General features: G+C 75.5%; 56 protein-coding genes and 1 tRNA gene. 16 read left to right on the top strand and 41 right to left on the bottom strand.

Features of this window, described 5'->3' with window-relative positions; translation table 11 throughout:
• A partial coding sequence (locus ACI79W_RS19020) for an integrase core domain-containing protein (protein ID WP_456561255.1) occupies positions 1 to 108 on the top strand: 108 nt, incomplete at its 5' end.
• 13 nt (positions 109 to 121) lie between these two features.
• Here ACI79W_RS19020 and ACI79W_RS19015 read toward each other — a convergent pair.
• The 9 genes from ACI79W_RS19015 to ACI79W_RS18975 all read right to left on the bottom strand — a co-directional run bounded on the left by ACI79W_RS19015 (position 122) and on the right by ACI79W_RS18975 (position 7,732).
• Positions 122 to 613 carry a bifunctional nuclease family protein gene (locus tag ACI79W_RS19015; RefSeq protein WP_236825914.1) on the bottom strand — a complete coding sequence of 164 codons (492 nt, stop codon included), beginning with the start codon at positions 611 to 613 and terminating at the stop codon, positions 122 to 124.
• 116 nt (positions 614 to 729) lie between these two features.
• Entirely contained in the window at positions 730 to 1,476 is a 747-nt protein-coding gene (ftsR, locus tag ACI79W_RS19010; protein WP_456563649.1) for a transcriptional regulator FtsR, read from the bottom strand.
• Positions 1,477 to 1,552: 76 nt separating this feature from the next.
• Complete coding sequence (odhI, locus tag ACI79W_RS19005; protein ID WP_091932657.1) at positions 1,553 to 2,068, bottom strand: oxoglutarate dehydrogenase inhibitor Odhl; 516 nt, start codon at positions 2,066 to 2,068, stop codon at positions 1,553 to 1,555.
• Positions 2,069 to 2,329: 261 nt separating this feature from the next.
• Positions 2,330 to 2,734, bottom strand: a complete 405-nt coding sequence (gene gcvH, locus ACI79W_RS19000; protein WP_456563648.1) for a glycine cleavage system protein GcvH — start codon at positions 2,732 to 2,734, stop codon at positions 2,330 to 2,332.
• A 90-nt stretch (positions 2,735 to 2,824) separates the two neighbouring features.
• The gene (locus ACI79W_RS18995) at positions 2,825 to 3,631 is read right to left on the bottom strand and encodes a DUF881 domain-containing protein (RefSeq protein ID WP_456563647.1); all 807 of its coding nucleotides are present in this window, start codon (positions 3,629 to 3,631) and stop codon (positions 2,825 to 2,827) included.
• Positions 3,628 to 3,960 (bottom strand): small basic family protein, encoded by a 333-nt coding sequence (locus tag ACI79W_RS18990; protein ID WP_091932660.1) that lies wholly within the window; start codon positions 3,958 to 3,960, stop codon positions 3,628 to 3,630. Before ACI79W_RS18990 ends, ACI79W_RS18995 begins: the two co-directional genes overlap by 4 nt.
• Positions 3,961 to 3,964: 4 nt before the next feature.
• A complete protein-coding gene (locus tag ACI79W_RS18985) occupies positions 3,965 to 4,864 on the bottom strand; it encodes a DUF881 domain-containing protein (RefSeq protein WP_456563646.1) in 900 nt (299 codons plus the stop codon).
• Entirely contained in the window at positions 4,861 to 5,529 is a 669-nt protein-coding gene (locus ACI79W_RS18980; RefSeq protein WP_456563645.1) for a CDP-alcohol phosphatidyltransferase family protein, read from the bottom strand. Before ACI79W_RS18980 ends, ACI79W_RS18985 begins: the two co-directional genes overlap by 4 nt.
• A 121-nt stretch (positions 5,530 to 5,650) precedes the next feature.
• Positions 5,651 to 7,732: an elongation factor G-like protein EF-G2 gene (locus ACI79W_RS18975; RefSeq protein ID WP_456563644.1), complete on the bottom strand. Its 2,082-nt coding sequence runs from the start codon at positions 7,730 to 7,732 to the stop codon at positions 5,651 to 5,653.
• A gap of 166 nt (positions 7,733 to 7,898) precedes the next feature.
• Here ACI79W_RS18975 and ACI79W_RS18970 point away from each other — a divergent pair, with 166 nt between their 5' ends.
• Both ACI79W_RS18970 and paaI read left to right on the top strand, forming a co-directional pair.
• Positions 7,899 to 8,099: a hypothetical protein gene (locus ACI79W_RS18970; RefSeq protein WP_456563643.1), complete on the top strand. Its 201-nt coding sequence runs from the start codon at positions 7,899 to 7,901 to the stop codon at positions 8,097 to 8,099.
• Complete coding sequence (paaI, locus tag ACI79W_RS18965) at positions 8,099 to 8,530, top strand: hydroxyphenylacetyl-CoA thioesterase PaaI (protein WP_456563642.1); 432 nt, start codon at positions 8,099 to 8,101, stop codon at positions 8,528 to 8,530. The genes ACI79W_RS18970 and paaI overlap by 1 nt, the downstream gene beginning before the upstream one ends.
• 3 nt (positions 8,531 to 8,533) lie before the next feature.
• Here the strand turns inward: paaI and ACI79W_RS18960 are convergent, their stop codons facing one another.
• Both ACI79W_RS18960 and paaK read right to left on the bottom strand, forming a co-directional pair.
• Positions 8,534 to 9,154, bottom strand: a complete 621-nt coding sequence (locus ACI79W_RS18960; RefSeq protein WP_456563641.1) for a TetR/AcrR family transcriptional regulator — start codon at positions 9,152 to 9,154, stop codon at positions 8,534 to 8,536.
• Complete coding sequence (gene paaK / locus ACI79W_RS18955; protein ID WP_456563640.1) at positions 9,151 to 10,497, bottom strand: phenylacetate--CoA ligase PaaK; 1,347 nt, start codon at positions 10,495 to 10,497, stop codon at positions 9,151 to 9,153. Before paaK ends, ACI79W_RS18960 begins: the two co-directional genes overlap by 4 nt.
• Positions 10,498 to 10,613: 116 nt before the next feature.
• Between paaK and paaA the strand changes: the two genes are divergently transcribed.
• From paaA to ACI79W_RS18920, 7 genes are all read left to right on the top strand, one after another.
• Positions 10,614 to 11,597, top strand: a complete 984-nt coding sequence (gene paaA, locus ACI79W_RS18950) for a 1,2-phenylacetyl-CoA epoxidase subunit PaaA (RefSeq protein ID WP_456563639.1) — start codon at positions 10,614 to 10,616, stop codon at positions 11,595 to 11,597.
• The gene (paaB, locus tag ACI79W_RS18945) at positions 11,594 to 11,950 is read left to right on the top strand and encodes a 1,2-phenylacetyl-CoA epoxidase subunit PaaB (RefSeq protein WP_456563638.1); all 357 of its coding nucleotides are present in this window, start codon (positions 11,594 to 11,596) and stop codon (positions 11,948 to 11,950) included. The genes paaA and paaB overlap by 4 nt, the downstream gene beginning before the upstream one ends.
• An 80-nt stretch (positions 11,951 to 12,030) precedes the next feature.
• Entirely contained in the window at positions 12,031 to 12,939 is a 909-nt protein-coding gene (paaC, locus tag ACI79W_RS18940) for a 1,2-phenylacetyl-CoA epoxidase subunit PaaC (RefSeq protein WP_456563637.1), read from the top strand.
• Positions 12,936 to 13,442: a 1,2-phenylacetyl-CoA epoxidase subunit PaaD gene (gene paaD, locus ACI79W_RS18935; RefSeq protein ID WP_456563636.1), complete on the top strand. Its 507-nt coding sequence runs from the start codon at positions 12,936 to 12,938 to the stop codon at positions 13,440 to 13,442. Before paaC ends, paaD begins: the two co-directional genes overlap by 4 nt.
• Positions 13,443 to 13,522: 80 nt before the next feature.
• On the top strand, positions 13,523 to 14,599 hold the full coding sequence (gene paaE / locus ACI79W_RS18930; protein WP_456563635.1) for a 1,2-phenylacetyl-CoA epoxidase subunit PaaE: 1,077 nt from the start codon (positions 13,523 to 13,525) through the stop codon (positions 14,597 to 14,599).
• A 288-nt stretch (positions 14,600 to 14,887) separates the two neighbouring features.
• Positions 14,888 to 15,637, top strand: coding sequence for an ANTAR domain-containing protein (locus tag ACI79W_RS18925; RefSeq protein WP_456563634.1), 750 nt, complete (start codon positions 14,888 to 14,890; stop codon positions 15,635 to 15,637).
• A 179-nt stretch (positions 15,638 to 15,816) separates the two neighbouring features.
• Positions 15,817 to 16,083 (top strand): hypothetical protein, encoded by a 267-nt coding sequence (locus tag ACI79W_RS18920; RefSeq protein ID WP_456563633.1) that lies wholly within the window; start codon positions 15,817 to 15,819, stop codon positions 16,081 to 16,083.
• A 16-nt stretch (positions 16,084 to 16,099) separates the two neighbouring features.
• Here ACI79W_RS18920 and ACI79W_RS18915 read toward each other — a convergent pair whose 3' ends face one another.
• From ACI79W_RS18915 to ACI79W_RS18890, 6 genes are all read right to left on the bottom strand, one after another.
• Positions 16,100 to 16,852: a GAF and ANTAR domain-containing protein gene (locus ACI79W_RS18915; protein WP_456563632.1), complete on the bottom strand. Its 753-nt coding sequence runs from the start codon at positions 16,850 to 16,852 to the stop codon at positions 16,100 to 16,102.
• A 906-nt stretch (positions 16,853 to 17,758) separates the two neighbouring features.
• Positions 17,759 to 17,832, bottom strand: a tRNA-Pro gene (locus ACI79W_RS18910).
• Positions 17,833 to 17,918: 86 nt separating this feature from the next.
• Positions 17,919 to 19,265 carry a ribosome biogenesis GTPase Der gene (gene der / locus ACI79W_RS18905; protein WP_456563631.1) on the bottom strand — a complete coding sequence of 449 codons (1,347 nt, stop codon included), beginning with the start codon at positions 19,263 to 19,265 and terminating at the stop codon, positions 17,919 to 17,921.
• Complete coding sequence (gene cmk, locus ACI79W_RS18900) at positions 19,262 to 19,966, bottom strand: (d)CMP kinase (protein ID WP_456563630.1); 705 nt, start codon at positions 19,964 to 19,966, stop codon at positions 19,262 to 19,264. Before cmk ends, der begins: the two co-directional genes overlap by 4 nt.
• Before the next feature lie 28 nt (positions 19,967 to 19,994).
• Positions 19,995 to 20,357, bottom strand: coding sequence for a chorismate mutase (gene aroH / locus ACI79W_RS18895; RefSeq protein WP_456563629.1), 363 nt, complete (start codon positions 20,355 to 20,357; stop codon positions 19,995 to 19,997).
• 309 nt (positions 20,358 to 20,666) lie between these two features.
• Positions 20,667 to 21,557, bottom strand: a complete 891-nt coding sequence (locus ACI79W_RS18890) for a LysR family transcriptional regulator ArgP (protein ID WP_456563628.1) — start codon at positions 21,555 to 21,557, stop codon at positions 20,667 to 20,669.
• A gap of 73 nt (positions 21,558 to 21,630) precedes the next feature.
• Between ACI79W_RS18890 and ACI79W_RS18885 the strand changes: the two genes are divergently transcribed.
• The gene (locus ACI79W_RS18885) at positions 21,631 to 22,248 is read left to right on the top strand and encodes a LysE/ArgO family amino acid transporter (RefSeq protein WP_456563627.1); all 618 of its coding nucleotides are present in this window, start codon (positions 21,631 to 21,633) and stop codon (positions 22,246 to 22,248) included.
• Positions 22,249 to 22,262: 14 nt separating this feature from the next.
• Here ACI79W_RS18885 and ACI79W_RS18880 read toward each other — a convergent pair whose 3' ends face one another.
• Positions 22,263 to 23,108 (bottom strand): pseudouridine synthase, encoded by an 846-nt coding sequence (locus ACI79W_RS18880; protein WP_456563626.1) that lies wholly within the window; start codon positions 23,106 to 23,108, stop codon positions 22,263 to 22,265.
• 103 nt (positions 23,109 to 23,211) lie between these two features.
• Between ACI79W_RS18880 and ACI79W_RS18875 the strand changes: the two genes are divergently transcribed.
• Positions 23,212 to 23,610: a hypothetical protein gene (locus ACI79W_RS18875; RefSeq protein ID WP_456563625.1), complete on the top strand. Its 399-nt coding sequence runs from the start codon at positions 23,212 to 23,214 to the stop codon at positions 23,608 to 23,610.
• Positions 23,611 to 23,635: 25 nt separating this feature from the next.
• Here the strand turns inward: ACI79W_RS18875 and scpB are convergent, their stop codons facing one another.
• The 6 genes from scpB to ald all read right to left on the bottom strand — a co-directional run bounded on the left by scpB (position 23,636) and on the right by ald (position 29,087).
• Positions 23,636 to 24,469, bottom strand: coding sequence for an SMC-Scp complex subunit ScpB (scpB, locus tag ACI79W_RS18870; protein ID WP_456563624.1), 834 nt, complete (start codon positions 24,467 to 24,469; stop codon positions 23,636 to 23,638).
• The gene (locus tag ACI79W_RS18865) at positions 24,466 to 25,308 is read right to left on the bottom strand and encodes a segregation and condensation protein A (protein ID WP_456563623.1); all 843 of its coding nucleotides are present in this window, start codon (positions 25,306 to 25,308) and stop codon (positions 24,466 to 24,468) included. The genes scpB and ACI79W_RS18865 overlap by 4 nt, the downstream gene beginning before the upstream one ends.
• Positions 25,309 to 25,381: 73 nt before the next feature.
• Entirely contained in the window at positions 25,382 to 25,894 is a 513-nt protein-coding gene (locus ACI79W_RS18860; RefSeq protein WP_456563622.1) for a hypothetical protein, read from the bottom strand.
• Positions 25,891 to 26,796: a ParA family protein gene (locus ACI79W_RS18855; RefSeq protein ID WP_456563621.1), complete on the bottom strand. Its 906-nt coding sequence runs from the start codon at positions 26,794 to 26,796 to the stop codon at positions 25,891 to 25,893. The genes ACI79W_RS18860 and ACI79W_RS18855 overlap by 4 nt, the downstream gene beginning before the upstream one ends.
• Positions 26,797 to 27,006: 210 nt before the next feature.
• The gene (locus ACI79W_RS18850; protein ID WP_456563651.1) at positions 27,007 to 27,963 is read right to left on the bottom strand and encodes a site-specific tyrosine recombinase XerD; all 957 of its coding nucleotides are present in this window, start codon (positions 27,961 to 27,963) and stop codon (positions 27,007 to 27,009) included.
• An 8-nt stretch (positions 27,964 to 27,971) separates the two neighbouring features.
• Complete coding sequence (gene ald / locus ACI79W_RS18845; protein ID WP_456563620.1) at positions 27,972 to 29,087, bottom strand: alanine dehydrogenase; 1,116 nt, start codon at positions 29,085 to 29,087, stop codon at positions 27,972 to 27,974.
• 241 nt (positions 29,088 to 29,328) lie between these two features.
• On the opposite strand from ald, the gene ACI79W_RS18840 reads away from it, so the two are divergent.
• Complete coding sequence (locus tag ACI79W_RS18840; protein ID WP_456563619.1) at positions 29,329 to 29,961, top strand: hypothetical protein; 633 nt, start codon at positions 29,329 to 29,331, stop codon at positions 29,959 to 29,961.
• A 34-nt stretch (positions 29,962 to 29,995) separates the two neighbouring features.
• Here ACI79W_RS18840 and ACI79W_RS18835 read toward each other — a convergent pair whose 3' ends face one another.
• The 8 genes from ACI79W_RS18835 to steA are packed head-to-tail and all read right to left on the bottom strand — an operon-like array spanning position 29,996 to position 40,438.
• The gene (locus ACI79W_RS18835; RefSeq protein ID WP_456563618.1) at positions 29,996 to 30,598 is read right to left on the bottom strand and encodes an NUDIX domain-containing protein; all 603 of its coding nucleotides are present in this window, start codon (positions 30,596 to 30,598) and stop codon (positions 29,996 to 29,998) included.
• Positions 30,598 to 32,334, bottom strand: coding sequence for a CTP synthase (locus tag ACI79W_RS18830; RefSeq protein ID WP_456563617.1), 1,737 nt, complete (start codon positions 32,332 to 32,334; stop codon positions 30,598 to 30,600). Before ACI79W_RS18830 ends, ACI79W_RS18835 begins: the two co-directional genes overlap by 1 nt.
• A complete protein-coding gene (locus ACI79W_RS18825) occupies positions 32,309 to 34,714 on the bottom strand; it encodes a hypothetical protein (RefSeq protein WP_456563616.1) in 2,406 nt (801 codons plus the stop codon). Before ACI79W_RS18825 ends, ACI79W_RS18830 begins: the two co-directional genes overlap by 26 nt.
• Complete coding sequence (locus ACI79W_RS18820) at positions 34,711 to 35,859, bottom strand: glycosyltransferase family 4 protein (RefSeq protein WP_456563615.1); 1,149 nt, start codon at positions 35,857 to 35,859, stop codon at positions 34,711 to 34,713. Before ACI79W_RS18820 ends, ACI79W_RS18825 begins: the two co-directional genes overlap by 4 nt.
• The gene (gene murJ, locus ACI79W_RS18815; protein ID WP_456563614.1) at positions 35,852 to 37,474 is read right to left on the bottom strand and encodes a murein biosynthesis integral membrane protein MurJ; all 1,623 of its coding nucleotides are present in this window, start codon (positions 37,472 to 37,474) and stop codon (positions 35,852 to 35,854) included. Before murJ ends, ACI79W_RS18820 begins: the two co-directional genes overlap by 8 nt.
• Positions 37,471 to 38,310, bottom strand: a complete 840-nt coding sequence (locus ACI79W_RS18810) for a hypothetical protein (protein ID WP_456563613.1) — start codon at positions 38,308 to 38,310, stop codon at positions 37,471 to 37,473. The genes murJ and ACI79W_RS18810 overlap by 4 nt, the downstream gene beginning before the upstream one ends.
• Positions 38,307 to 39,254 (bottom strand): copper transporter, encoded by a 948-nt coding sequence (locus tag ACI79W_RS18805; protein ID WP_456563612.1) that lies wholly within the window; start codon positions 39,252 to 39,254, stop codon positions 38,307 to 38,309. Before ACI79W_RS18805 ends, ACI79W_RS18810 begins: the two co-directional genes overlap by 4 nt.
• The gene (gene steA, locus ACI79W_RS18800; RefSeq protein ID WP_456563611.1) at positions 39,251 to 40,438 is read right to left on the bottom strand and encodes a putative cytokinetic ring protein SteA; all 1,188 of its coding nucleotides are present in this window, start codon (positions 40,436 to 40,438) and stop codon (positions 39,251 to 39,253) included. The genes ACI79W_RS18805 and steA overlap by 4 nt, the downstream gene beginning before the upstream one ends.
• Before the next feature lie 165 nt (positions 40,439 to 40,603).
• Here steA and ACI79W_RS18795 point away from each other — a divergent pair, with 165 nt between their 5' ends.
• Positions 40,604 to 41,428, top strand: a complete 825-nt coding sequence (locus tag ACI79W_RS18795) for a TetR/AcrR family transcriptional regulator (protein WP_456563610.1) — start codon at positions 40,604 to 40,606, stop codon at positions 41,426 to 41,428.
• A gap of 158 nt (positions 41,429 to 41,586) precedes the next feature.
• On the opposite strand, the gene ACI79W_RS18790 is transcribed toward ACI79W_RS18795, so the two are convergent.
• The 5 genes from ACI79W_RS18790 to ACI79W_RS18770 form a co-directional block, all read right to left on the bottom strand.
• Positions 41,587 to 42,303: a methylase gene (locus ACI79W_RS18790; protein WP_456563609.1), complete on the bottom strand. Its 717-nt coding sequence runs from the start codon at positions 42,301 to 42,303 to the stop codon at positions 41,587 to 41,589.
• An 80-nt stretch (positions 42,304 to 42,383) separates the two neighbouring features.
• A complete protein-coding gene (gene recN / locus ACI79W_RS18785) occupies positions 42,384 to 44,156 on the bottom strand; it encodes a DNA repair protein RecN (protein ID WP_456563608.1) in 1,773 nt (590 codons plus the stop codon).
• Entirely contained in the window at positions 44,134 to 45,183 is a 1,050-nt protein-coding gene (locus ACI79W_RS18780; protein ID WP_456563607.1) for an NAD kinase, read from the bottom strand. Before ACI79W_RS18780 ends, recN begins: the two co-directional genes overlap by 23 nt.
• Positions 45,180 to 45,977 carry a TlyA family RNA methyltransferase gene (locus tag ACI79W_RS18775; RefSeq protein ID WP_456563606.1) on the bottom strand — a complete coding sequence of 266 codons (798 nt, stop codon included), beginning with the start codon at positions 45,975 to 45,977 and terminating at the stop codon, positions 45,180 to 45,182. The genes ACI79W_RS18780 and ACI79W_RS18775 overlap by 4 nt, the downstream gene beginning before the upstream one ends.
• Positions 45,977 to 46,237, bottom strand: coding sequence for a hypothetical protein (locus ACI79W_RS18770; RefSeq protein WP_456563605.1), 261 nt, complete (start codon positions 46,235 to 46,237; stop codon positions 45,977 to 45,979). The genes ACI79W_RS18775 and ACI79W_RS18770 overlap by 1 nt, the downstream gene beginning before the upstream one ends.
• 179 nt (positions 46,238 to 46,416) lie before the next feature.
• Here ACI79W_RS18770 and ACI79W_RS18765 point away from each other — a divergent pair, with 179 nt between their 5' ends.
• Complete coding sequence (locus ACI79W_RS18765) at positions 46,417 to 46,746, top strand: sterol-binding protein (protein ID WP_456563650.1); 330 nt, start codon at positions 46,417 to 46,419, stop codon at positions 46,744 to 46,746.
• Between the two features lie 11 nt (positions 46,747 to 46,757).
• Here the strand turns inward: ACI79W_RS18765 and ACI79W_RS18760 are convergent, their stop codons facing one another.
• A complete protein-coding gene (locus ACI79W_RS18760) occupies positions 46,758 to 47,876 on the bottom strand; it encodes an HAD-IIA family hydrolase (RefSeq protein WP_456563604.1) in 1,119 nt (372 codons plus the stop codon).
• Positions 47,873 to 48,298: a tetratricopeptide repeat protein gene (locus ACI79W_RS18755; RefSeq protein WP_456563603.1), complete on the bottom strand. Its 426-nt coding sequence runs from the start codon at positions 48,296 to 48,298 to the stop codon at positions 47,873 to 47,875. The genes ACI79W_RS18760 and ACI79W_RS18755 overlap by 4 nt, the downstream gene beginning before the upstream one ends.
• An 88-nt stretch (positions 48,299 to 48,386) precedes the next feature.
• On the opposite strand from ACI79W_RS18755, the gene ACI79W_RS18750 reads away from it, so the two are divergent.
• Positions 48,387 to 49,700 carry a DUF1015 family protein gene (locus ACI79W_RS18750; RefSeq protein ID WP_456563602.1) on the top strand — a complete coding sequence of 438 codons (1,314 nt, stop codon included), beginning with the start codon at positions 48,387 to 48,389 and terminating at the stop codon, positions 49,698 to 49,700.
• 16 nt (positions 49,701 to 49,716) lie between these two features.
• Here ACI79W_RS18750 and ACI79W_RS18745 read toward each other — a convergent pair whose 3' ends face one another.
• Together ACI79W_RS18745 and ACI79W_RS18740 are read right to left on the bottom strand one after the other, a co-directional pair.
• Complete coding sequence (locus tag ACI79W_RS18745; RefSeq protein WP_456563601.1) at positions 49,717 to 50,076, bottom strand: single-stranded DNA-binding protein; 360 nt, start codon at positions 50,074 to 50,076, stop codon at positions 49,717 to 49,719.
• 94 nt (positions 50,077 to 50,170) lie between these two features.
• Complete coding sequence (locus ACI79W_RS18740; RefSeq protein ID WP_456563600.1) at positions 50,171 to 51,250, bottom strand: tetratricopeptide repeat protein; 1,080 nt, start codon at positions 51,248 to 51,250, stop codon at positions 50,171 to 50,173.
• Positions 51,251 to 51,660 lie beyond the last annotated feature (410 nt).

Below are 51,660 nucleotides of genomic sequence, written 5' to 3'. Positions count from 1 at the left end.
GACCAGCGCTCAGCCGCGCTTGCTCCCTGGCTGGAGCACTACAACACTCAACGCCGCCACAGCGCCCTCGGCGGGGAGCCCCCGATCAGCCGACTGGCACCAACGTGATGGCTCGGTACACCTAGGCGGGCCCGCCCCCGGAGCCGGACCCGGCCCCGAAGTCCTCCGGCGAGATCTGGTCGAGGAACTCGCGGAACTTCTCCACCTCGTCCTCCTGCTCGTCGGGGATCTCGATGCCGACCTCGTCGAGGAGGTCGTCCGCGCCGAAGATCGGCGCACCGGTGCGCACGGCCAACGCCACCGCGTCCGAGGGCCGGGCACTGACGACGCGGTCGTCGCCGAACACCAGCTCGGCGATGTAGATGCCGTCGCGCATCTCGGTGATGTTGACCGCCTCCAGCTCGGCGCCCAGGGTGCGCACGACCTCGCGGAGGAGGTCGTGGGTCATGGGGCGGGCCGGCCGCACGCCCTGCTGCTCGAACGCGATGGCGGCCGCCTCGACGGCACCGATCCAGATCGGCAGGTAGCGCTCTCCCTGCGTCTCCTTGAGCAGCAGGATCGGCTGGTTGCCGGGCAGTTCGACGCGGACGCCGACGACTCGAAGCTCCTGCACGGTGCGGCTCCCTCGGCTGCGGCCCGGGTTCGGGCGGGACGGTGTGGTCAGGCGGCCGGTGACTCGTCGGCCTCGCCGGGCGAGGCCGGGCGGCGACGCGTCCACGGTACGCCCGCTCAGGGACGGAGGAGGTCCCGCAGGCGCGTCTCGAGCAGGGCGGTGTGCAGCTGCGCGGAGAGCGCCGCCAGCTCCTGCAGCTTCTCGGTGGCGCGCGTGCGCGCCTCCTCCGAGCGGGCCCGCAGCACCGGGGCGACGAGCTGCTCGACCAGCCCCGCCTCCCGCTCCACGGCGCTGCGGTACACCCGCAGGTGACGCGGCTCGATGCCGTGCCGGGCCAGCCCGGCGGCCGCCCGTGCGATGGGCAGGTCCGCCGCCGGGTGCCGCCCGTCGGCGTCGGTGGTCAGGAGACCGAACTGCACGCAGTCGGCCAGCTGCCCGGGCTCCAGGCCGGCCGCCCGGGCGAACTGCTCCGCCGTCAGCGGGGCCGTCGCCCCCTCTTCGGTGGAGGCCGGGGGCAGCGGCGCCGTGCCGGTGCCGGTGCCGGTGCCGGTGCCGGGCAGCGGCACCCCGCGGTCCAGCGCGTCGAGGTGGTCCTTGATCACCCGCAGCGGCAGGTAGTGGTCCCGCTGGGCGGTGAGCACGTACCGCAGCCGGCTGACGTCGGCCCGCGAGAACTTGCGGTACCCCGACGGCGTGCGCTGCGGGTGCACCAGGTCCTCGGACTCGAGGTACCGGATCTTGCTGATCGTCACGTCGGGGAAGTCGTCGCGCAGCACCGCCAGCACCTCGCCGATGGTCAGGCGTGGCGCGTGCTGGTCGCCGGCGTCCCCGAGCGCGCGCTCGCGCCCGGGCACGGCGGTCACGCCCCTCTCTCCCCGGGACCCCGTCCCGGGGTCCCGCTCCGCGGTCCCCACGTGCAGACGGTCACCGGTCGGTGCACTAGCGAGCGGCCGGCTCGCCCGTGCGCGGGCCGGTCAGGTACACCAGCCGGAACTTCCCGATCTGCACCTCGTCGCCACCGGCGAGGGTCGCGACGTCGACCGGCTCCCGGTTCACGTAGGTGCCGTTGAGGCTGCCGACGTCGTGCACCGAGAAGCCGCCGCCCTCGCGGTGGAACTCGACGTGCCGGCGGCTGACCGTGACGTCGTCGAGGAAGATGTCGCTGTCGGGGTGCCGGCCGGCCGTGGTGACGTCCTGGTCGAGGAGGAACCGGCTCCCGGCGTTGGGGCCGCGCTTGACCACCAGCAGCGCCGATCCGGCCGGCAGCGACTCCACGGCGCCCGCGTGCGCGTCGGCCGCCTCCACCGCCTCGGGCTGGTCGCCGGTGTCCTCGCCGCCGACCTTGGGGATCACGCTGGTGGCCTCGCCCACGCGCTCCGGGGAGAGCGCCGCACCGCACTGCGCGCAGAAGCGACTGCCCTCGGGGTTCTCGTGGCCACATCGAGTGCAGTGCACGTTGCGTCTCCTCCGGTGCGAGGGGCCCGCCGCGGACCGATTGGCCGCGGGCGGCCGGCGGACGGTGGGCCGGGCGGCCCTCCGTGGGTCGGCCGCCGCGGATGGGCGGCGGACCGTGGGTCATGGAACCAGCCGGTCGGCCCGAGGGTCAACCGGACGGGCGGGGCTGGGGGGGGCGGCTTCGCCGCAGGTCCCCCGCTGTTCTGCGCCCCGCGACGATCATAGTGAGCGATGGCCGGGGGCAGCCTCCCGGCGGGCCGGTCACGAGCCCTCGACCACCGCCTGGTAGGCGTCGGCGTCGAGCAGCTGCCCGATCGGGTCCCCGCCCTCCCCCGGGACGGCGATGTCGACCAGCCAGCCCTCGCCGTAGGGGTCGGCGTTGATGGTCTCGGGCGCGTCGGCCAGGCGGGTGTTCACGGCCGCCACGACCCCGGTGACGGGTGCGTAGACGTCGGAGACGCTCTTGGTGGACTCGACCTCGCCCATCGGCGTGCCGGGGGCCACCTCCGCCCCCACCTCGGGCAGCTGGACGAAGACGATGTCCCCGAGCGCGTCCTGGGCGTGATCGGTGATGCCGACCCGGACGACGGTCGACGTCCCGTCGGTCCCCTGCACCAGCGCCCACTCGTGCTGGTCGGTGTAGCGGCGGTCGTCAGGCGTGGCCATGCGGGCGATCGTCTCCCGGTGAGGTGGTGGGACGGCCTCGGTACGGGGCCCCGCCTCGAGCGGAGCAAGAGGTGGGGGGCACCGAGGTCCTCAATCTGTCTCGGGCGAAGCGTATTGAGGGCGGTCCAGCGGCCGCAACGCGTCCACGACGAGCTCGGGCGACCGGGTGATCTCGACGGATCCGCCGCGCCGCTCGATGCGCTGGACCACCCCGCCCGGGATGTTCATGGCCGTCTCCATGCCCTGCGGGTCCCCGAGGACGACGAACTCGTACGGCGAGCGCAGCGGGGTGCCGTCGACCACGAGGTCGCCCGCGGCGCCGGTGACGGCGGTGGAGTGCCCGATCCGGACGTCGTCGACCTGCATGGTCTCCGCTCCGGCCCCGCGAAGCTCCTGGACGACGTCGAGCAGGTCGGGCACCTGCACCGCGCCCGCGGGGTCGCTGACGCTCAGGGTGATCCCCGGCCCCCGGGCCGCGAGCGTGCCGTTGAGGATGCCGAGCGCCTCGGCCCGTTCGCGGGCCTCCTCCAGGGCGGCGCCGGTCCGGCTGCCCGAGCCGTTGAGCTCCCGGAGCGCCGCCCGTTGCTCGTTCAGCTGGGAGCGCAGCCGCTCCTCGCGGCTGTCGAGCTCGTCGAGGATGCGCACGAGGTCCTCCTCGCGCGCGCCGGCCAGCACCTGGGCCTCGTCGGCGTTGCGCACCTGCACCGCCAGCGCGAAGCCCAGGAGCAACGTGAGGACGCCGATGAGCCCGGCTGCCACGGGGTCGCGCCGCCGACGCCGCGCCGCAGCGGCATCCCGCGCCGGCGCGGCCCGCTCCTCCGCCGGACCGGCGCCGGCCGGCCGCTCCCGCGGGCCGGCACCGCCGTCCGGCGGCTCGGGCCGCACCGGGCCGGTCATGCGCGGAACACGTGCCGGCGGATGGCGGCGGCGTTGCCGAAGATGCGGATGCCGAGGACGACGACGACCGCCGTCGACAGCTGCGCCCCGACACCGAGCTGGTCGCCCAGGAAGACGATCAGCGCCGCCACCACGACGTTCGACACGAAGGAGATCACGAACACCTTGGCGTCGAAGATGCCGTCGAGCCGGGCGCGGAAGCCGCCGAAGACGGCGTCGAGGGCGGCGACGACGGCGATCGGGAGGTAGGGCTGCAGCCAGAGCGGGACGGTGGGGTCGAAGACCAGGCCCAGCAGCACCCCTGCTGCGAGGCCGAGGATCGGGATCACGGCGTCAGCCTCCGGGGCCGGGCTCGGTGCCGGGGACCCGGCGGGAACTGACGACCTCGGCGGAGCGGAGCTCCGGCGGGTTGGCGGCCGGCAGGGACAGGTCGTCCTCCTCGCTGAACAGGAACTGCAGCCCCGTGGCGGCCGCGAACTCGGCGAGGTCGCGCACCTGCGGGTCCTGCAGGAAGTTCTGGGACAGCGCGTCGGGGTCGCCGACGGCGCGGATCCGGTAGGGGCTGGTGACCGGGCGGAAGTTGACCAGCACCGCCTCGCCGGCGAACCGGATGGCGCTGGTCGGGCCCAGCCGCTGCCCGTTGACGCTGATCGCCTCGGCGCCGGCGCCCCACAGCGCGTTGACGACCAGCTGCAGGTCGCCGTCGGCCACCTGGACCGCCTCGGCGCCGGCCGCGCCGGTGCCGATCGGGTCGTCGTCGGCGTCGGGCTCGGCGTTGGCCAGGGTGACCAGCAGCCCCGGCCCGGTGACGGGAACCGCCGCGGTGCCCTGCTCGGCCCGCGCCAGCGCGTCGAGGGCGCGCTGCCCCACCGCGCTCGCGGCGAGCAGCTCATCGCTGGTGCGGCTGACCTCGGCGCGCACCTCCTCCAGGCGGGCGGCCAGCTCGTCGCTGACCGCCGACTGGTCCTGGATGTCGTTGACCAGCGCCTCGCGGATCTCCTGGCGGCCCTCCGCCCGGGCGGCCGCCTGGTCGTAGGTCACCGCGGCGAGCAGGCCCGCGGCGGCCATGGTGAGCGCGACGAGCACCCGCCCGCGACCCCGGCGCGGCGCCTCGCCGCCGGCCCGCCGGGCGGCGGCCTGCGCGTACGCGGGGTCGAGTGTCTCGGCGAGGACGTCGTCGAGCAGGGAGGCGCCCAGCGAGCGGACGCCGCCGGGCGGGCGCGCACCGGTCACGGCGGGCCCTGGCGTCCCGCGGCGCGCTCCGCGGCCACCAGGCCCACCACCTGGATCACGTAGAAGAGGGCGGCCAGCAGGTAGAGGGCCGTGCCCCAGATGGTGAGGGCCCAGGCGAACGGCTCGGCGACGGCGGCCAGCGCTCCGTCCCCGTCGGCGATCAGGAGCACGGGGAAGGCGTAGAGCAGCAGGAGGGTCGCCGCCTTGCCCAGGTAGTGCACCTGCAGCGGCGGGTAGCCGTGCGCCCGCAGCACCAGCAGCAGCACGCCGAGCAGGAGCTCCCGGCCGACCAGCAGGGCCACCAGCCAGAGGGGGACGACCTCGCGCAGGGCCAGGGCGACCAGCGCGGAGACGATGTAGAGCCGGTCCGCCGCCGGGTCCAGCAGCGCCCCGAGGCGGCTGCCCTGGTCCAGCCAGCGCGCGAGCTTGCCGTCGAGCCAGTCGGTGAAGCCCGACACCATGAGGACGACGAGGGCCCAGCCGTCCTCCTCCGGCCCGAGGAGCAGCCACAGGAACAGCGGCACGCCGAGGAGCCGGAGCACGGACAGGGCGTTCGGCAGGGTCCAGACCCGGTCCGGGAGGGTCTCGCGGTCAGGCAGCGCCCGTCCCGACGTCCGGGGCGGGGGGACGGGTGCGGCAGCCGACGGCCCGTTCGACGACGTCACGTTCCCTCCAGTCCCAGCACAGCCGTGCCCGAGGCTAGTCGAAGGCCCCCGTCGCTCTCACCGCTCGCAGGCTCGCGGCGAGCCTCCGGACCGGGCCGCCCCCTCGCCGGGACGGTGCCGTTCAGGCGGGCACGGCCACCGCAGCGGGCGCCGGCTCGTACCCGAGCGGCCGGCGGTCGAAGCTGCCCGTCCCGTGCGTCACCGAGCGCAGGACGCCGGGGTACCCGAGCAACTCGACCTCGGGCACCTCGGCGCGCACGGTGGCGCGGTCCCGGCCGGGGTCGGCCTCGCTGCCGGTCACCCGCGCGCGCCGGGAGGACAGGTCGCTCATCACCGCGCCGACGTGCTCGGCGGGCACCTGCACCTCGACCTCGCACCACGGTTCGAGCACCTGGGTGCCGGCCGCGGCCGCGAGTTCCCGCAGGGCGAGGGCGCCGGCGGCCTGGAACGCGGCGTCGGAGGAATCGACCGAGTGCGCCTTGCCGTCGACGAGGGTGACGCGGACGTCGACCAGCGGGCGGTCCCCGTTCACCCCGCGGGCCGCCTGGGCGCGGATGCCCTTCTCCACGCTGGCGTGGAACTGGCCGGGCACGGTGCCCCCGACGATGCGCTGCTCGAAGACGATCCCCGAACCGGGCTCCCCCGGCTCGCCCTCGACGACGACGACGGCGTACTGGCCGTGCCCGCCCGACTGCTTGACGTGCCGGCCGGTGACGCGGGCCGGGCCGCGGAGCGTCTCGACCAGCGGTACCCGCACCGGCACCGTGGCGACGGCGACGCCGTGCCGGCTGCGGAGCCGCTCCAGCAGCACCTCGGCGTGCGCGTCGCCGACGCACCAGAGCAGCAGCTGGCCGGTGTCGGCCCGCCGCTCGAGCCGGACGGTGGGGTCCTCGGCGACGAGCCGGGCCAGCGCGGTGGCCATCCGGTCCTCGTCGCCGCGGGAGGCGGCCTCCACCGCCACGGGCAGCTGCGGCACCGGCAGCTCCCAGGGCGGCACCAGCCGCGGCTCCTCGGGTGAGCTGAGCGTGTCGCCGGTCTCCGCCGTCGCCAGCCGGGCGACCGCGCAGATGTCGCCGGCAGGGCACGCCGCGACCGGCCGGAGGGCGGCGCCCAGCGGGGAGGTGAGGACGCCGATCCGCTCGTCCGCGTCGTGGTCGGGGTGGCCGCGCTCGGCCATGCCGTGGCCCGACACGTGCACCGCGACGTCCGGCCGCAGGGTGCCGGAGAAGACGCGCACCAGGGAGATCCGGCCGACGTAGGGGTCGGTGGTGGTGCGGACCACCTCGGCGACCAGCGGCCCGTCGGGCGCGCAGCCCAGCGCCGGCGCCGGCGTCCCGTCGGGGCGGGTGACCGGCGGGCAGCCGTGCTCGGTGGGTGAGGGCAGGGCGGAGACGATGAGCTGCAGCAGCTCGTCGGTGCCTACCCCGGTGAGCGGGGCGACGCAGACGACGGGGTGGAAGTGGCCGCGGGCGACCGCGGTCTCCAGGTCGGCGACCAGGTCGGGGACGGCGAGCTCGTCACCGGCGAGGTAGCGCTCCATCAGCGTCTCGTCCTCGCTCTCGCCGATGATCCCCTCGATCAGCTCGGCCCGGAGCCGGTCGGCGTCGTGGTCGCCGACCCGGGCGGCGTCGAGGTGCGGCTCCAGCAGCGAGACCAGGCCGCGTGCTGCCCCGTCTGGCCCGCGGTCGACCAGGTGCATGGGGTAGACGCCCTCCCCCAGCATCAGCTGGCAGAGGCGCACCGCCTCGTCGACGTCGGCGCGCGGCCGGTCGATCTGGGTGAGCACGACGGCGCGCGGCATCCCCACCGCGGCGCACTCCTCCCAGAGCTGCACGGTGGCGGCGTCCACGCCGCTGACGGCCGAGACGACGAACAGGGCCGAGTCGGCGGCGCGCAGGCCGGCCCGCAGCTCGCCGACGAAGTCCGGCGAACCCGGGGTGTCGAGCAGCGTGATGCGGTGGCCGTCGTGCTCGACGGTGGCCACGCCCAGCGCGACCGAGCGCTGCTGGCGGATCTCCACCTCCTCGGTGTCGAGGCAGGTGGTGCCCTCCTCGACGCGGCCGGCCCGCGGGATGGCCCCGGTGGCCACCAGCAGCGCCTCGGCGAGGGTCGTCTTGCCCGCCCCGGCGCGGCCGACGAGGGCGACGTTGCGCACCTGCGCGGCCGGGCGGGGCGCGGGGGCCGGCGGGATGTCCCTGCCCACGGGTGCCTCAGGCCCCGAGGCCGGTCGCGCGGAGCGGATGAGCGGTACGGGCTGCCACGACGCCTCCCTGGTGGCCGATGTGTCCTGAGTCACAGCCTGCCCGGCGAGCGGGCGGTGGACAAGACCCCCGGCGGCCCGCGGCGCGCACAGGACGCATGCTGGGGGCATGACCAGCGACCACGCGGCCGGCCGCGACCAGGCCACCGGCCGGGCGCACGCCGTCCTCCGCAGCACCGCCGACCTGCCGGCGCCCTGGGCCGGCATCTGCGGGGCGTCGGTCGGCGTCGTCCAGGGCGCGTGGGACGGCCCGCGCGGCCGGGGGTCGGCCGACCCCTGCCCCGAGTGCGTCCGGCTCACCTCCGGCTGATGACCGGCCCCTCCCCCCGGTCGGTCGCCGAGGAGTCCGTCCGCCGCTACCTGGCCGGCGACGCCGCGGCGCAGGCGCTGGGCGTCACCGTCAGCCACGTGGCGCCCGGCGTCGTCACCGCGCACCTGAGCATCCGTCCCGAGATGCTCAACGGGCACGGCACCGCCCACGGGGCCGCGCTGTTCGCCGTTGCCGACATCGCCTTCGCGATGGCCTGCAACTCGCACGGCCGACCGGCCGTGGCCCGATCGTGCAGCATCGAGCACCTCGCGCCGGCCCGGGCCGGTGACGCCGTCTCCGCCGCGGCCGTCGAGTGCTCCGTCGCCGGGCGCGGGGGCATCTACGACGTCGCCGTCACGCGCGACACGGACGGGCTGCTGCTCGCGGAGATGCGGGGGCACAGCCCGCTGCTCCCGCCCGGCGCCGACTGAGGCTCAGGGTCCCGGCGCCTGCCGGGTGCGAAGCCCGGCGAACGCCGTGCTGACGACGGCGTCGGCGAGGACGTCGGCGGAGAGGCCGCCGTCGGGCCGGTACCACTCGGTGAGCGAGTTGACGGTGCCGAAGAGCAGGCGGCTGGTGACGGCGGGGTCGACGTCCGGGCGGACGTCACCCTCCCGCTCCGCGGCGCGCACCAGGTCGGTGACGATCCGGTCGAACCGGCGGCGCCGCTCCAGCGCGGCCTGCTCCACGGCCGAGTTCCCGCGCACGCGCAGCAGCAGGGTGACGAACGGCAGCTCGGCGGCGAGCACGCGCACCGAGCCGCGGACGACGTGCTCGAGCCGGTCGATGGCCGGACCCCTGGTGGCCCCCGGCTCCTCGGTGACGGCGAAGAGCGCGTCCAGGGCCCGGTCGAGCGCCAGCCGCAACAGCTCCACCTTGCTCGGCACGTGGTGGTAGATGGCCGACTTGGTCACGCCCAGCCGAGCGGCGAGCTCGTCCATGCTCGTGGCGTCGTAGCCGCGCTCGTTGAACAGCCCGACGGCGGTGCGCAGCAAGGAGTCCAGCGAGTGGCCGGGCCGCCCGCGCCGCCCCGTCGCCGCCCCGGCTGCGGTCACGCCGGGTCACCGCTCGCCGGACGCTCCCGCAGGTCGTGCAGCCGCTTGAGCTTGCCGACCGAGCGGGGCAGCGTCTCGGGGTCGACCACCACGACGTCGATGCTCGTGCCGATGGTGTCCTTGACCGCCTGCGCCACCTCGGCGGCGGCGGGGTCGCGCCGGTCACCCGGGGTGTCCCGGCGGGCCTCGATCCGGCAGGTCAGGTGGTCCAGCCGGCCCCGCGTCGTCAGCTCCAGGGCGAAGTGCGGGGAGAGCCCGGGGGTGCGCAGCACGATCTCCTCGATCTGGGTCGGGAACAGGTTGACCCCGCGCAGGATGATCATGTCGTCGCTGCGGCCGGTGATCTTCTCGATGCGGCGCATGCCGGGCCGGGCGGTGCCAGGCAGCAGCCGCGTGAGATCCCGGGTGCGGTACCGGACGACCGGCATCGCCTCCTTGGTGAGGGAGGTGAGCACCAGCTCGCCCTGCTCCCCTTCCGGCAGCACCTCGCCGGTGAGCGGGTCGACGATCTCGGGCCAGAAGTGGTCCTCCCACACGTGCAGGCCGTCCTTGGTCTCCACGCACTCCTGCGCGACGCCGGGACCCATGACCTCCGACAACCCGTAGATGTCGACGGCGTGGATCCCGAGCCGCTCCTCCATCTCCTGCCGCATCTGCTCGGTCCAGGGCTCGGCGCCGAAGATGCCGATCTCCAGGCCGGTCGAGCGCGGGTCGACGCCCTGGCGCTCGAACTCGTCGACGACGGTGAGCATGTAGGAGGGCGTCACCATGACCACCCGCGGCCGGAAGTCGGTGATGAGCTGCACCTGGCGCGGCGTCATGCCACCGGAGACCGGGACGACGGTGCAGCCGAGCGCCTCGGCGCCGTAGTGGGCCCCCAGCCCACCGGTGAACAGGCCGTAGCCGTAGGCGTTGTGCAGCACGTCGCCCGCGCGACCGCCGGCGGCGCGGATGGAACGGGCCATGAGGGCGGCCCACGTGGCGAGGTCGTGCTCGGTGTAGCCGACGACGGTCGGCTTGCCGGTCGTGCCGGACGAGGCGTGCACCCGGCGGACCTGCTCCCGCGGCACGGCGAACATGCCGAAGGGGTAGTTCCCGCGCAGGTCGTCCTTGCCCGTCATCGGGAACCGCGCCAGGTCGGCGAGCTCGCGGCAGTCGTCGGGGTGCGCACCGGCCGCCTCGAAGGCCCGCCGGTAGTGCGGCACGTGGTCGTAGGCGTGCCGCAGCGACCACCGCAGCCGATCCAGCTGGAGGGCGCGCAGCTCCTCCAGGGGCATCCGCTCCACCGGATCGAGCTGGGCGGGGGGCGGGGCCTCGCCGAGGTGCCGCCGTCCGGTCGTCATCGCCTGCCGTCCTCGCTCCTCGGTCGGTGCCTCGTGCCGGGTCGCTTGTGCGCTTCTGCGACCTGGGTCACACTATTCCTGACCGGACGGTCGGTAAACAGCTCGAGGGAGGACCGATGTCCGCGCCCACGCTGGACCGGCACCCCGCCGGCAGCCCCGACGAGGCGGCCTTGCAGCAGCACTTCGACGCGACGATCGCCGCCGACCGGCGGATCGAGCCGCGGGACTGGATGCCGGAGGGCTACCGGCGGACGCTCGTCCGGCAGATCGCCCAGCACGCGCACTCGGAGATCATCGGCATGCAGCCGGAGGGCGACTGGCTACTCGCCGCGCCGAGCCTGCGGCGCAAGGCGGTTCTCCTGGCCAAGGTGCAGGACGAGGCCGGGCACGGCCTCTACCTGTACTCGGCGGCCGAGACCCTGGGGGCCGACCGCGCCGACCTCACCGACAAGCTGATCGAGGGGCGGCAGAAGTACAGCTCGATCTTCAACTACCCGACGCTGTCCTACGCCGACGTCGGCGTGATCGGCTGGCTGGTCGACGGCGCGGCGATCTGCAACCAGGTGCCGCTGTGCCGCTCTTCCTACGGGCCCTACGCCCGGGCGATGATCCGCGTCTGCAAGGAGGAGTCCTTCCACCAACGGCAGGGCTACGAGCTGCTGATGACGATGATGCGCGGCAGCGACGAGCAGCGCGCGATGGTGCAGGACGCGGTGGACCGCTGGTGGTGGCCCTCGCTGATGATGTTCGGCCCGCCGGACGACGAGAGCCCCAACACGGCGCAGTCGATGGCGTGGGGCATCAAGCGGCACACCAACGACGAGTTGCGGCAGCGCTTCGTCGACATGACCGTGCCCCAGGCCCAGGTCCTCGGCGTGACGCTGCCCGACGAGGACCTCACGTGGGACGAGGCGGCCGGCCACTGGCGCCTCGGCGCGATCGACTGGGCCGAGTTCGCCCGCGTCATCGCCGGCGACGGGCCGATGAACGCGGTGCGCATCGCCCGGCGCCGGGCGGCGCGGGACGACAACGCCTGGGTGGTCGACGCGGCCACCGCCTACGCCCGCAAGCACGAGGGGGCGCCGGCGTGGAGGAGGTGACCGCGGAAGGTGGCCACGGTGCGGTCCCGACCGGGCCGGACGTGCCGGTGCAGCCGCGCCCCCGGGCCGTGCAGCGGGACTGGCCGCTGTACGAGGTGTTCGTCCGCGGCAAGCGGGGGCTCAACCACGTGCACGTCGGCTCGCTGCACGCCCCCGACGACGAGATGGCGGTCGACGCCGCCCGCGACCTCTACACCCGGCGCAACGAGGGCGTGAGCATCTGGGTGGTCAGGTCCGCGGACATCACCGCCTCGAGCCCCGACGAGAAGGGCCCGCTGTTCGCCCCCAGCGGCGACAAGGTCTACCGCCACCCGACGTTCTACGAGATCCCCGCGGACGTCCCCCACATGTGAGCGGCGACAACTGCACACCCGCTCCCATCAGCCGCCCGGTGAGGGCAGGTTCGCAGATGTCACCGCGGAGAAGAGTCACCATGCACCAGGAGACCGTCTACGACGCGTTGACCAACGCGCACGGGGACGCGGGGCACTGGGCGTTCGGCACCGGGTTCGACGACCCGCTGGCCGGCGTCGACACGACCGTGCCCGACGGCATCCACCCGGCCGACCTCGGTGCGTACTGCCTCATGCTCGGCGACGACGCCCTCGTGCTCGCCCAGCGCCTGACGCAGTGGATCACCCGCGCCCCCGAGCTCGAGGAGGAGGTGGCGATCGGCAACATCGCCCTGGACCTGCTCGGCCAGGCCCGGCTGCTGCTGGCCCGCGCCGGTTCCGCCGGCGTGCTCGGTCTCTCCCGCGAGCGGGCCGGGGCCACCATCCCCGACGAGGACGCACTCGCCTACTTCCGCGACGCCGACGAGTTCCGCAGCACCGCACTCGTCGCCGCGCCCGACGCCGACTTCGCCCAGGCCGTCGTCCGGCTGCTGGCCGCCGCCACCGTGCGGCTAGCGGTCTTCACCCGGCTGCGCGCCTCCCGCGACCCGGTGCTCGCCGCGATCGCCGCCAAGGGTGTGCACGAGCTGGCGTACCACCGCGACCACGCGGCGCGCTGGGTGGTGCGCCTGGGCGACGGGACAGAGGAGTCGCACCGGCGCGCCCGGTCCGCCGTCGAAGCGGTGTGGCCGCTGCTCGCCGACCTCTTCACCGCCACCGACGTCGAGATCGGCCTCGCCCGGGCGGGCGTCGCCGTCGACCCGGCCGAGGTCCGCGACGAGGTGCGCGACGCCCTCGGCCAGGTGCTCGAGCGCGCCACGCTGCCCGTCCCCGGCTGGCCCGCCAGCGCGCCACCCCGGGGGCGCCTGGGGCAGCACGGGCCGGAGCTCGCCGAGCTGCTCGGCACGCTGCAGGGGCTGGCCCGGCAGCACCCGGCGGCGACCTGGTGAGCGCCGTGCGCCCCGACCCGCGCTCCGTCGCCGAGCAGGTCACCGACCCGGAGCTGCCCACCCTGACGCTGGCCGACCTCGGCGTGCTGCGCGACGTCCGCGCCGAGGGCGACGGCGCCGTCGTCGTCGAGATCACGCCCACCTACTCCGGCTGCCCCGCGATGGGCGTCATGCGCGCCGACCTCCTGCGCGCGCTGCACGAGGCGGGGTTCGACGACGTCGACGTCCGCACGGTCCTCTCCCCCGCCTGGACCAGCGACTGGATCACCGACGAGGGCCGCACCAAGCTCGCCGCCGCCGGCATCGCGCCGCCCGGCAGCGCACCCGCCCGCGCCGACGGTCCCGTCCCCCTGCAGCTGGGGCCGCCCCGGCGCACCGCGGCCTGCCCGCTGTGCGGTTCCGCCGACACCGAGGAGCTCTCGGAGTTCGGGTCGACAGCGTGCAAAGCGCTCCGCCGCTGCCGCAGCTGCCGCGAGCCGTTCGAGCACGTCAAGGAGATCTAGTGACGCGGCAGGGAGTGAGCATCGCAGCAAGCGCCAGCGAGCGAGGAGCGGAGCGACCGCGGAGCGGCTCCGAAGGCGGAGTGAGCGCACCGACCCGCCGCCGGCTGCGGTTCCACCCGCTCACCGTGGCCCGCGTGGAACGGCTCACCGACGACGCCGTGGCGGTCACCTTCGACGTGCCCCCGGAGCTGGCCGCCGACTACGCCTTCCGGCCCGGGCAGGCCCTCACCCTCCGCCGGGTCGACGGCGAGCGGGACGAGCGCCGCTCGTACTCGATCTGCGCGCCGGCGGGGGCCGCCCCGCGGGTCGGCGTCCGCGAGGTACCGGGCGGGTTCTTCTCGTCCTGGTTGGTGCACGAGGTGCGCCCGGGCGACCGGATCGACGTGCTGCCGCCGTCGGGCACCTTCACCGCGGACCTGTCGGCACCCGGCGACCACGTCTTCGTCGTGGCCGGCTCCGGGATCACCCCGGCGCTGTCGCTGGCCGCCTCGGTCCTGCCGGACGGCGAGTCGACCGTCACGGTGTTCTACGGCAACCGTCGCGCGAACACCGTCATGTTCGCCGACGAGCTCGCCGACCTGAAGGACCGCTACGGCCCACGGCTGCAACTGGTCCACGTGCTGTCCCGCGAGCCCCGGGACGCCGAGCTGACCAGCGGCCGGCTCGACGGCGCGCGGCTGCGCGCGCTGGTCGGCAACCTCGTCGACGCGTCGCACGTCGACCACTGGTGGCTGTGCGGCCCGCACGGGATGGTGACCGACGCGCGGGCGCTGCTCGCCGAGCTGGGAGTCCCGCCGGAGCGAGTGCACCAGGAGCTGTTCTACGTCGACGACGTCCCGCCGGAGCCGGTCCGCGGTGACGAGGAGACCGTCGACGGGCCCAGCGCCCAGGTGACCGTCGTCCTCGACGGCCGCTCCACCACGCTGGCCCTCCCCCGTGGCGAGGCCGTGCTCGACTCCGCCCAGCGGGTGCGGTCGGACCTGCCGTTCGCCTGCAAGGGCGGCGTCTGCGGCACCTGCCGGGCGCGAATGACCGCCGGCGCCGTCGAGATGCGGCGCAACTACGCCCTCGAGCCCGCCGAGGTCGAGGCAGGTTACGTGCTCACCTGCCAGTCGCTGCCGGTCTCCGACGAGCTCACGGTCGACTTCGACGCCTGATCGGGCGGGAAGTCCTCGCTGCTGTCATGGCGCGTCCGGGTCGTTGTCGTCTGTTTGTTGGGGATAACGGTCGTACCGCTGGGCGGGCGTCGCAGAGGCGCCGCGACGGCTCTCGACCGGCAGTCGCTGGCAGCGCATCCCGCCGCGGTGCGCGTACTGTCGCGCCCAGCGGGGATGTCCAGGTGCATCGACACTGCGTCCAGCAACGGCGTACCCGCGACGCGGGCCCGAGACCGGGTCCCGCTGCCGAGGTCACACGCCCCCGGTGTCATGACCGGAGGCCCTGCCGTGGACGGCACGCACACCCCCCAGCCCGCCACCGATGCGCTCGAGCAGCTCGGTCGGCTCTCCCTGCGCGAGCTGTCGATGGACACGTTGCTGCAGACGGTGGCCGACCTGGCCAGGTCGGTCATGCCGGGCAACCCCGACGCCTCGGTGCTGCTCCTGGTCAGGGACCGCCCCACCACGGTCGTGTCCACGGGGCAGCTCGCCGTCGACCTCGACGAGACCCAGTACCAGCGTGGCCACGGCCCGTGCCTGCACGCGGCCCGGACCGGTCAGCTGACCGAGATCCCCGACACGCGCACCGACACCCGCTGGCCGGACTACACGCGCCGCGCGGCCGAGCACGGCAACCTGAGCTCCCTGTCCATCCCCCTCCTCATCGACAGCGACGCGCAGGTGACCGGGGCGCTCAACATCTACGCCCGCAGCACGCACGCCTTCGACGAGGCCAGCCGATCGGCCGCCACCCGCTTCGGCCCGTACGCGGCGGTCGCCGCCGGCAACCTGCACGCCTACCAGCACGCCCGCGACATGGCCGACAACCTCCAGGCCGCGCTGGAGTCCCGGGCGGTCATCGACCAGGCCAAGGGCGTGCTCATGGAACGGCACAAGCTGACCGCCGACCAGGCATTCCAGCTCCTGGCTCGCGCCTCCATGCACAGCAACCGGAAGGTTCGCGACATCGCCGACCACCTGGTGCTCACCGGTGTGCTCCCGGGTGTTCCCGCGGGCGACAGCCGCCGTCGTCGCTGACCGGGACGCACTCCTCTCCGGGCGGAGGTCCGCAGCACAGCCGCTCGACCGCTCTCGCGCGCACCATCAACCGCAGCAACGGTCACACCCCACGACCCTGAGGTACGGGCCCCCTTCCGATCCGCGCGCCAGCGGAGTCCCGGGTGCAGCCACCCGCCGTTCGGCGCGAGAGGAACAGCATGACCGCAACCGCACCCCAGCTCGCCTGCTCCTTGACCGTCGTCGCCCGAGGGCTCGGCGGGCTGGAGCCCATCCCCCTGTGGTGGGCATACCTCGCGTGCGGCGGTAACCGTTCCCGCACCGACCTGGCCGACTACCTCGGCGGGAGCACCCGCTGGCCGGACCACGAGCACAACGCGCTGTCCCAGGCGTTGAACGAGGCCCTGTGGGACATCGGCAGCCCGAGCCTCGCCCCGATCCGGGACGGTGGGGGCGATCCCCGCTGAGGGGTGAGCACCGGGGTCATCTGCCGAGGGCGCCGGTCCGCGTCAACTGCTCCGCGACGTCGGCCAGCTTGCGGTTGGTGCCCTGGCTGGCTCGCACCAGCAGGGCGAACGCCACCTCCGGTGTGACCTTGTAGCGCTCCATCAGGATGCCCTTGGCCTGGCCGATGACGTCGCGGCTGGCCAGCGCTGCGGTGATGTGGTTGAGGTCCTGCGCATCGGCGAGGGCGATGGCGGCATGGCTGGCGAAGAGCAGCCCGATCCGCTCGGACTCGTCGGTGAACGCCCCGGGCCGGCGGGCCATCAGGTTCAGCGCACCCAGATCGTTGTCGCGCACGAACAGCTGGAAGCACAGCATGCTCGCGACCCCGAGCTCCGCCGGGCCACGGCGGGCGAGCTCCGGCCAGCGGGGGTCGGTAGCCAGGTGGTCGACGCGCACGGTGACCTGCTCGTACACGGCGTCCAGGCAGGGGCCCTGGCCGAGCTCCCGCTGCAGGGCGTCGAACCGCCGCGCCCGCTCGCCGGTGGCCGCGGCCGACTCCACCCGCCGGCGTCCCTGGACCAGGCTGAGGGTGGCCTCCTCGGCTCCCGGGACCGTGCCCACGACGGCCGAGACGATGTGCTCCACGACCGCCGCCGCGTCGGTCTGGTGCTGCATCTCGCGCGCCAGGTCCGACAGCCGCTGGGAGAGGTCGTCGCGGACGGCGTCGCCGGTCGCGTGTGCCGAGGGCCGTCCCCGGCGGTCGGCGGGTGGGGCCCCGGCACGAGTCACCGGCCGTTCGTCACCGGAGGGTCCAGGCGTGCCAGGAGTCGTGCGGCCCACCCCCGCACTCTGGCAGGGCCGGGAGGCCGGCGGAACGGCCCCCGCCGGCCTGCCCGATCGGTCTACCCGGTGGTGAGCGGGGCGCCCCCGTGAGTGGCCTACCGACCAGCTACCCGGTCGGCGATCACCTACCGCCGGTCCGCGGTGGTCCGCCGACGTCCACCTGCCCGGCTCTGCGGCACACGGACCACCACCTGGAGCCCGGCCGAACCGGCCCGGGCGGGCGATCCAGGTGGTGGTCGGCACCGCGCAGGCCTGCGCGCGATCCCTCCACACCCAGACCGCGCAGCACCTTGCTGCGGGTGCCCGAGGAGTCGGAGAGGTGCAGCCGCCGCCCATCCACGCCCCCGCCGAAGAGGACCTCGAAGGCCCCACTGCGCTGCAGGTTCCGCAGTTCGAAGCGCATCGAGTCCCGGACGACGGGAGGTAGCAACTGCGCTTCCGTCAACGTCCCTCCCCTGACCCCTCGTCAGCGATTGCCGTGATCTCAACCACGGGGAGATCGATTCAGGGCCGGGCCGGGACGAACGCACCGACGGCGGCACCGGCTCCGCCGACTGCGCACCACGGGGAGGAGGCGCGGCCCGACCGCCCCATGACGTACGGCGAGGCCCACACCGCTCCCAGCGGACGAGGGAGGACCGGCTGGGCGCCGACCGACGCAGCCGGCAGACCATCACGGGACCGCAGATCCTCCTCGACGACTTCGTCGCCGATCACGACCGGCAAGCCGCATCGGGCCCGTGCGCCGCCCGCCACCGGGCCCACCCGACCACCCGGTCCCAGCGAACTGACGAACGCCCGGACCCACCGGTCGTGGGTCCGGGCGTTCCGGTGTCCTGCTACATCACACTGTCGGGCTGACAGGATTTGAACCTGCGACCCCTTGACCCCCAGTCAAGTGCGCTACCAAGCTGCGCTACAGCCCGCGAGCCGGACGACGCCCGGGGCTCCCCGGGCCACGAACGACCGCCCGAGAAGGTTACCGCACGGCCCTCCACCGCCTCGACGGTGGTCAGCCGCGCTTCCCGTCCTTGTCCCGCCCCTCGCGGACCTTCACCGAGATCTCGATGGGCGTGCCGTGGAAGCCGAACTGCTCGCGCAGCTTGCGCTCCAGGAAGCGCCGGTAGCCGGCCTCCAGGAAGCCCGTGGAGAAGACGACGAACCGCGGCGGCCGGACGTCAGCCTGCGTGACGTACTTGATCTTCGGTGCCCGGCCACCCCGGGCGGGGGGCGGCGTCTCCTGCACGAGGGAGCGCACGAAGGTGTTGAGCTCCGCCGTGGGGACGCGGGTCTCCCAGGAGGCCAGCGCCGACCGGAGGTGGTCGGCGAGCTTGCTCACGCCGCGGCCGGTGGCCGCGGAGATGTTCACCCGCGAGGCCCACTTCACCCGGGCCAGTTCCCGCTCGATCTCGCGTTCGAGCTGGTAGTGGCGGTCTTCGTCGAGGGTGTCCCACTTGTTGATGGCGATGACCAGCGCCCGGCCGGCCTCGACGACCTGGCTGATCACCCGCTGGTCCTGCTCGCTGATCACCTCGTCGGCGGCGAGGAGCACGACCGCGACCTCGGCAGCCTGGATGGCGGCCTCGGTGCGCAGGCTGGCGTAGTACTCCATCCCGCTGGCGGTGTTCACCTTCCGGCGGAGCCCCGCGGTGTCGACGAACCGCCACTCCTCACCGCCCAGGGTGACGATGGAGTCCACCGGGTCGACGGTCGTACCGGCGACCGAGTCGACCACCGAGCGTTCCTCCTTGGCCAACCGGTTGATCAGGCTCGACTTGCCCACGTTGGGCCGGCCGACCAGGGCCACCCGGCGGGGACCGCCCTCCTCCTCCTGCTCGCGCGGCGCCTCGGGCATCGCGTCGAGGACGAGGTCGAGCAGGTCGCCGCTGGCCCGGCCGTGCAGCGCGCTGACCGCGTGCGGCTCACCCATGCCGAGGCTCCACAGCTCGGCGGCGTTGGCCTCGCTGCGCTCGTCGTCGACCTTGTTCGCCACCAGGATCACCGGCCGGTCGCTGCGCCGGAGCACCCGTGCGGCCGCCAGGTCGGTCTCGGTGGCGCCCACCTGGCTGTCGACGACGAAGACGATGACGTCGGCGGTCTTCATGGCGTACTCGGCCTGCCGGGTGATGGAGGCGCCCAAGCCGGCCGCCTTCGGGTCCCAGCCGCCGGTGTCGACGACGGTGAACCGCTTGCCGTTCCACAGCGCCTCGTAGGCGATGCGGTCGCGGGTCACGCCCGGGGTGTCCTGCACGACGGCCGCCCGGCGGCCGAGGAAGCGGTTGACCAGCGTGGACTTGCCCACGTTGGGCCGGCCGACGATGGCGACGACGGGCAGCGGCCCGCCCTGCGGCTCGGTCACGTCCGGTCCCCCGCGGGCACAGCGGTCTCCGCCAGCAGCACGATGCGGTCGACCACCTGGGCCTGGGAGAGGTCGCTGCTGTCGACGACGACGGCGTCGGCCGCCGGGCGCAGCGGGCTGTCGGCCCGGCTGCTGTCGTACTCGTCGCGGCGGCGGAGGTCGGCGGCGAGGGCGGCGATCTCCGCGGCATCGGTGACGCCGAGCTGGCCGGCCCGGCGCTGGGCCCGCACCTCGGGGGCCGCGGTCAGGTAGACCTTCAGCGTCGCGTCGGGCAGCACGACCGTGCCGATGTCGCGGCCCTCGACCACGACCGCCTCCGCACCGGCCACCAGGGCCCGCTGCTGGGCGACCAGTTGCCGGCGGACGGCCGGGACGGCGGAGACCGCCGAGACCGCACGGGTGACCTCGGCGCCGCGGATGCGGGCGGCGACGTCGGCGCCACCGACCTCGACCCGCTCGCTGCCGGCCTCGGTGCCCACGACGATCCGCGCTTCGGCGACGGTGCGGGCCACTGCCTCGGCGTCGGCGGGGTCCACGCCGGCGTCCAGGACGGCGACCGTGGCCGCGCGGTACATCGCCCCCGTGTCGAGGTAGGCCGCGCCGAGCCGGGCGGCGACGCCGCGGGCGACGCTGGACTTGCCGGTCCCCGACGGGCCGTCGAGGGTCACCGACCCGCGGAAGGGGCTCTGGGGGGTGCTCATGTGCTCCTGCTCGTTCGTCGTTCTCGGGTCACTGCGCGATGTCGCGCCGGAGCGCCACGGCGCCGCGCAGGTAGACGTGCTGGATCTCCGCGCGCGACCGGGGCGTCTCGACGTGGGCCATGAGGCGCAGCACCCGCGGCAGCGCGTGGGGCACGCCGATCTCGGTCGCGCACATCAGCGGCACCCCGCCCATGCCCAGCTCGCGGGCGGCCAGGGCCGGGAACTCCGAGACCAGGTCGGGGGTGGCGGTGAACAGGATGCTGATGACGTCGTCGTGCTCGAGCCCGTTGCGCTCGAGCACGGCGCTCACCAGCTCGCGGGTCGCCTCGAGCACCTGCTGCCGGTCGTCGGCGTCGACCTGCGTCGCACCGCGGATGGCTCGGACGGCCATGCACACTCCTCGTTCGCGCGGCCCCGTCGGCCCGGGGACCACCCGAGTCTAGGGAGCGCGCCGCCGTCCCTCTCCCCCGCGCGCACTGCTCCCCTCCCCGCGCGTGCGCGGTGCCCGGTCCGGCGGCCCGTGTCCGCGCCACCGGACCGGGCTCTCAGCCGCCCAGCCGCGCGCCGCTCCGGCCGTCGACGAGGTGCACGTGCCCGGCGGGCGCACGTGCACCGGCTCGCCCTCCCGCGGCGGCGTGCGACCGTCGACCCGCGCGGTGACCAGGTGCTCCTCGCCCACGGCAGCTGACCGCCGGTCCGGTCAGCGCGCGCCCCGCAATCGGGCGCGCGCCGACCGGACCAGGGCATCGGCCACCCGGTCCAGCGGCGCGGAGTCCAGCCGCCACTGCTGCCAGTGGAGGTGCACGTCGACGGCGCCGGCCGGGTCGAACGGCCGGACGGCTCCGCTGCCCCCCGTCCCGGCCCCGAGCTGGAGCTCCGGCAGCATGCCCCAGCCGAGGCCCAGGGCCACCGCGGTGAGGAAGTCCGCCGAGGAGGGCACGTGGTGGACCGGCACGTCCGCCGTCGAGGGCAGGTGGCGGCGCAGGTAGGCGTGCTGCAGGTCGTCGCTCCGGTCGAAGACGACCACCGGCGCCCGCGCCAGGGCCGCGGCGTCCGGCCCATCGGGCAGCCAGCGGTCGAGGAAGCCCGGCGCCGCGCACGGCAGGTACCGCATCGTGCCCAGCGGCGTCACCCGGCAGCCGGCCACCGGCTCGGCGTCGGAGGTGACCGCACCCATCACGGTGCCGTCGCGCAGCAGCGCGCTGGTGCGCGTCTGATCGGTGCTGTGCAGGTCCAGGAGCAGCTCGCCGGCCAGCGGGGCCAGCGCCGGCAGCGCCCAGGTGGCCATGGAGTCGGCGTTGAGCGCGAGCGGGACCACGGGCGGCCCGGCCTGCTCCGGGTCCAGGGTCCGGCCGGTGTCGGCGATCAGCAGGCCGACCTGGCGCGCCAGCCGCAGCACCGGTTCCCCGGCGACCGTCACCGTGGCGGGCCTTCCGCGCCGCACGAGCACCCGGCCGGTGGACTCCTCCAGCGCGCGCAGCCGCTGGGAGACCGCCGACGGGGTCACGTGCAGCCGCCGGGCCGCCGCCTCGAGAGTGCCCTCATCGACCACTGCGACCAGAGTGCGCAGCTGCGCCAGGTCCACGTCCACGGACAGCGATGCTAATGGCGCATGAGAAACATGAGCTCGACTGGAGCCGATGCCCTGCCTAGCGTGGCTCCACGTGACGACGGGACTGCTGGCCGCGGTGGCCGGGCTGGGGTTGGGCCTCTCCCTGATCGTGGCCATCGGCGCGCAGAACGCCTTCGTGCTGCGGCAGGGGCTGCGCGTCGAGCACGTCCCGGCGGTCGTCGCGGTCTGCGCGGTGTCCGACGCCGTGCTCATCGTCGCCGGGGTCGCCGGCAACTCCTGGCTGAGCGCGCGCCTCCCCGACGCGATCACCGTCGTCCGGCTGGCCGGCGCCGCCTTCCTGCTGGGCTACGCCGTGCTGGCCGCCCGCCGCGCGCTGCGCCCGTCCTCGATCGCCGTCGACACCGGCGGCCGGGGCTCCGGCCTGGCCGCCACCGTCGTCACCTGCCTGGCGCTCACCTGGCTCAACCCGCACGTGTACCTGGACACCGTCCTGCTGCTGGGATCGGTCGCCGACAGCCACGGGGACCGGCGCTGGTGGTTCGCCGGGGGCGCCGTGGTCGGCAGCCTCGTGTGGTTCGGCGCGCTCGGGTACGGGGCGCGGTTGCTCCGGCCGCTCTTCGCCCGTCCGGCGGCCTGGCGGGTCCTGGACGCCGGCATCGCCGTCGTGATGGCCGCCCTCGGCCTGGGGCTGCTCTCCTCGGCGCTCTGAGCCGCCGCGGGCGGTCAGAGCCCGACGAGCTCCTCCAGCGCGCCGATCTCCTGGCGGGACAGCTTCCGGATCGAGCCGCTGCGCATGCGCTGCAGCTGCACGGGGCCGACGGCGGTGCGGGTCAGCCGCGAGACCGGCAGCCCGACGTGGGCGAGCAGGCGGCGGACGATGTGCTTGCGCCCCTCGTGCAGCACCACCTCCACCACGGACTGGCCGGCGTGGGTGTCGACGACCGAGAAGGAGTCGACCTTCACCGGGCCGTCCTCGAGCTCCACCCCGGAGCGCAGCCGGCGGTGCAGATCGCGCGGCACCGAACCCGAGACCTGCGCCAGGTAGGTCTTGCGCACGCCGTAGGAGGGGTGCGCGAGCCGGTGGGCCAGCTCGCCGTCGTTGGTGACCAGCAGCAGGCCCTCGGTGTCCTGGTCGAGGCGGCCGACGTGCACCAGGCCCGGGGCCAGGTCGCCCACCATGTCGCCGATGGTCGGGCGGTTGCGGTCGTCGCTCATCGCGGTGATGACCCCGGCGGGCTTGTTGATCGCGTAGGTGACGCGGTCGTCGCGGATCTCGAGCCGTGCGCCGTCCACCGCGATCTTGTCCTGCAGCGGGTCGACCCGCATGCCCTGCACCCGGACCTGCCTGCCGTTCACGCTGATCCGGCCGGCGTCGATCATCTCCTCGACCACCCGGCGCGACGCGACGCCGGCCCGGGCCAGGACCTTCTGCAGCCGTTCCCCCTGCCGCTCGTCGCCGGCGTCGGCCGCCGGCCGGTCACCGGGGTGCGCCGGGGCCAGCTCCATGTCCTCCGACCAGCCCTCGCCGGCCGCGGTGGTGCTCTCGTCGTTCGGGGTCGGCGTGTTCATCGCCGACCAGTGTCCCACCCACCGGGTCGGGCCCTCCTCCCCCTTCAGGTGACCCCGCGGCCGCGATCGCCTCCGGGGGCACCCGTTGCCGCAGGATGACGCCATGCGGCGCACCCGGAGGACCGGTCTGGGGCTCGCGGCGGTCGCCGCGGCCCTGTGGGGCTTCTTCGTCGTCGCCCTCCTGACCGGCGACCCGGCCGACGGCGCCAACATCGGCGCGGGGCTCGCCGCGCTGCTCGCCCTCGGGCTGTCGGTGGCTTCGCTGGTCGTCCTGCTGGTCTCGCTGCGCTCCGCCGACCCGGCCGCCGGTCCCCGGGGTCGCGACGCGCTCGTCGGCGCGCCCCTCGCCGTGGTCTCCCTCGCGCTCTTCGCCGTGGTGTGGGTGACCAGCGCCGTCGTCGCGGACGACGGGGCGGGCGGCGCGGTCCTCGCCGCCCTGGGCGCGGGCATCGTCACGTTCCTGGCCGCGTCGGCCTGCTTCCTCCCGCCGCGCCGCCGCTGACCCGTCAGGCCTCCCGGAGGGCCGCTCAGGCGTCGGGGTGCTCCTCGAGGAAGGTGGCCGTCTCCGGCAGGAGCGGCGCGAGCTCGGGCAGCTCGGCGAGGCTGGTGAGCCCGAGCCGCTCCAGGAACAGCGGCGTGGTGGCGTAGAGCCCGCCGCCGCTGTCGGGGTCGCTGCCCACCTCGCGCACCAGGCCGCGCCCGATCAGCGTCCGCATGACGCCGTCGACCCCGACGCCGCGGATCGCCGACACCCGGGCCCGCGTGACCGGCTGCCGGTAGGCGATGACGGCCAGGGTCTCCAACGCCGCCTGGGTGAGCCGGCTGCGCTGCCCCTCGCCGAGGTACCGCTCGACGACGCCGGCGTGCTCCTCGCGGGTGTAGAGGCGCCACCCCTCCCCCACGCGGCGCAGCGTGATGCCCGCCGAGCGCTCGTCGTACCCCGCGGCCAGCTCCGCCAGCCCCTGCCGCACCTGCTCGGGCGGGCACCGCAGGGCGGCGGCGAGCGTCTCCTCGTCCACCGGGTCGTCGACCACGAACAGCAGGGCCTCCAGGCCGCCGCGCAGCTCCTCGGGGTCCAGCAGCACCGCGGGCTCCGGCCCGCGCTCCGGTTGCGGTTCGGCAGCCGGATCGGGCACGGGTGCGACGACGGCGGCGACGTCCTCGAGGGGCACCGCCGGCACCGGCCGCTCCTCGACGGGCCGCTCCGCGACGCGCGCGGCCAGTTCGGCCGCCACGGCGTCCCAGGCCGCGGGGTCGGCGTCCCCCCGCTCGGCCGCCTGCTCGCGGGTGGCGGCCAGCTCGGCGGCCAGCGCCTCCCAGGAGATGGGGGTGGGATCCTGGCCGGCACGGTCGTCGGTCACCGGTACTCCTCGTCGGCGTCGGGGGCCGGGGCGCCGGCCGGGTCGGGGACGGACTCGCCGGTCCACCGCACGTGCAGCTCGCCCAGCGGCGTCAGCTGCTCGAAGACCACCCGCTGCTGGCGGTACAGCTCGAGCAGCGCGAGGAACCGGGCCACCACCTCCAGGGTGTGGCCGCAGTCGGTGGTGAGTGCCCGGAAGCTCGCCGTCCCCGACCGCAGCAGGTGGTTGCGCACCAGGAGCAGCTGCTCGGAGACGCTCACCGGGGGCGCGTGCAGATGCGCGACGCTGACCGTCTCAGGGGCCTTCGGCGCGAGCGCACGGGCAGCGAGGGCGGCGAACTGCTGCGGCGTGACGCCCAGCAGCACCTCGGGGACGAGCTCGGCGAACCGCGGCTCCAGCGCCGCCTCGCGTGCGAAGCGGCGGACGGCGCCGGACTCGCGCTCGCGCAGGAACGCCGCGGCCTGCTTGTACGCCTTGTACTGCAGCAGCCGGGCGAAGAGCAGGTCGCGCGCCTCGAGCAGCTCCAGGTCGTCCTCGTCGTCGACCTCCGCCGCCGGCAGCAGGCGGGCCGCCTTGAGGTCCAGCAGCGTGGAGGCGACGACGAGGAACTCGCTGGCCTGGTCGAGGTCGAGCTCGTCACCGAGCGCGCGCAGGTGGGCGATGAACTCGTCGGTGACCTGGGACAGCGCGATCTCGGTGACGTCGAGCTTGTGCTTGCCGATCAGCTGCAGGAGCAGGTCGAACGGGCCCTCGAAGTTGGTCAGCCGGACGGTGAAACGGGCGGGAGCGGTTCCCCCGGCCGAGTCGGCCGGGGGAACCGCTCCGCTGCTCCCGGTCACGAGCACCCACCGTAGGCGGCCCTCCTGCAGCGGCCCGCCGCGAGCCTGCGAGTGGCGGGAGGCAGGAGGGTCCTTACGCCTTGAGCCGGCGGACGAGGATCGCGTCCTCGCCGCGCTCGGTCAGGTCGGCGAGCAGCACCGACACCGCCTCGCGGACGATGCGCCCCCGGTCGGCGGCCAGCCCGTGGTGCGCCCGCAGCGTGAGCCGCGCCGACTCGAGGGCGAGCAGCTCGTCGGCGGAGATGTAGACCGTGATCTTCTCGTCGTGCTTGGTCCGCTCGGTGCGGCGGGCCGGCTTGCCACGGGTGGCCACCCGTGGCTGCAGCACCGGGGCCTGAGCCGGCTCGGCCGGGGCCGCCCGGAAGGCGGCGAGGTCGTCGTCGGCCGGCTGGGCACCACCTGGCACGAGCGTGAGCGACGCGGCCGCCTCGGCGGCGGACTCACCCACCCGTCGGGCGGCGCTGCGCAGCGCGGGCGAGCTCGCCGGCGTGGGCAGGCTGGGCAGCTCGGTGACCTCGGGCACCGAGGCGGTGTCGGTGCGGCGGAACAGCTCCGAGGCACCCGGGAGCACGGGCCGGCGCGTCACAGCGCGAGCACCTCCTTGGCGAGGTCGCGGTACGCCGAGGCGCCCGACGACGTGGGCGCCCACGTGGTGATCGGCTGCCCGGCGACCGTGGTCTCCGGGAACCGCACGGTGCGCTGGATGACGGTCTGGAACACGGTGTCGCCGAACGCCTCGACGACGCGGCTGAACACCTCCCGGCAGTGCACCGTCCGGGAGTCGTACATGGTGGCGAGGATGCCGTTGATCTCCAGCGACGGGTTGAGCCGCTCCTTGACCTTGTCGATCGTGTCGACCAGCAGGGCCACTCCGCGCAGCGAGAAGAACTCGCACTCCAGCGGGATCACCACGCCCTGGGCGGCGGTGAGCGCGTTCACCGTCAGCAGGCCGAGGGAGGGCTGGCAGTCGATGAGGATGTAGTCGTAATCCTCGACGACGTCGGCCAGCACGCGCAGCAGCGTCTGCTCCCGCGCGACCTCGCTGACCAGTTGCACCTCGGCCGCGGAGAGGTCGATGTTGCTCGGGACCAGGTCCAGGCCCGGGATGTCGGTGTGCACCCGCACGTCGCGCAGGCTGGTCCGCCGCTCCATGAGGGCGTTGTAGATCGTCCGGTCCAGGTTCTGGGCCGGGACGCCCAGGCCCACCGACAGCGCGCCCTGCGGATCCAGGTCGATCAGCAGCACCTTGCGCCCGAACTCCACCAGCGCAGCGCCCAGGTTGATCGTCGACGTCGTCTTACCGACGCCGCCCTTCTGGTTGCACATCGCGATGACGCGGGCCGGGCCGTGCTGCGTCAGCGGCTTCGGGTCCGGCAGCGGGCGCTGGCGCGCGCGGGCCGGGTCCAGCCGCAGCGCGGCCGCCCCCATCTCGGGGTCGGTGTCGTGCGGGCGCGCGACGGCAGAGGCCGCGTCCGCTCGGATCGCCATGGGTTGTCGCCTCCAGCTCGGTGCCCGTCCGGACGTTCCGGGTGCGGCCAGCCGTCCTGTCCGCTCGGGTGGAGAGGACGCTAGGGAGATGGAGCGAGGTTCCCAACGCGGCGCGCCGTCGACGTGTCGACATGGCGACGAATGCCAACCAGTGTGACTGGTCAAGCCGAGTTCGTGACAAGATCTGTCAGATCGGTGACGCGCCGGATGTCAGGTCAGCGCACGGGGGTGGCTGGTCGCGTAGACCTCGCGCAGCCGGTCGACGGTCACCAGCGTGTAGACCTGGGTGGTCGTGACCGAGGCGTGGCCCAGCAGTTCCTGCACCACCCGCACGTCGGCGCCGCCGTCGAGCAGGTGGGTCGCGAAGCAGTGCCGCAGGGTGTGCGGCGAGATCTCGGTGCCGTGCAGACCGTGCGCCAGCCCGGCGCGCTCGGCCGCCGTCCGGAGGATCGACCAGGCGCTCTGCCGGGACAGCGGGCCGCCGCGCACGTTGAGGAACAGCGCGCCGCCCCGCACCCCCGAGTGGCCGTTCGCGGCCAGCGCCGGCCGGGCCCGCACCAGGTACTCCTCGACGGCCCGGAGCGCGTAGCTGCCGACCGGGACGACGCGCTCCTTGCCACCCTTGCCCGCGAGCCGCACGGTGCGCTGCCCGCGGTCGAGGTCGTCGACGGCCAGCCCGACCGCCTCGGAGATCCGCGCGCCGGTGCCGTACAGCACCTCCAGCAGCGCGCGATCGCGCAGCCCGCGCGGCCCCTCCAGCGAGCCCGCCGCCTCGATCAGCGCGACGACCGACTCCACCGGCACCGCCTTCGGCAGGCGGCGGGCCGGGGTGGGCGGCCGTACCTCGTGGGCGACGTCGTCGGGGACGAGCCCATCGAGGAGCGCGAACCGGTGCAGCCCCCGCACCGCCACCACCGCGCGGGCCGCCGAGGTGGCCGACAGCGGCGGGTGGTCGTCGTCCCCCCGGCGCAGCGCGGCGAGGAAGCCCGCGACGTCGGACTCCGCCACCTCCCCGAGGCCGCGGACCCCCGCCCCCGCCAGGTACTCGGTGTAGCGGCGCAGGTCGCGGCGGTAGGAGGCGATGGTGTTGGCCGCGAGCCCCCGCTCCACGGTGAGGTGGTCGAGGTAGCCGGTGACGACCCGGTCGACGTCGGGGCCGGCGGACAGCGTGCTGGTCAGCGGAGCACCTCCTGGAGCGGGACGGCGGCCATGCCGTGGGCCTCGGCGACCTCGGGCAGCACCACGCTGCCCGACACGACGTTGACCCCGTGGGCGAGCGCGGGGTCGCGGTGGACGGCGGCGGCCGTGCCCTCGGCGGCCAATGCCATGACGTAGGGCAGCGTGACGTTGGTGAGCGCGTGGGTCGAGGTGTTGGGCACCGCGCCCGGCATGTTGGCCACGCAGTAGAAGACCGAGTCGTGCACCCGGAAGGTCGGGTCGTCGTGCGTGGTGGGCCGGGTGTCCTCGAAGCAGCCACCCTGGTCGACGGCGATGTCCACGAGCACCGAGCCCGCCTTCATCCGCGCCACCAGCTCGTTGCTGACCAGCACGGGTGCCTTGGCCCCGGCCACCAGCACGGCGCCGATCACGAGGTCGGCGTCCAGCACGGCGCGCTCCACCTCGTAGGCGTTGGAGGCGACGGTCTGCAGGTGCCCCTGGTAGATCCGGTCGGCGGCCCGCAGCTTGTCGATGTCGCGGTCCATGACGACGACCTCCGCCTGCATGCCCAGAGCGATCGCCGCCGCGTTCATGCCCGAGACCCCGGCGCCGATCACCACGACCTTCGCGGCGTAGACCCCGGACACCCCGCCGAGCAGCACGCCGCGCCCGCCGTGCGCCCGCTCCAGGCAGTGCGCGCCCACCTGCGGCGCCATCCGCCCGGCCACCTCGGACATGGGGGCCAGCAGGGGCAGCGTGCCATCGGCCTTCTGGACGGTCTCGTAGGCGATGGCCGTCGTCCCCGAGGCGACGAGCGCGTCGGTGCACTCCTTCGACGCAGCCAGGTGCAGGTAGGTGAACAGCGTCTGGCCGGCGCGCAGGCGGCCGTACTCCTCGGCGATCGGCTCCTTGACCTTGAGCAGCAGGTCGGCATCGGTCCACACGTCGTCGGCCTCGGCGACGATGCGGGCACCGGCCGCGGTGAAGTCGGCGTCGGGGATGGAGGAACCTTCCCCCGCACCCTGCTCCACCAGCACCTCGTGCCCGGCGCGCGTCAGCTCCGTCACGCCCGCCGGCGTGAGCGCCACCCGGTACTCCCGGTTCTTGACCTCTCGGGGAACTCCGACCCGCATCGCTGGCTCTCCTGGTCCCGGCAGGCCGCTCCCGAGGGTGACGGGCCAGCCCACCACGTCGTGGGCCGCCCGGTCGGGGCGGGCCTCGCCGCGGAGTGTAGGCACGCCGGCCGGTTCCGTCCCGGGCCGGAAGCCGTTTCGTGACCGTGCATCGCCGCCGTCGCGGCCGGCGCCGGGCTGCCGCGACCGGCAGGCTGGCCGACGATGGAGGGCCACCCATCACTCCCGGAGGACGCCGCGCATGCGTTTCTACGCCGAGCAGCCCGCCCTGCGGGCCCGCCAGCTGGCCGCCGACCTCGGCTTCCTGCTGTGGGCGGTGGCCTGGGTGCTGGTGGCCCGGGCCGCGCACAGCGCCGTCCTGCTGCTGGCCGGGCCGGGGCGGGCGGTCGAGGACCTCGGGCGCTCGGTCGCGGGCTCCATGGACTCGGCGGCGTCGGCCGCCGAGGGCGTCCCGCTGGTCGGTGACGAGCTGGCCGCGCCGTTCGACGCCCTCTCGGGGGCGGGCGGCTCGGTGAGCGGCGCCGGCCAGTCGGCGCAGGACGCGGTGGACACCCTGGCGACCATCCTCGGCGTCGTCCTCGTCCTGCTGCCCGTGGGCTGGATGCTGCTGCGGTGGCTGCCCTGGCGGCTGCGCTACGCCCGCGACGCGGGCGCGGCGACCCGGCTCGCCGGCAGCGGCGCGGGTCTGGACGTGCTCGCCGTCCGCGCCGCCGCCACGGCGCCGCTGAACCGCCTGGCCGAGCTGCCGGGCGGCACCAGCGCGGCGTGGTGGGCCGGCGACCCCGCCGCCACCGAGCAGCTCGCGCGCCTGGAGCTGCACCGCCTGGGGCTGCGCCCGCCCGGTGACCGGCCACCCCTCAGGGCCCCGCGCTGAGCGTGCGGAGCGGGGGAGGAAGGGTGGTCCTCTCTCAGCCGGCGTCGACGGGGCGGAGCCGTGCGCCGCCCGCCCGCACCCGGGCCGCGGCCAGCAGCCCGACGACGGCCGAGACGTTGCGGATACCGCCGTCGAAGACCTGCTGCACCGCGTCGGCCAGCGGCACCCGCTGCACGGTCATGTCCAGCTCCTCGTGCTCCACGGTGAAACCGTCCGGGCGGTCCACGTCGGTGAGCTCCTCGGCCAGGTACACCAGCACCTGCTCGTCGCAGAAGCCGGGCGAGCTGTAGTGCGTGGTCAGCAGCGACCAGCGGGCCGCCGACAGCCGCACCTCCTCGGCGAGCTCCCGCTTGGCCGTCTCCAGCGGCGGCTCGCCGTCGGCGTCCCGGAGCCCCGCCGGCAGCTCCCACAGGTAGCCGCCGACCGGGTGCCGGTACTGCCGCAGGAGGACGACCTCGTCGGCGTCGGTGAGGGCGACGACCGCCACCGCGCCCGGATGGCGGACGACCTCGCGGACGCTGTCCCCGCCGCCCGGCATCGCCACGGTGTCCTTGACCAGGCTGATGACCCGGCCCTCGTACACCGGCTCCGAGGAGAGGACGCGGTACTCGTGGGCGTCCGGCTGCCCCTCGCCCATCAGATGCCGACCTTCTCCGCCTCGTCCACCGGCACCGGCAGCCGCGCGGACTCCTGGTAGTCGACGGCGGCCTGCACGAACGCGGCGAACAGCGGATGCGGCCGGGTCGGGCGGCTCTTCAGCTCGGGGTGGGCCTGGGTGCCGACGAAGAACGGGTGCGACTCGCGGGGCAGCTCGGCGAACTCCACCAGGAGGCCGTCGGGCGAGGTGCCGGAGAAGACCAGGCCGGCCTCGGTGAGCCGGTCGCGGTAGGCGTTGGCCACCTCGTAACGGTGCCGGTGCCGCTCGGTGATGTCGGTGGATCCGTACGCGGCGGCCACCACCGAGCCGTGCTGGAGCGCAGCCGGGTAGCTGCCCAGGCGCATCGTGCCGCCCATGTCCCCCCGGCCGGCGACGACGTCGAGCTGGGTGGCCATGGTGGAGATGACCGGGTCCGGCGTCTCGGGGTCGAACTCGGCGGAGTTCGCCTGCTCCAGGCCGGCGACGGTGCGGGCGTACTCGATCACCATGCACTGCAGCCCCAGGCACAGGCCCAAGGTCGGGATGCCGTTCGTGCGGGTGTACCGGATCGCGCCGAGCTTGCCCTCGATGCCACGCACGCCGAAGCCGCCGGGGATGCAGACCCCGTCGACGCCGGCCAGCGCCTTCTCCGCACCCTCGGGGGTCTCGCAGTCGTCCGAGGGCACCCAGCGGATCTGCACCCGGCTGCGGTGCGCGAACCCGCCGGCGCGGAGCGCCTCGGTGACCGACAGGTAGGCGTCGGGCAGGTCGATGTACTTGCCGACGAGGGCGATCGTGACGGTCTGCTTCGGGGCGTGGACCCGGTCGAGCAGGTCGCCCCACACCGTCCAGTCCACGTCGCGGAAGGGCAGGCCCAGCCGGCGGACGACGTAGGCGTCCAGGCCCTCGCGGTGCAGCACCTTCGGGATGTCGTAGATCGAGGGCGCGTCGGGGCAGGAGATGACGCCCTCGGCGTCGGTGTCGCACATCAGGCTGATCTTGCGCTTGAGGCCGTCGCTGATCTCCCGGTCGGAGCGGCAGACCAGGGCGTCGGGCTGGATGCCGATGCTGCGCAGCGCGGCGACGGAGTGCTGGGTCGGCTTGGTCTTCAGCTCGCCCGAGGGCGCGATGTAGGGCACCAGGGAGATGTGCAGGAAGAAGCAGTTGTCCCGGCCGATCTCGTGGCGCACCTGACGGGCGGCCTCGAGGAAGGGCAGCGACTCGATGTCGCCGACCGTGCCGCCGATCTCGGTGATGACGACGTCCACGCGCTCGGCGCTGTCGGCGCCGGCGAGGATGCGGGCCTTGATCTCGTTCGTGATGTGCGGGATCACCTGCACGGTGTCGCCGAGGTACTCCCCGCGCCGCTCCTTGGCGATCACGTCGGAGTAGACCTGCCCGGTGGTCACGTTCGCCCGGCCGGAGAGGTCGGTGTCGAGGAAGCGCTCGTAGTGACCGATGTCCAGGTCGGTCTCCGCGCCGTCCTCGGTGACGAACACCTCGCCGTGCTGGAACGGGTTCATCGTGCCCGGGTCCACGTTGAGGTAGGGGTCGAGCTTCTGCATCGTGACGCGGAGGCCGCGGCTGGCCAGCAGCGTGCCGAGCGAGCTGGCGGTCAGGCCCTTGCCGAGCGAGGAGACGACCCCGCCGGTGACGAAGACGAACTTCGTCGGCTGGTTGTTGTGGAGCAGGAGGCTGCTACCCGAGTGATCACGTGTTCCCGACGGTCGACCCACGGGAGACGACCGTAACACGGTCGGGGCCTGCAGCCCGGCCGGAGTGCGGAGCGCCACCCGCGGACTCCCCCGTGCCGCCGGCACCCGGGTCCGGGCCGACCACCAGCCACACCAGCAGCGGCACCAGCAGGGCGGCCGCGGTCGCCGGCAGGGCGACACCGGAGTCGTTGACCACCGCCCCGATCGCCAGGCTCAACGCGACCGACACGAGTGCGGCGCGCAGCACCGCGGCGTCCGCGAGCGGCAGCCCGGCCGGGCCCCGCGGCGCGCGCCCCGGCCCCGCGGGCACGCTGCGCAGCGGGCCACCGGGCCGCAGCAGCCAGACGGCGGCGACCAGCGCGACCGGCAGCATCCACGCCAGCGGGCTGCCGAGGAGGATGCCGACGTTGGCCTGCGCCTTCCGGCTGATGACGGTCCACGCCTCCCCGGTGAGCACCTGCTCGACGAACCGGCCCAGGTGGGTGCGGTCCGCCGGCGCGCGGAGCCAGTCCAGCACCGCGATCGTGCTGACGGCGACCACCGCCGCGGCGAGGATCGCCGCGAACCGGACGACGGTGACCCGCACGCCCAGGAGCAGCATCGCCAGCAGGAGGAAGCCCGGCAGCGCCGCCAGGACGCCGCCGAAGTCGCGGCCCAGCGGCGGCGCCCCGATGACGGCGACGGTCAGCAGCCCGGCGCCCAGCACCACGCCGGCCGTCCGGCGGCGGGCCCGCCCGACCGGCGACCGGCGCCCGACGGCCGCGGCCAGCGCGGCGGTGACGGTGAGGGCGCTCACCGACAGGAGCCCGAACGTGAGGTTGCCGTAGCCGGTGAACCGCCCGGCGACGACCGCGTCGTAGCCCAGCGGCCCGTCCAGCTCCAGCGGCGAGCCGGCGAGCACGTCGCCGACGAGGGTGACCAGGGTGAGGACGAGCACCGCCAGCGCGGGGCCGAGCCGCCGGCGGCGCCACGGCCCGAGAGCGGCGACCGCCAGCACGCCCAGGTCGGCGACGACCACCGCGGTGACGAGGGCCGCCAGCGGCGCGTCGGCCCGCTCCCAGGGCACCGCCCCCGCCAGGTAGGTGGCCACGGGCAGCCCGGCGGCGGCCAGGCACAGCAGGCGCAGCGCACGCCGCGCCGGCGGCCAGGTGCCCGGGCGGGCACCCCGCCGACCGCTGCCCACGACCAGCACGCCCAGCCCGACGACGGCCGCGCCGACGAGGACGAACGTCCAGAAGAAGATCCCGGTGTTGCGGTGGTGGGTGATCGCCGCGACGTTGACCAGTTCCAGCCGGCTCACCGCCTCGGGCAGCGGCGGCCGCTCCCCCGTGCTCCGCCACGGCTGGCCGTTCATCGACGCGGGCGGGTCGAGGCCGAGCGCGCGCAGCGCGGTCGGGGCCACGTCGATGAGCTGCACGAACGGGACCCGGCCCGTGCTCGCGGAGGTCAGCCACCCCGCGTCGAACCCGGGGCCGGAGGCCATGCCGACGTGCAGCTGCGGTCGGCCGTCGTTGACCTCGGAGATGCCGGCCAGCAGGAGCAGGGTGTCGCCGGGCAGCGTGTCGAGGCCGGCGCGCAGCCGGCCGAGCGCGTCGTCGATCCGGGTGAGGGCAGCGGCCCGCGGCTCGGGCCGGGTGCCGTCGTCGGTGGGCTCCGCCCCGGGGGCCCCGGCGTCGGCGAGCTGGTCGAGGGAGACCAGGGTCAGCGGGCAGGCGGTGAGCACCTCGACGACCTCCGCCTGGTCGGCCGGCAGACCGGGCACCGCGGTGAGGGGCACGCCGTCCGCGGCCACCGCGAGGGCGGCGGCCCGACCCGACACCGACGCGCAGCCGACGGCCTCGCCCAGCACGCCGGGCTCCGCGCCGAAGCGCACGGTGCCCTCGTCCTCGGCGATCCGCGCCACGGTCGCCTGCGGGTCGCCCAGGGCCACCGCGGCCACCCGCTCCTGGAGCCCGCAGCGGGTGAGCGAGGTGTCCAGCCGGGGTTCCTCGGGCGCCTCGCCACCGGGGGCGGGGTCGTCCCCGTCGTCGCCGGGGGAACCGGGGTCGGGCAGCGTGGGCAGCGGCACCGGCGGCAGCCCCTCGTCGGTGCCGGGGAACCGCGCCCGGTTCCCGGCGCCGAGCGTGGCCCAGCCGTCCAGGAGGCAGCTGGTGGACCGGGCGGCGCGCACCGACGTCGCCCCGACCGCCGACTCCCCCGCGAGGGCCCACAGCTGCGGTGTCGCCGCGGGGTCCACGTCGGCCCAGGTGAGCCCGGGGACGCCGACGACCACGACACGGTCCGCGGTGGAGCTCTCCGCACCGGTCGCCGCCCCGGCCGCGGTCGGCAGCCCGACCAGCAGCAGCACCAGGACCAGGAGCGCCGCTGCGCGGCGGACCCCCCGTGCGGCCGGCCCGTTCATGTCGCCGGCCGGGCCGGCGGCGTCCCCAGCAGCTCCCGGTAGATCGCGACGAGCTGCGCCGCCGTGCCCGCCTCGTCGGGCCAGCCGGCGGCCTGCCGGAGGCCCGCTGCGACCAGCTCCGCGGCGTGGGCGCTGTCGCACAGCACGCGCACCACGGCCTCGGCCAGGGCCACGGCGTCGCCCACGGGGACGAGCTCGGCGGCGTCGCCGAGCAGCTCCGGCAGCCCGCCGGTGCGGGTGGCCACCAGGGGCACGCCGGCGCGGAGCGCCTCCTGCGCGGTGAGCGACCGCGCCTCCCAGCGCGAGGGCAGCACGCACAGGTCCGCGGCGCCCAGCAGGTCGGCCACGTCGTCCCGGCGGCCCAGCAGCGAGACCGGCAGCGCCTCGGCGCGGATGCGCGCGGCCAGCTCCTCGTGCAGCGGCCCGTCGCCCGCGACGACCACCGAGGGCACCGGGCGCACCCGCTGGTCGGCCGACCAGCGCGCGACCGCGTCGAGCAGGACGTCGTAGCCCTTCTGGGGGTGGAGCCGGCCCACGGCCACGACGAGCGCGCGGTCGTCGTCCAGGCCGAGCTCGGCGCGGACCTCCGCCGGGGTCCGCGTGGCCGCGGGCAGGGGCGGTGCGGAGACCGGCGCCACCCGCACGTCGCGGGCGCCCAGCCGGCGGGCGTTCTCCGCCAGGTCGGCCGAGGCGGCGAGGACGACGTCGGCGGCCCGCACGGTGGCCCGCTCGGCGCGCTCGAGCACCCGGTGCCGCAGACCGCCGCCCTCGGGGAGGGCGTTGTGCAGCGTGAGCACCAGCGGCACCGTGCCGCCGGCCAGCCGGCGCGCCGCCGCAGCGACCAGCCCGGCGCGCAGCCCGTGGGCGTGCAGCAGGTCGCTGCCGGTCAGCGCCCGGCGGAGCGCCTGCACGGCGCGCGCGTCCGCGGTCGGCGCCAGCCCGGCGGAGATCTCGACCGGGGTGAACCGGGCGCCGTGTCCGCTGAACCCGAAGAGCGCATCGGTGGCGGCGGGTCCGCAGACCTCGACGTCGGCACCCGCCGCGCGCAGCGGTGCCAGGAGCGAGCGGACGTGCGTGCCCACCCCGCCGGTGCTGGTGGCCAGCACCTCGGTGATGCAGCGGTCCCGCAGGGGCGTCTCAGCCACTGCGCACCTCCTGCCCGCCCGTCGACCGCAACTCCCGGAGCGCCCCCACCAGCTGCGCGCGGGCCGTCCCCATCATGACGGCCAGCGCCACGACCAGCACGGCACCCCCGACGACGACGCCGGCGCCCAGCGCGGCGAGCAGCCCGTCGGGCACCGGGTCGGCGCCGAGGACGCGGGCCAGCCACAGGCCGGCCCCGCCCGCCAGGACCGCCGCCAGCACCCCGACCGGGCCGCTCCGGGTCAGCCCGTGCAGCGCCGGCCGGCCCGCCACCCGCAGCACCACCACCAGCAGCCCCGCACCGGCGACGGTCACCCCCAGCGTGTGGCCGAGGGCCAGGGCCGCGGCCCGGTCCGCGGGGGGCAGCGCCGCGGCCAGCACGACGTCGGCCCCGACGGCGAGCAGCCAGCCCCCGAGGACGCAGACCGTCGGCGACCGCCACAGCCCGCGGGCGTAGAGGGCGCGGGTGAGGACGGCCACCAGCGCGTAGCCGAGCAGGCCGGGCGCGAAGGCCACGACCGTGTCACGCAGCGCCGCCACCTCCCGGTCGGTTCCCCCGGCGAAGAAGACTCGCGCCACCGGGCCGGCGGCGGCGACCAGCACCGCGGTGGCCACGGCGGAAGCGGCGACGGTGAGGACGACGACCGGTGCCAGCGCGCGGCGGTAGCCGGTCTCGTCGCCGGCCTCGGCGCGCTCGGCCAGGCCCGGGTAGGCCGAGGTGGCCAGCGGCACCGCGAGCGCCGCCCACGGCAGGAGGAACACGGTCAGGCCGGCGGCGTACACGACCTGCGTGCCGTCGGGTGCGCCGCTGTTGGCCAGCCGGATGGCGACCGCGGCGAGCAGCTGCTGCCCGGCGAGCGTGAGGACACCGGCGAGGGCGAGCCGGCGGACCCGCGGGGCGGCGCCGACCGGGAAGCGGAGCGACGGACGCAGCCCCAGCCGCAGCCCCCGCAGCGGCACCAGCAGGCTCAGGCTGAGCGCCACGACGCCGAGCGTCGTCCCCACCCCGAGCACCAGCTCGGCCGGCGTCGAGAGCCCGGCCACCTCCTGCCCGCCGCCCATGACGGCGAACACCAGGTAGGCCGCCGCCACGACGACGCTGGACAGCAGCGGGGCCAGCGCCGGCCCGGCGAAGCGCCGGTGGGCCTGCAGGACGCCGGTGAGGACGATGCCGATGCCGTAGAGGACGACCTGCGGGGCGAACACCAGCAGAAAGCGGGCGGCGAGCTCGACCTGCTCGGGGTCCTCGGCACCGAGCAGCAGCCGCGCGATCGGCTCGGCCAGGAGCGCCAGCAGCACCGCCAGCGGGACCAGCAGCAGCAGGGTCCAGCCGAGCAGGGCCGAGGCGGTGCGCCGCACCTGCTCGCGGTCCCCGGCGGCAACGCCCCCGGCGAGCATGGGGACGACGAGGCTGGCCAGCGCGCCGCCCGCCACCACCTCGAAGACGATGTTCGGGACGTTGTTGGCCGCGAGGTAGGTGTCACCGGTGCTGCCGGGGCCGACCGTGTTGGTGAAGACCAGCGTGCGTCCGAACCCGGCCAGCCGGGCGAGCACGGTGAGCACCGCGATCAGCGCCGCGGCACCGGCCACCCCGCGGGCCACCTGCCGCCCGGTCACGAGGGACGGCGGCCGAGGCGGTCCAGGTCGCGCAGGCCCGGCGTGGCCTCGATGACGCGGGTGAAGCTGACCCGCTCGCTGGCGAGGGTCAGGGCGGTGACGGCCGCGAGCGCCCCGGCCCGGGCCGCGCGCGGGCCGACGGCGGCCAACCGCAACCCCAGGAGCGCGCCGAGCGCGTTGGCCCCGCTGTCGCCGAGCATGACGCGCTCGCCGAGGTCCTCGGGGAGCACGGCGAGGGTGGCGCCGAGCGGCCCGGCGGCCAGCCCCCCGGCGGGTCCGCCGAGCCCGGCGGCGGCGGCGAGGACGCCCACCTTGGCGGCCCGGCCGGGCCGCAGGTCCAGCAGGTTGAGCAGGTTCGCCGTCCCGGCGACGAGACCGGTGGTGAGGACACCGTCGACGAGGGCACCCACCCCGCGTCCGCTCCGCCGGGTCAGCAGGGCGGCGGTCGCGGCGGCGGCGCCGATGCCGGCGACCTTCACCGCACCGGCGGAGACCCGGCCCTCCCGCAGCGCGCGCAGATGGCCGGCGAGCCCCTTGTCGCGGGCCTGCTCGGGCCGGGCGCCGGCGAGGTCGTCGTATCCGCCGACGAGGCCGGACGCGACGCCGACCACCACCGCGGCGGCCCGGGTGCCGGGCGGGGCGCCGAGCGCGGCGGCCGCGGTCGCCGCGGCGGCGACCGCGGGCCCGCCGAGGAGGCTGACCGGCCGCCCGGCGTAGTTCGTCCGCTGCCAGGGTGCACCGGCCGGGTGGGCCGCCAGCCGGGTGGCCGCCGACAGGGCGCCGCGGGCCGCCCCGGCCCCGGCGAGGGCGAGCAGCGCCGTGCGCCGTGCGCTCACTGGGCGGCGGTGGGCAGCGGCGGCACCGGCTGGGTGTCCTCGCCGGTCCCGTACATGCCCGACGTGCCCTGCGACTCCTGGCCGAGCGCGAGCACGGTGCTGATCCGGCCGACGGCCGTGGCCACGTTGTCCACGGTGGAGATCGCGGACGCGAGCGCCGGGTCCGCGCGCAGCGCGCCGATCAGCCCGTTCGGACGGGCCGACGGCGCGTCCCCGGCCACCACGGCCCCCCGGCCCTGCTCGTCGAGGGCGCTGGCCAGCGCGACGAGGGCGGCGTTGCGGGCGTCGGCGTCGTCGCCGGTGAAGCCGCTGCCGGTGAGCAGGACCGCGTGGTCGGCCGGGGTGACCGACGCCCCTTCGGGGACGAGCACGTCCAGGGAGCTCAGCCCGGCCAGGACGGAGGAGACCGCCGCTGCGTCGGGCGCCGGGCCGTCCGGGGGGACCATGAGGACCTGCGCCAGCAGCGAGGCGACCAGGACGCCGGTGTCGCCGCTCTCCGGCAGCTGCAGGCCGGCCGGCCGCCCCGGGCCGGTGACGAAGTTCTGCAGCGCGGCCCCTGTCGCCGGATCGCTGTACTCGGGCTGGAGCCGCACCACCCCGCTGACCGAACCGCCCGCCTCGGCGATGAGCGCGGTGACCGCCTCGACCGTCTCGGGGGTGACGGAGTCGTTGGTCGGGACGAGCAGCACCGAGCGGTCGGTGAGGGTCCCCTCGACGAGGGGGCCGGCCACTGCCTCCTCGAACTCCTCGGAGGTGTCCAGCTGCGCCTCGAGCTCCCGCGTGCGGTCCTCGAGGTCCCGCTTGTCCTGCTCGAGCGCGGCCACCTGGTTCTCGATGTCGGCGAGGATCGGCTCGTTGAGCGCCGTCGTCCCGATGACGATGCCGAGCGCGACGGCGAGGAAGACCGCGATCAGGGAGACCAGGTGGTAACGGAAGTCGATCACGCGAAGAGGTTCTCCAGCCAGAACATGAAGCTGTTCCATTGGTCGAGCAGCAGGTCCAGGTAGACGCGCCCGGCCGCGGACAGGGCCAGCGCCGACCCGATCGCGACGAAGGCGGCGATCACCAGGACCACGAGCGCGGTCGTCGAGATGCGGCTGCGGTACAGCCGGCTGACGCCCTTGGCGTCGACCAGCTTGCCGCCCAGCCGCAGGCGGGTGAGGAACGTCGAGGCCATGCCTCCGCGTCCCTTGTCGAGGAACTCGACGAGGGTGGCGTGCGTGCCGACGGCCACGATGAGGGTGGCGCCCTTCTCGTCGGCCAGGAGCATCGCGATGTCCTCGCTGGTCGCGGCCGCGGGGAAGGTGATGGCCTCGACACCGAGGTCCTGCACGCGGGCGAGCCCGGGCGCCCGGCCGTCGGCGTAGGCGTGCACCACGACCTCGGCGCCCGAGCGCAGCACGTCGTCGCTCACCGAGTCCATGTCACCGATGATCATGTCCGGCGAGTAGCCGGCCTCGACCAGCGCGTCGGCGCCGCCGTCCACGCCGATGAGGACCGGCCGGTAGTCGCGGATGTAGGAGCGGAGGGCGTGCAGGTCCTCCTTGTAGTCGTAGCCGCGGACCACCACGAGCACGTGCCGGCCTTCGATCTTCGTCGCCACGTCCGGGACGCCGACACCGTCCAGCAGGAGCGCGCGCTCCCGCTTCATGTACTCCATGGTGTTGGCGGCGAACGCCTCCAGCTGCACCGAGAGGCCGGCCCGCGCGTCGGCCATCGCCGCGGCGACGCTCTCGGCGTCGTGCTCGGTGCCCTCGGCGAGGACCGTGCCCTCGGCGTCGAGGAGGCGGCCGCCCTCGAGGCGGACCTCGGCGCCCTCCTTGACCTTCGCGAAGACGTCCTTACCGACGTCGTCGAGCAGGGGGATACCGGCGTTGATCAGGATCTCCGGGCCCAGGTTGGGGTAGCGGCCGGAGATGCTGGGCGCGGCGTTGACGACGGCGGCGACCTTGCAGCCCACCAGGGCGTCGGCGCTCACGCGGTCGATGTCCACGTGGTCGATGACGGCGATGTCGCCGGGGCGCAGCCGCTTCGTCAGGTTCTTGGTGCGCCGGTCCAGGCGGACGGTGCCGGCGGTGCCGGGACCCGCCTCCTGGGCCCGGCCGCGGCGAACGGTGCCGATGCGCATGACATCGCATGCTGCCACGGTCGGTTGCCGGGCCGATCCTCCGACGCGCCTCGGCAACCTCCTGGTCACGCAGCGTGTCCGACACCACCTCCACGCGACACGCCGTGCGCGCCGCGTCGACCGCTTCCGCGGAACCGTTACCGAGTCGTGACTAGCGTTGCCCGTGTGACTGGAGTGGCCGGAGCCCTGACGACCGCAGCGAACCTCCCGCAGGTCGAGGAGGACGCCCCCGCGCCCGCTGCGGCGGCGGTGATCCGCGCCGTGCCGGCCCCCGAGCCGGTCGCGCCGCCCGCTCCCCCACCGGGCCGGACCCCCGAGGAGGACGCGGACTCCCGGCCCCGGGGCCGCCGGAAGCTGCGGGGCCAGGGCATCCGGGAGCACCGCCGGCAGGAGACCCGGGCACGCATCGTCGACGCCGCCACGGAGTTGTTCGACGCACGCGGGTTCGACGCCGTCAGCGTCGTGGAGATCGCCCAGCGCGCCGGCGTGGTCGAGAAGACCGTCTTCAACCACTTCCCGGTCAAGGAGGGGCTGGTCTTCGACGCCGACCCGCCCATGCGCGCCGCCCTGCTGGACGCGGTGCGCCGTCGGCCGGCCGGCGAGTCGGTGGCCGCGGCCGCCGGCAGCTTCGTCGTCGCCGCGGTGAGCGTGCTCGGCACGCCGGAGGCCGCCGACGGCGTGGCCCGCATGGCGCGGGTGATCCGGGGCAGCCGGACGCTGCAGGTGCGCGAGCGGGAGATCCTGGGTGAGCTCACCACCTCGCTGGCCGACCTGATCGCCGAAGAGACGGCGGCGCGGCCGGGCCAGATCGAGCCGTGGCTGGCCGCGCACGCCGTGCTCGGCCTGTACGCCTCCCTGCTGGAGCTGGCGCGCGACCGGGTCCTCGACGGGGTCAGCGGCCCCGAGTTGGGGGCCGAGCTCCGCCGCCAGGGCCGGCGCGGCCTGGCCCTGCTGCAGTTCGGCCTTGCCGGCTACGCCAAGCGGAGGTGACCACCTCTCCGATCGGGGGTCGGGAGGGCCTCCCCAGGAGGGTGGGGAGCCGCCCCGCGAGACGGCCCGCAGAGGCGGACCGGAGGGTGCCCGAGGAGGGCCGGGAACGGCTCAGCGCACCTGGGGCACGGCTCCTGGCCGCGGTGTGATCCGGAGGATCACAGGCCGACTTGCAGGGAGCCCAGCAGTTGCTCGGCGCGGTCGCCGGGCAGCCCGGGATCGCGGGTGAACAGCGCGACGGCGACCATGTAGCCGTCGTCGCCGGCCCAGCCGTGCCCGTCCGCGCAGATCCGGCGGATGTGCTCACGCACCTTGGGCTCGCTGCTGTAGGGGCCGAAGTCCAGCCCCATGGCCAGGAAGTTGACGACCCGGTAGCCGAGGTCCTCGGCCGTGCGCACGGTGGCCTCCGGGTCCGAGTAGCTGGCGACGGCGGTGATCACGTCGGTGTAGCCGGCCTTGAGCAGCTGCAGCACCAGGTCGTTGCCCCGCACCCCGCCCCACAGCTCGGGCATCAGGATGTCCCGGTCGGGAGCGGGGATGTAGGGCGGGTTGGAGATCACGGTGCGCGCCGGACGGCCCCCCGCGGAGTCGGCCTGGTCGAAGAAGTCGCCGTGCTCCACGGTGTACCGGTCGGCGACACCGCGGGCGGCGATGTTGGCGCGGGCCTGCTCCACCGAGGGCGCGCTGATGTCGTAGCTGCGCACCCGGAGGCCGGGCAGCGCGCGGACGACGTGGGAGATCGCCGTGGCGTCACCGGTCCCGAGCTCGTCGACGCCCTCCTCGACCCACCCGAGCTGGTCGCGGTACTGGCTCAGCAGCATGCAGACCGAGAAGCCGTAGTGCGCGGACTCGTCGGTCGAGGAGAAGCACGTCACCGACGCCCCCTACCCCGGTGCGCCGCGCGGCACTCCCCGGCTGTCCCGCACCGGTGAAGCGCTCACCGGCACCGGTCCGGTCAGCGGGCGGCCGCCGCCACGGCGAGCAGCTCCCGCGCGTGCGCCTGCCCGGTGTCGCTGTCGGCGAGGCCGGAGAGCATGCGGGCCAGCTCGCGGACGCGGTCCTCGCCGTCGACCGAGCGGATGTCGGTGGCGGTGACCCCGGCGCCGGTGTCCGGCGCCTTGTCGACGACGAGGTGGGTGTCGGCGAAGGCGGCGACCTGCGCCAGGTGTGTGACGACGACGACCTGGTGGTCGCGGGCCAGCCGGGCCAGCCGCCGGCCGATCTCCCCCGCCGCCTGGCCGCCGACCCCCGCGTCGACCTCGTCGAAGACCATGACCGGCACCGGGTCGGCGCCGGCGAAGACCACCTCGATGGCGAGCATGACCCGGGAGAGCTCACCACCGGAGGCCCCCTTGTGCACCGGCCGCGCCGGCGCTCCCGGGTGGGCGGCGAGCAGCAGCGCGACCTCGTCGATGCCTTCGGGCCCCGGGTCGTCGGGGTGGCTGTCGATGCTGAAGGAGACCTGTGCGCTCTTCATCGCCAGGCCCGCCAGCTCGTCGCCGACCTCGGTCGCGAAACCCTCGGCGGCCGCACGCCGCCCCGCCGAGATCTCCGCGCCGAGCCGGTCGACGTCCGCGCGCGCGGCGTCCCGCTCGGCGGCCAGGGCCTCGAGCGCCTCGTCGGAGACGTCGAGCTGGGCCAGTCGGTGCGCGGCGTCCTCGGCCCAGGCGAGCACGCCGGCGACGCCCGCACCGGGGTCGGCGTACTTGCGCACGAGCGCCGTGAGCGCGGCCCGGCGGTCGAGCACCTCGGCAAGGCGGGCCGGGTCGGCGTCGAGGTCGGCCACGTAACCGGCGAGCTGACCGGCGACGTCGGAGACCACGGCGACGGCGTCGGCGAGGTCCTGGGCGAGCATCACCAGCGTCGGGTCGTCGGAGCCGGCCAGGGCGCGCTCGGCGATCGCCAGCGCCGCGGTGGCGTCCTGCGGGACCTCACCGGCCCCCAGGTCGCCGGTCACGTCACCGACCAGGGCCATGCGTGCCTCGTCGGCCGCGGCGCGCAGCGCGTCCGCGTCGCTGAGCCGCTTGGCCTGGGTGTCCAGGGCCTCGTCCTCGCCGGGCTCGGGGGCGACGCCGGCGATCTCCTCGAGCCCGTGCCGCAGCACGTCGGCGGCCTGCGCCAGCTCGCGGGCCTGCCCCCGCCGGCGGTCCAGGTCCGCGGCCAGCTCCCGCCACCGCTGGAAGGCGGCGCGGTAGCGCTCCAGGAGCGCGAGGTGCTCCCCGCCGGCGTACCGGTCCAGCGCGCGGCGCTGCTCGGCCGGGCGAGACAACCGCAGCTGGTCGGTCTGGCCGTGCACCGCGAGCAGGCTCTCGGCCAGCTCGGCGACCACGCCGACCGGCACGCTGCGGCCGCCGAGGTAGGCCCGCGAGCGGCCCTCGGCGCTGACGGTGCGGGCGAGGATGAGGCTCCCGTCGTCGTCGGGGTCGGCACCGGCGTCGGCCGCGCGCGCCCAGGCCGGGGACTCCGGCGGCAGCTCCAGCCGCCCCTCCACGCCGGCGCGGCCGTTCGCCCGGACGCGACCGGGGTCGGCCCGCCCGCCGAACAGCAGGGTCAGCCCGGTCACCACCATGGTCTTGCCGGCGCCGGTCTCCCCCGTCACGACCGTCAGGCCGCGGCCGAGCTCGAGGGTGACGTCGTCGATGGCGCCCAGCCCCCGGATGCGCAGCTCCGAGAGCCGGCCCGTCGCCGTCGCCGGCGCCGGTCGCTCAGACGTCGTGCGTGCCGCCACCGCTCACCTCCCGCGCCGGGGCCGGCTGGGCCGGGTCGTCGACGGAGACCACCTCGCGGGTGAGGACGTTGCGGCTGGTGAACAGCTCGTGCCCGGGGCCGGCGTGCCGGGCGTCGCGGAACCCGCGGACCGGCAGCCCGAACTTGGCCACGAGCCGGTCGCCGAACGTCGACGCGTGCACTCGGGCGATGCGCACCGGCCGGCTCGCCCGGCGCACCTCGACGCGCCCGCCGTCGGGGACGTCGAGGGTGCGGCGCCCGTCGGCGGACACGCGCGCCTGGTTGCCGTCGGCGGGGACGGCGACGGTGACCACGGAGTTCGGCGAGGTCACCAGCGGCCGGGCGAACAGCGCGTGGGCGTTGCTGGGCACCAGCAGCAGGGCCTCCACGTCGGGCCAGACGACCGGCCCGCCGGCCGAGAAGGCGTATGCGGTGGACCCGGTGGGGGTCGCGCACAGCACGCCGTCGCAGCCGAAGCTGGTCAGCGGCCGCCCGTCGATCGCGATGACGACGTCGAGCACCCGGGAGCGCTCGGCCTTCTCCACGGAGACCTCGTTGAGCGCCCAGGTCCCCCCGACGACCGCGCCCCGGCCGTCGACGACGTCCACCCGGATCGCGAGCCGTTCCTCGACCGAGTACTCGCACTCCTCGATGGCGCTCAGGGTCTCCTCGACCGCCTCGGGCTCGGTCTCGGCGAGGAAGCCGACGCGGCCGAGGTTGACGCCCATGAGCGCGGCATCGGTGTACCGGGCGAGCTCGGCGGCACGGAGGAAGGTGCCGTCGCCGCCGAAGACCATGATGATCTCGGCGTCCCTCGCTGCACCCTCGTCGCAGGGCACGACCTCCGCACCCGGGATCTCCAGGTCGAGAGCCTCGTCCTCGAGGACCTTGACCCCGATGCCGCCGCGCAGGAGCCGCGCGGCGGAGGTGCGGGCCAGCTCGACGATGTCCCGCCGTCCGGTGTGCACCGTGAGCAGGACCCGCCGGGTCCGCTGCTGGTCGGGTGCTGCCGTGCTCGGCTCGGTCACTGAGGCCCCTCCTGGACTGCTCGACGGACGGCGTCCTCCTCGACCGGTCCGGCGTCGGACCGCAGCCACAGGAAGAACTCCACGTTCCCGGCCGGCCCCGGCAGCGGGCTGGCCACCACGCCGGCGGTCCCCCAGCCCAGCGCCTGCGCCGCCCGGCCGACCTCCAGGACCGCCTGCACCCGGTGCTCCGGATCGCGCACCACGCCGCCGGCGCCGAGTCGTTCCCTGCCCACCTCGAACTGCGGCTTGACCATCGGGAGGAGGTCGGCGCCGGGCAGGGCGCAGGCGGTGAGCGCCGGCAGCACCAGTCGCAGCGAGATGAAGGAGAGGTCGGCGACGACCAGGTCGACCGGACCACCGATCGCGTCGGGGGTCAGGGTGCGGACGTTGGTGCGCTCGTGCACCTCCACCCGCGCGTCGGTGCGCAGTGACCAGGCCAGCTCGCCGTACCCGACGTCGACGGCGACGACCCCGACCGCCCCGCGCCGCAGCAGGACCTCGGTGAAGCCCCCGGTGGAGGCGCCGGCGTCCAGGGCCCGCCGTCCCTCGACCGGCACCGGGAAGGCCTCCAGGGCGCCCAGCAGCTTGTGCGCGCCGCGGGACACCCACGACGGCTCGTCCGGGTCGGTGCGCACCACCACGGGGGTGCCCGCCTCGACGCCGGTGGCCGGCTTGGTGGCGGCCTGCCCGGCGACGGCGACCCGGCCCTCGGCGATGAGGCTCACCGCGTGCTCGCGCGACCGGGCCAGGCCGCGGCGCACGAGCTCGGCGTCGAGCCGGCTGCGACGGGCCATCAGCGCGGGTCGATCGTGCCGAGCTCGCGCTGAAGGCGCGCGTGCTCGGCCTCGAAGACGGCGACGTGCTCGGACACGGGCAGCTCGGCCAGACCCTCCAGCCGACCGCCCTCGTCCCCGGCGGTCGTGCCCTCGTCCGCCGGGGCCTCCGGCGACGGCTCCGGCCGCGGGCCCACCGGCGGTGCACCGGGGGCGACGACCGGCGCGGGCCCCGGGCGGTACGGCCCGGGCACCGGTCGCGGTGCGGTCGGCTCGGTCACGGAGCACCTCTCGGGGGAGCTGGTCGGCTGGGCAGGGACGGGCGCTCGCGGGCGCGCCGGCGTCTGCTCCGGAGGTTACCGGCCGGGCACGACGCGGACGGGCCGGACGGAGCAGCGCGATAGCGTCGGAAGACCGCACCCGCCGCCGATCCCAGGGGAGACCGCTCCGCGTGGCCACGATGGACCAGTGCATGACCGCCCTCTCGGGCATCCTCGGCGACCTCGCCGCGAACCCCGCGGCGGCCGGGCTCGACCGCAGCCTGTCCTGCCGGCTGACCGACCTGGGGCAGGTGGTGCTCGGCCGGCTCAGCTCCGGATCGGTGAAAGACCTGCACGCCGTCCCCGACGGCCCGGGGGTGCCCAAGGCCGACATCCGGCTGACGATGACCAGCGACGACCTGGTGGCCCTCACCGACGGCCGGCTGTCCTTCGGCCCGGCGTGGGCGAGCGGACGGGTCAAGCTGGAGGCCGGCCTGCGGGACCTGCTGCGGTTGCGCAAGCTGCTCTGAGCCCCGGCGGGTCAGCGCGTGCCGCCCGACGGCAGGTGCCAGGCCTGCGCCGTCGCGGTTGCGGCCGCGCCGCGCGGGAGCACCCGCGCCGGCGTCCCTCCTCGGGGGTGGGCGGACCAGTGGGCGACGCAGAGCGCCCGCAGACCGTCGAGGTCGTCCGAGCCCTGTGCTGCGCTGCCCGCAGAGGCGGTGCCGGGCCCGGTGAGCTCCAGCGCCTCGCTGCCCTCCGCCTGCCGGACCGTCCAGCCGCCGCACCGCCACGTCCGGTCCTCCACGGTCACCGGCGGGTGCGGGTGCAGGAGGCCGGAAGCGTCGGCGGCGAGCAGGTCGGGCCGGTGCCCCGGCCCGGCGGCGAGGAGCGTGGCCGGATCGGTCACCCCTGAGAGGACCAGCAGGCCGACCGCACCGGCCCGGCGCGCGCCCTCGATGTCGGTGTCCAGCCGGTCGCCCACCACCAGGGGCCGCAGGGCACCCGTGCGGCGGACGCACTCGGCGTGCATCGCCGGGTCCGGCTTCCCGGTGACCAGGGGTTCCTGCCCGGTGACCTGCCGCACCACCCCGACCATCGCGCCGTTCCCGGGCAACGGACCGCGCGGCGAGGGGATGGTGGCGTCGGCGTTGGTCGCGACGTGCCGGGCTCCGTTCCGGACGGCGACCACGGCCTCGGCCAGCTGCGCCCAGCCGACCTCGCGGCCGTAGCCCTGGACGACCGCGTCCGGGCGGTCCTCCGCGCGGGTGACCACCGTCAGGCCGGCCGCCTCCAGCGCAGCGGCGACCCCCGGGCCGCCGACCGGCAGGACGCGCGCTCCCACGCCGAGCAGCTCCGCCACCACGGTCGCCGCCGCCTGGGAGCTGGTGATGACGTCACGGGGCTCGGCCGGTACCTGCAGCTCGCTCAGGTGTGCGGCCACCTGCTCGGGCGTGCGGGCGGCGTTGTTCGTGACGAACCCAAGCCGCATCCCGTGGGCGCGCGCTCCGGCCAGCGCCGCGGGCACGCCGGGGACGGCATCGGGCCCGACGTAGACGACCCCGTCGAGGTCGAGCAGGGCCACGTCGTACCGGCGCGTCGGCAGCTCGGCGCAGCCCTCGGCCATCGTGATCGGTGCGGACAGGGCCCCCTGGTCGGTCACTGGGACCCTCTCGTCCGACGGGCCCGGACCTCGCGGAGCGCCCGGGCGTAGTGGGCCACATCCGGGCGCATGGCGACGGCGAGCGCCAGCTGCTCCGCTGCCAGGGCGAGGTCCCCGGCGCGGCTGGCGGCCAGCCCGAGCCCGAAGCGGGCGTAGTCGTCGGCGGGGTCGGAGGCGATGAGCCGGGTGAAGCTCTCGATCGCCTCCGGGTAGCGGTGGGCGTCGTACTGGGCCCGGGCCAGCGCTTCCCGGACGCTGCGCGACCCCGGCTCGGCCTCCGCTGCGCGGGCGAGGAGCGTCGCCGCGGCGTCCGGATGGCGGTCGGCGAGCAGCTCCAGACCGCGGTGGTACCAGTCGAACACCCCGCCCGCAGGCGCGTCGCGGTATCCGCCGCGCTCGTCCGGTGCACCTGCTGCCGACACAACCGCCCCCTTCCTCCACCGCTACCGGGCCCCGCCGCGCGCCGGTACGGCAGGTGCCACCTCCGGCGGCGCTCCTACGATCTTCGTCGTGCTCTCGTCGTCGGTGGAACCCTGGACGCCGCCCGGATCCGGTCCGGGCCTGGAGGTCCGGCCGTTCCGGGCGCTCACCTACCGGAACCGGGATCCCGGGCACCTGGCCCGCGTCAGCTCGCCAGCCTACGACCTCGTGACGCCCGCCGGCCGTGCTCGGCTGGCCGCCGCCGACCCGCACAACATCGTGCGCCTGATCCTTCCCCAGGTCGACGGCGAGGCGCAGGAAGCGGACGCCTCGGCCCAGCTCGCCGCCACCACCCTCCGGTCGTGGCTCACCGAGGGGGTGCTCGTCCGCGACGCTGCCCCGGCTCTCTGGCTCTACGAGCTGCAGCCGGCCGACGGCGCGCCGGCCACCGTGGGTTGGCTGGGTGCGGTGGCCCTGCCGCCGACCGGCTCCGCCGCGGTCCTCCCCCACGAGGACACCTATCCCGCCGCGGTCGAAGGACGGCGCGCGCTGCTGGCCGCGACCGGCACGGACCTGGAGCCGATCGTGCTCGCCCACGACCCCGAGCCGGAGGTGGCCGAGGTGAGCGCCAGGGTGCGGCGGTCGACCCCGACGATGGAACTGCGCGACGGCGACGGCGTGCTGCACCGGCTCTGGCGGGTCGACGACGGGGCGACGCTGGAGGCCGCGACCCAGGCGCTGTCGCGGACCCGGGCGGTGATAGCCGACGGGCACCACCGCTTCGCGGCGGCACGCGCCAACGCGGGGACGCAGGACGGGGCCGCGGGCTCGGACGCAGTGCTCGCCCTGGTCACCCCCATGGGGCCGGGTGGCCTCCGCGTCGACCCCATCCACCGGGTGGTGCCCGCCCTCCCGTTCGAGGCCGCGGTGACCGCTGCCGCCCAGGGTTTCGTCACGGCCGAGGTGCCGGTCGACGGGACGACCCCCGAGGCGGTGGTCGCGGCCGCACGCTCGTGGCTGGCCGACCCGGCCGAGCGCGGGCTGCTCCTCAGCGACGGCCTCCGCCTGGTCCGCCTCACGGCCGCCGCTCCCGAGGTCCGCGCCGCCGTCCCGGCCGAGGCGCCGCCCGCGTGGCGCGACCTCGACGTGGTCCTCGCGCACCACGGGCTGCTGCAGGTGCTGTGGGGACGTCCGGACACCGTCGAGGCGGTCGTGATCGCTCACGGGCTCGAGGAGGCCGTGGCGACCGCCATCGACCGCGCCGGCGTCGCCGTGCTGCTGCGGGCGCCCTCGCCGACGGACGTGGCCGCGGTCGCGCGTGCCGGCGCGCGCATGCCGCGCAAGTCGACCTTGTTCGTGCCGAAGCCGCGAACAGGACTGGTGCTGCGGCCCCTCGCTGACTGAACGGCAGGGCGCCCCCTCACGCCGTCTCCCCCGCCGCGCGCGCGGACGATCGAGGCACCTTGCGTCCGCGCCGGCAGTTCACCTCGCACACCGACGCGGTGCCCGAGCCGGTGCGCCAGAAGCGTCGCTGCAGCGCGCCCTCCACCTCCACCACGTCACCGGGCTGCCAGGCCGCGACCCGGCGTTGCAGCCCTCGGTCGTAGGTGATGCAGGTGAGGACGTCCACCGCGCGGCCGCGCACGGTCGGCCCCGGCCTGCGCACCACCAGCCGGAAGCTCACCAGCGTGTCGCCGCTCGGCAGGGTGCGCAGTTCTGCGGGGGCGGACAACCGCCCCCGCAGCACCACGTCGTTGCGATCGATCACAGCCACCGTCATGTCCGCAGCCTGGTTGCTGCGGGTGGCCCGAGGGTCCGGTCGCGGTGATCTGTGGATCCCCGTCCGCATGTGGACGGAGGACGATGCGTCGCGGTCAGGCCTCCGGGTCGTCGCCCGTCTCGAGCCGATCCGCCCCGGTGGCCGCGTCGCCGTCCGTCTCGCCCAGCAGTTCGGCGACCTCCGCCTCGACCTCCTCGGCGAAGCTCATCGTCCGGGTGCTCGCCCCGGCGTCGACGGTGGGCGCGCTCCCCGAGACGTCCTCATCGGCCGACCCGCGCTCGACATCGCTGAACCGGACGGCGGGAGGCGCGCCCTCGGGCACCTCGTCGGCGGGCACCTCGTCGGCGAGCACCTCGTCCTGCGACACCGCGGCCTCCGAGGACTCGTCGGAGGCGGCGTCCCGGGACACGTCGTCGGCGGACACCTCGTCGGCAGACGCCTCGCGCCCGGATACCTCGTCGGCGAGCTGCTCGTCGAGCGCATCGGTCTCGCCGACCTCGCTGAACTCGACGCCGAAGTCCTCACCGGCCAGCTCGGGATCGATCACCGCGACAGCCTCCAGCCACTGCTCGGCGCGATCCACGTCGCCCTGCGTGCGCAGCAGTTCGGCATAGGCGGCGGCGAGCCGCAGCTGACCAGGGTCGCCCGCGTCCAGACGCGAGGGATCCGGGCGCCCGCCGAGTGCCCGTTCCAGGACCAGCCGGGCGGCCGCCTCCTCGCCGAGGTCCTGGCGCGCGCCGGCCTCGACCAGGCGCAGTTCCACGGTCTCCTCGGCGTCGACGGACTCGCCCAGCGCCTCGTTCACCAGGCGGATGGCCACCTCGGGCCGGCCGAGCGCACGCTCGCAGTCGGCGAGCACCGCCCGGTACCCCTGGTCCCCGCTCATGCGTCGGTAGGCGCGGATCTCCCGGGCGGCCTCGGTGTAGTCGCCGGCGTGGTAGGCCGCCACGCCCACAGCCTCACGCACGACGGCCAGGCGGGAAGCCCGGTCACGCGCGGCTCGGGCATGGGCGAGGGCGGTCTCCGGGTCTTCGTCGAGCAGCGTCCCCGCAACGACGAGGTGGCCGGCCACCTTGGCGGAGTTGCGCGGGTCGAGGCCGCGGAGGGCAGCGCGGATCGCGGGATCCAGGTCACGCGGGTCCGCCCACTCGGGCACCTCCGGGCCCGCGGGCACGGGCGGCCGTCGGTCCTGTGCGCCACTGGCCGGCCGGCTGCCCTCGGGACGACGCTCGCGCCAGTTCCCCTGCGAGCGCTGCGGCCGGTCCCCCTGGGGACGGCGGTCCTGCCAGTCACCACGCGGCCGGTCCCCCTGCGGGCGGTCCGACCGCTGCGGACGGTCGCCCTGGGGATGACGGTCCTGCCAGTCACCACGCGGCCGGTCCCCCTGCGGACGGCGGTCCTGCCAGTCACCACGCGGCCGGTCCCCCTGCGGGCGGTCCGACCGCTGCGGACGGTCGCCCTGCGGACGGCGGTCCTGCCAGTCACCACGCGGCCGGTCCCCCTGCGGACGGCGGTCCGACCGCTGCGGACGGTCCCCCTGCGGACGGCGGTCCTGCCAGTCACCACGCGGCCGGTCCCCCTGCG

The sequence above is a fragment of the Blastococcus sp. SYSU DS0533 genome (assembly GCF_054050775.1).
Note: the sequence above shows the minus strand (reverse complement) of the source record. Positions and strands in the feature narration are given on the sequence as shown.

What these genes read in the sequence shown, in the direction of transcription:
- gcvH (WP_456563648.1), bottom strand. Translation starts at nt 2,734, where the DNA reads ATGGCCACGCCTGACGACCGCCGCTACACCGACCAGCACGAGTGGGCG.
- ACI79W_RS18995 (WP_456563647.1), bottom strand. Translation starts at nt 3,631, where the DNA reads ATGACCGGCCCGGTGCGGCCCGAGCCGCCGGACGGCGGTGCCGGCCCG.
- ACI79W_RS18970 (WP_456563643.1), top strand. Translation starts at nt 7,899, where the DNA reads ATGACCAGCGACCACGCGGCCGGCCGCGACCAGGCCACCGGCCGGGCG.
- paaI (WP_456563642.1), top strand. Translation starts at nt 8,099, where the DNA reads ATGACCGGCCCCTCCCCCCGGTCGGTCGCCGAGGAGTCCGTCCGCCGC.
- paaK (WP_456563640.1), bottom strand. Translation starts at nt 10,497, where the DNA reads ATGACGACCGGACGGCGGCACCTCGGCGAGGCCCCGCCCCCCGCCCAG.
- paaA (WP_456563639.1), top strand. Translation starts at nt 10,614, where the DNA reads ATGTCCGCGCCCACGCTGGACCGGCACCCCGCCGGCAGCCCCGACGAG.
- paaC (WP_456563637.1), top strand. Translation starts at nt 12,031, where the DNA reads ATGCACCAGGAGACCGTCTACGACGCGTTGACCAACGCGCACGGGGAC.
- ACI79W_RS18920 (WP_456563633.1), top strand. Translation starts at nt 15,817, where the DNA reads ATGACCGCAACCGCACCCCAGCTCGCCTGCTCCTTGACCGTCGTCGCC.
- cmk (WP_456563630.1), bottom strand. Translation starts at nt 19,966, where the DNA reads ATGAGCACCCCCCAGAGCCCCTTCCGCGGGTCGGTGACCCTCGACGGC.
- aroH (WP_456563629.1), bottom strand. Translation starts at nt 20,357, where the DNA reads ATGGCCGTCCGAGCCATCCGCGGTGCGACGCAGGTCGACGCCGACGAC.
- ACI79W_RS18880 (WP_456563626.1), bottom strand. Translation starts at nt 23,108, where the DNA reads ATGAACACGCCGACCCCGAACGACGAGAGCACCACCGCGGCCGGCGAG.
- ACI79W_RS18875 (WP_456563625.1), top strand. Translation starts at nt 23,212, where the DNA reads ATGCGGCGCACCCGGAGGACCGGTCTGGGGCTCGCGGCGGTCGCCGCG.
- ACI79W_RS18855 (WP_456563621.1), bottom strand. Translation starts at nt 26,796, where the DNA reads ATGGCGATCCGAGCGGACGCGGCCTCTGCCGTCGCGCGCCCGCACGAC.
- ald (WP_456563620.1), bottom strand. Translation starts at nt 29,087, where the DNA reads ATGCGGGTCGGAGTTCCCCGAGAGGTCAAGAACCGGGAGTACCGGGTG.
- ACI79W_RS18840 (WP_456563619.1), top strand. Translation starts at nt 29,329, where the DNA reads ATGCGTTTCTACGCCGAGCAGCCCGCCCTGCGGGCCCGCCAGCTGGCC.
- ACI79W_RS18835 (WP_456563618.1), bottom strand. Translation starts at nt 30,598, where the DNA reads ATGGGCGAGGGGCAGCCGGACGCCCACGAGTACCGCGTCCTCTCCTCG.
- ACI79W_RS18825 (WP_456563616.1), bottom strand. Translation starts at nt 34,714, where the DNA reads ATGAACGGGCCGGCCGCACGGGGGGTCCGCCGCGCAGCGGCGCTCCTG.
- steA (WP_456563611.1), bottom strand. Translation starts at nt 40,438, where the DNA reads ATGCGCATCGGCACCGTTCGCCGCGGCCGGGCCCAGGAGGCGGGTCCC.
- ACI79W_RS18775 (WP_456563606.1), bottom strand. Translation starts at nt 45,977, where the DNA reads ATGGCCCGTCGCAGCCGGCTCGACGCCGAGCTCGTGCGCCGCGGCCTG.
- ACI79W_RS18765 (WP_456563650.1), top strand. Translation starts at nt 46,417, where the DNA reads ATGGACCAGTGCATGACCGCCCTCTCGGGCATCCTCGGCGACCTCGCC.
- ACI79W_RS18745 (WP_456563601.1), bottom strand. Translation starts at nt 50,076, where the DNA reads ATGACGGTGGCTGTGATCGATCGCAACGACGTGGTGCTGCGGGGGCGG.